Here is a 54,246-nt window from a genome sequence, read left to right on the forward strand (position 1 = left end):
CCGGGGGTGGCGTGGCCCAGGTGACGACCGGGGTCGCCTTGGCGATCACGAGGGTGGCGCCGGCACTGCCGGCGTAATTGGAGTCGGTGACCGTGGCAACTACAGCGTAACTGCCGGCTGTGGTCGGTACTAGGCTACTTCCATCATAGGTGATTGAAACAGGCAGGCCTGCCGGGTTGGTGGCTGCGGTTACCGCTTTGGCTTTGCCGTCGTAGGTGGCGTTCAGGCCGGAGAGGGTGACGGTAGCGCTCGCCTTGAGCACATTAACGGTGACGGACTTGGTTACCGTGGTGTACTTGGCCGTGTCGGCCGGCGTAAACATAGCGGTCAGAGTCTGGGCATTGCCGGCATTGAGCCTGGTTCCGGGAGCCGGCGTATAGCTGAAGATACCGGCCACGTCGGCAGTGGCGTTCAGCTGGGTAGAAGACAGCAAGGTATCGTAGCTGATATCAGCCGGGTTGGCCCACGTAATCACCGGATTCAGCTTGGGCGTGGCCACGACGGTCCAGGTGAAGGTGGTTTGGGCGGTCTTGCCGTTGCTGGTGACCGTGACGGTTACCGTGTTGGTGGCCGCCGCACCGAATGCTACGGTACCGGTTACGGCACCGGTGGTGGTGTTGATGGCAAGGCCGGCGGGAAGGCCAGTGGCTGTGTAACTGACGGCGGTGCCGTCCGGATCGCTGGCGACGATATTCAGGTTGACGACCGCCCCTTCGGCGCTCGACTGGTTGCCCGGGTTGGTGATGGTGGGCGCGCGGTCGACGTCGGTCACGGTCCAGATGAAGCTGACGTTTACCGGGGCAGTGCCGTCGGTGACGGTTACGGTGGCGTTGTAGCTGCCGGCGGCGGCGTAACCCAGCGTGCCGCTGATGACGCCGCTGGCGCTGTTGATGCTCAGCCCGGCCGGAAGACCCGTCGCGCTGTAGCTCAGGGTGTTGCCGTCGGCGTCGGTGGCAGCTATCGGCAGGCTGACGGTGGCACCTTCGGCGCTGGTCTGGGCGCCGGGGTTGGTGACGACCGGAGCATCGTTGACCCCGGCGATGGTGATGCTGACGGTAACGGCGGCAGAAGTTACCGCGCCGTCGCTGACGGTGAAGGTGAAGCTGTCGGCGCCGGTGGCGTTGGCAATGGGGGTGTAGGTCAGGTTCGGCGCCGTGCCGCTCAGCACACCTTTGGCAGGCTGCGTGGCAACCGTGTAGGTCAGCGGGTCGTTATCGGCATCGGTACCGGCAAGGACGATGGCCCTGGCGGTGTCTTCGGTGACGGCGACGCTCTGGGGCGTGGCAACAGGAGCGACATTGCTGAATGAGACGCTGATGCTGACGGTGGCGGCGGTGGAGATTGCCGTGCCGTCGCTGACCGTGAAGGTAAAACTGTCAGAGCCTGTATAGTTGGCGGCAGGGGTATAGATGAGGTTCGGTGCCGCGCCGCTGAGCGTTCCGTTGGCAGGCGGGCTGACGATGGCATAGGTAAGGGCGCTCCCTTCCACGTCGCTACCGGTGAGCACAATGGCCTTGGCAGCGTTGCGGTTGGTGGATACGCTCTGGCCGGCGGCCACCGGTACGTCGTTGACGGCAGCTACGGCGGCGGTGAAGCTCCTGCTGCCGCTCCCCCCCTTGCCGTCGCTGGCCGTTACGGTGAAGCTGATCGGCGTCGTGGTGTTGTAGTCTGCGGCCGGCGTCAGGGTCAGGGTGCTGCCGCTAATGCTGGCCGCTACCGTGGCGGCGCTCCCGCCGGTGACGCTGTAACTGACGGTGTCGCCGTCCGCATCGGTGGCGGAAAGGGGAACGGTCTTGACCGTGTCCTCGGTCAGGGACTGGTTCGCAATGGCGGCCAGGACCGGCGCATCGTTGACGGCGGTGATGGTGATGCTTACGGCGGCGGTGGAGGTTGCCGTGCCGTCACTGACCGTGAAGGTGAAGCTGTCGGCGCCGGTGATGTTGGCGCTGGGGGTGTAGGTCAGGTTCGGCGCCGTGCCGCTCAGCACACCTTTGGTGGGCTGGGTTACAACGGCGTAGGTCAGGGGATCGTTGTCCGAATCCGTCCCGGCCAGGGTTATCGCCCTGGCGGTGTCCTCGTTGGTGGTGACGCTCTGGGGGGTGGCGACCGGCGCCACGTTGCTGAAGGTAACCGTGATGTTGACCGTGGCGATCGTCGAAGTTGCCGTGCCGTCGCTGACGGTGAAGGTGAAGCTGTCGGCGCCGGTGTAATTGGTCGTCGGGGTGTAGGTCAGGTTGGGAGCTATGCCGGCCAGTGTGCCGTGGGCCGGCTGGCTGACGATGGTGTAGGTAAGCGCACTCCCCTCCACATCAGTGCCGGCCAGGGTAATGGTTTTTGCGGTGTTGCGGGTGGTGCTGACGCTCTGGGTGGTTGCAGTCGGGACATCGTTGACGGCGGCAATGGTAACCGTTACGGTGGCGGCGTTGGAATCAAGGCTGCCATCGTTGGCCTTGAAGGTGAAGCTGTCGGCACCGTTCTGGTTGGTTGCCGGCGTGTAGGTATATGCGCCGGTGGCGGCGTTGGTGATGGTTACGGTCCCCTTGGTCCCCTGGGCAACGATGCTGTAAGTGCGGGAGGTGTTGTCGGCATCGGTGGCAGAAAGTGTTCCGGTGGCAACGGTATCTTCGGTGGCGCTCAGGGTGCCGTTCAAGGCTACCGGCGCGTCGTTAACGGCGGTGATGGTGATGCTTACGGTGGCGGCTGTGGAGGTTGCCGTGCCGTCGTTGACGGTGAAGGTGAAGCTGTCGGCGCCGGTGGCGTTGGCGCTGGGGGTGTAGGTCAGGTTCGGCGCCGTGCCGCTCAGCACACCTTTGGTGGGTTGGGTGGCAACGGCGTAGGTCAGGAGATCGTTGTCGGCATCGGAACCGGCAAGGACGATGGCCCTGGCGGTGTCTTCGGTAACGGTGACGCTTTGGCCGTTGGCCACAGGTACGTCGTTGACGGCTGCCACGGTGGCGGTGAAGGTCGTGCTGCTGGTGCCCCCCTTGCCGTCGCTGGCCGTTACGGTAAAGCTGGTCGGAGTTGTCGTGTTGTAGTTGGCAGCGGGGGTCAGGGTCAGAGTGCTGCCGCTGATGCTGGCCGCTACCGTAGCGGCGCTCCCGACGGTGACGCTGTAGCTGATGGTGTCGCCGTCCGCATCGGTGGCGGAAAGGGGAACGGTCTTGACCGTGTCCTCGGTCAGGGACTGGTTCGCAATGGCGGCCAGGACCGGCGCGTCGTTGACCGGCGTTACGGTTACACTGGCGGTGCCGACTACGGAAAGGCCGCCGGCATCGGTCGCACGGTAGGTAAAGCTGTCGTTGCCGTTAAAGTTGGCGAAAGGGGTGTAGACCAGCCTGTTGGCGGCAACCGTCGCCGTACCGTTTGCCGGCTGAGTGACGATGGCAAAGGTGTGGGTGTCGCCGGCGTCGGGATCGGTTACGCTGGGCGTTACCGGTGCGCTGGCAGTGTCTTCAGCCGTGGTGATGCCGGCAGCCGTGACTGACGGCGGTCGGTTGCCCGTGGCCACGGTCAGCGTAAACGTCCTGCTGGCGCTGAGGTTGCTCGTGTTGGTCGCGGTAACCGTAATGGCATAAACGCCGGCCACGGAAGTCGGCCAGTTGATCAGGCCCGATGTAGTGATGGTCATCCCCGCGGGGTTGCCGGCAAGGGTGTAGGCAAGGGGCTGGTTCTGGGGATCACTCGCCGCAACCTGATAGGTGAACACAGCAGGGGCGGTAACGGCGGCGTTGGGAATGGCATTCATCGTAGGGGCCTGCGGGGCCGCATTAACGGTCAGGGTAAAGGATGAATCAGTATAGCGCCCGCTGGTGTTGGTCACCCTGACGGTAACATTGTAGTTCCCTGCAACGCTGGGGGCCCAGGTAATGAGTCCGGCCCCGCTGACGGTCATCCCCGCAGGGGCGACCGGCAGGGTATAGGTCAGTGCCTGCCCCTGGGGGTCCGTCGCTGCAACCTGGTAACTGAGGGCAGCAGGTGCAGTAATGGTGGTTTTCGGGATAGGCGTGACTGTCGGAGGCTTTATTTCCGGGTTGACCGTAAGAGTGAAGGTTCGGCTTGTGCTTACACCGCTGGTGTTGGTCGCGGTCGCGGTAATGGTAGAGGTTCCCGCGACGGATGGCGTCCAACCGATAAGCCCGGTTGCGCTTATGGTCATCCCCCCGGGGTTGCCGGCAAGGGTGTAGGCAAGGGACTGGTTCTGGGGATCGCTGGCCACGACCTGGTAGCTGAACGGCGCGGGGGCAGTGATGGTAGCGTTCGGTATGGCGGTCATGGTCGGCGGCAGGATGACGACTGTCTTTATGTCGACGACAACCGGTGCCGTTACTGAAGCGTTCCAGGTATCGGTAACCTTGACATTGACGACATACAAGCCGGCAGCTGTCGGGGTGCCGCTCAGCAGACCGGTTGTGCTCAGTGCCAACCCGGCGGGAAGCGGATCAGCCGTCGTATAGGTCAGCGGCTGGTCATCGGGATCACTTGCCAGTACCTGGTAAGACAGGGGTTGCGTCACCACGGCGTTTGCCGTCTGCATCACGGGAGCTGTCGGCACCATATTCTGCCAGTTGACATAAATGGAGAAGGTATAATGGATGACCGACGTCCCGTCGCTCACATCCACGGTCACGGGGAATGAGGTGTTTTTCTGGTCGTAGGTTGGTGCCCAGCTTATGAGGCCTGTGGCGCTCATGGTCATGCCGGCAGGTGCCTGGACAAGTGTATAGCTCAAGGGATCGGTCTCGGCATCCGAGGCGGTGATCTGGTAGCGGTACGGCACACCGGTGACCGCAGTTGACGGTGCGATTGAGGTTATCTGAGGCGGATAGTTGCACAGGCCTGTCAGCAGATTGTAGTCGATAACTCCATTTATATCCTTGATGGGATTTCCGCTGGCATCTGTCTTGAAATATCTGGCGGGGAACGTTTCGTCGCTGTAAGCCATTGCACCCGTTGAGAAATCAACGGCTGAGTTTATGGTAAGCGTGGACTGGACACATTTCGTAGCGCCAGCCGCGAGTACGGGAATTGTCCAGTTGACGGAGTTCGTTGCAGGATCATAGGAACCGCCATCCGTCGCACCGGCAAAGGTCAGGTTGTTACCTGCCACACCCGGGTCGAGTGGTTGTGAGATGACTACGTTATTTGCCGCAACGGTGTTTGCCGTATTGTCGGCACATAGCTGGAAAGTTGCGTTTCCGCCATAGCTTGCGCATGACTCCCCTGCTTGGGCGTAGGTGACATGTAGCGGTTTTGTTTCCACCATCTTCTTGGTGATATCGAAGGGAGCGGAGGTGCCACTCGCAGGAATTTTCAGGTCGAACTGAAAGGCATACTGCATATCAGTATTTTCGAAGTTGGGCCCTCCATCGTTAAAGAGTTGCGTCGGACCTGACTTATCCAACGACTCCATAATGGAACCGGGGTTGAAGGAAAGTGTATCAATGGAGTAGGCGCTCGGTTTCAGCGTAGACGTCTGGATAAGTGTCTGTCCCACCGCTGCGCCGCTTGCGGGATCGAAGCCAGTCTGGATCGCCCGTTCTCCCTTGACGATGGCGACGTTGTCAGAGATGCCGCCGCTTGAGATATCCAGATCGGAATAGGAAAACAGATGAAAATCCAGTTCGGCGGAAGTAAGGTTTTTTATTGTTATGGTCTTCTTGACGGTTGAGTTGTAATTATAGGAAGTCTTGCCTGCAACGGAAAAGGTCACCGTTGCCGTGAAACGCGGCGGGGTCTGTTTATCCGTAAAGGTCACCGTTACAGTACTTGGATCACTGTACACACCTGTATCTGCAGTCAGCGTGCTGAAGGAAGCCTCTTTATCGATGGTTCCAATCCGGTACCACAACCAGTCTCTGAACATGGGGTCGATATAATCGTTTCTTCCCGTATTATACTGAATCAACCAGTTTGTTTCTCCCAAGGGGAATCCGGTGGAAGTCGACAAAGAATTATCAATTTTCATCGCATCCGGATACCCCAGACCACCAGGGGCAGTTAGATTCCACACTGCCCCATGGGATGTCCCCATAGAGAACAACATCGTCACCAGCACAACCAGCAAACTGACAAAGCTCCTGATCCTTTTCATACGTTCTCCCGTCTCGTCAATGAACATAACGTTCCGCCAGCACTCAGCATTATTCAGTCCAGAAAAATCTCAACCTTCGCCTCGCGCCTCAACTCCCGGACAATCTCGTCCACCCTCTTCTTCTGAATCTCACCTGCCAGCGCCTTCTCGATAAAACTTTGTATTTCGCCGAGTTCGGGCACCCTGGCCGGCTTCCTGTCGAACGCCTTTATCAGGTGAAAGCCGTGCCGGGTCCTGACCGGTTCGCTGATCTCACCCACCTTGAGTGCGAAAGCGATGTCATCGAATCCCTTGGGCATATAGGTGCGACTGATGTACCCCAGGTCACCGCCGACGTTAGCGCTGGCGCAGGCTGAGCGCTGCTTCGCCATGTCCGGAAAATCTTTTCCGCTCATGATTTCAGCGCGGATCTGTTCTATTTCACTTTTTGCCTTGGCAATCTCTTCGGCGGTCGGTTTTGCCGAAAGTTTGACAAGTATATGCGAAACCTTGATCTTCTCCGGTTCCATGAAACTGCCGGCATTCTGCTCGTAATATTTCTTCAGTTCAGCCTCGGGAACGACCACATCCTTTGCGCCGTGTTTCGCCAGATATTCGTCAACAAGGAGTCGATTTCTTACCTGCTTCCGGTGTTCATCACCCTCAACGCCCTGCTTTGCCGCGCTGACCGGTTTGCCCATCCCGGAGTCGTGAGCCTGTTCGGCTGTGATTTTTTCATCTACTTTCCGCTCGATCTCCTTGCCGAAACTCTTTTCCCCGGCCTGCGCCAGCATCTCCAGGGCAATCAGGCGGTCAAGCTCCTCCTGCTGAAGGCGCTTCCTTGTTTCGTCGGACAGTCCTTCCCTTGCTCCGTATTTCCTGAAGCGCGCTTCTGCCTTCTGTAGTGCCGGTTGCAGTTCGGCAAGGAGGATCGGCCTGCCGTTCACCCTGGCTGCAATCCGGCGGGGGTCCTGGTTTACCAATGTTTCATCCCCGGCAAAAGTCGCACTTGTAACGGGAAAAAGGGACCAGACAAGCATTGAGACGATGATTCCGCGGTAGCTCCGCATCAGTGCTCCTGAAAACTGCATGGCGTGCGTGTCCGGTTAATGTGCGGCAATGGTGATAGCGGCAGATGTCCCGACACGTCCATGGGGATAAAAACCAACGATACATTCCGCTTCCACCTTCAGAGCGGACGATACGGTCTGGGGCTGCGCCGGCCCGAAACTGAATGATGCGATAATTTCGTCATTCCCGTGTCCGGATGAAGCCCCCCCTGTTGTCTGGGACAAGAGATAACACGTATCGCTGTTATCTCCGGATGTACCCATGATGATATTCTTCAGCCCATTGTTGCTGATTCCTATGGTGTATGTTCCCGGTTTCAGGACAACATTCAGCGCACCATTCCCACGGTTATCGCCGGTTCTCGTCACGGTGTACTGTTGCGGCTGCACGATATCGGCCGCCTTGTCCGCATTCACCAGTCCGTAACCGAAGTAGACATCCCGACCCGGATCACCCAGATCCGTTGCGGTTGCGGCAAGACGTTGTCTGACCTCGTCGGCAAGATTTCCGTCGCCGTTTTCATCCTTGATACCGGCCGAAAAGATGAGGGCAGCCACGCCGGAAACGTGGGGAGTGGCTTGGGATGTACCGCTCATCAATCCAAACCCACCACCGGGGACCGTTGACATGACGGCAACTCCCGGGGCTGAAAGCTCGACCTTCGCGCCGTAGTTGGAGAAGGCGGCTTTGGTACCGTCCTGCGCGGTTGCTGAAACCGCAATAACGGGATCAAAACCGGCCGGATTGTCAACAATCGGCTGATTGAAGTTGCCGGCAGCAGCCACGAGGACTATCCCCGCCTTGAACGCCGCGTCACAGGCATCCCTGAACGCCTGGGAATCCATTTGCGCACCGAAACTCATGTTTATCACCTGCATCTTATTGGTTATCGCCCATTCGATTCCGGCAAGAATATCGGACGTACTCCCCATCAGACCGCCGTTAAGAACCTTCAGCGCGTAGAGGGAGGCTTCCGGCGCTACACCGACAACGCCGGTGCCGTTGTCCCTGGCCGCGATGATCCCGGCCAGGTGGGTTCCATGCCCATATCGCGAATCGTCGTACGGGTCGTTGTTGTCATAGACAAAGTTGTATCCACCCTTGTAGTTGTCCTTCAAATCCGGGTGGTCGGGATCGATGCCGGTATCAAGAATGGCCACCTTGATTCCGGCCCCCGTGATCCCTTTCGTTGCTGCCACATCGGCGCCTATACGCTTCACTCCCCACGAATCAAGCAGTTCCTGATCTGTGGCGGATGCGACCGTGACAGGCTCGACAACGGCAATCACCTTGTCGGCCTCGACATAGGCAACCTGTGGGTCGTTTTTCAGGGAACAAATCGATTCATCGGATAGTTCCGCAGATACCGCGTTTATTGAACGATGGTCGCGAAAAATTCTGCCGCCAGTCCGCTGCACCTTTTCATGCTTGTCGCTCTCGGCCAGTCCGACACCATGGCGGAAACCGATAATGGCTTTTTTGTTCCCGGCGAGTGCCGGGCTTGTAAGGATGGAGATCGTGACAAACGAAAAAAAGATTACTCGATGCAGCATGCAAAGACCTCCCGAACAAAGGTGACTGCGCAGGGTTAGCGAATCTATGGGGACGCCGGGGCGTCCCCATAGGCTGATTCATCCGCTGAAAAATGCTTATCTTACCTTTTTGGCGGCCGCGAATATCGTGCTTTCCACCGGTCCGAAGAGGGTCTTGACGGTTACGGTCTTACCGCCGCCAAAGACCTGGCTGGAGGCGACGATCTTCTTGTCACTCCAGGAAACTACCTTGGCCTGGACAGGTCCGGCGAAGACGCCGAGGAGTTTGCTCGCCTCTGCCGAAGGCGCCGTACCGAAACCTATACCGGTAATGGTAAGCGTGCTGCCGGAAAGGGTGGCGGCTTTGATTGCCAGCTGCGGCGCAACGATGAGCCTGGTCAGGTTGCTGACCGTTCCGCTCTTGTCGACGCGGAGTTCATAGATGCCCTGCTGCAGGGTGGGGAGCACCATTTTTATCTCACTGGTCGTCACGGAGAACGGTGTGACGGTTATGGTATTTTGGCCGTTGGTCAGGGTGACCACCGGGTTGTAGGTATTCCCCATCGAATCCTGGTTCATGAAGCCTTCGCCGTTGATGATAAGAGTGGCCGATTGTCCGGCGGTCACAACGGAACTGCTCAGGCTGCCGATGGCAGGAGCGGTTGCAGCAGTAGAAGCATCAGCGGAACCGGTCCAGGACCCGTGGCATCCCACGCAATCCCAGTTGTTGCCGATATGGCCGTAGCCGAGATCTTCGTTGCCGGGAACGATGGTCGAGAGGTTGTTGGGATTGGGGGTGTTGGCCTGGATGTTGTGGAGCGACTTGACACCATGACAGGCCTCGCACCCTCTGATGGGGGCCTGGGCATTGTGGCACCAGGTACAATCGCCGATTCCGCCGGGCTGGAGGAAGCTGCCGATGTTGGTCCCGTGGTGTGTGTCCGCGTTGCTGAAAATCGGCGGGGTCGCGCTTGCATTTGCCTGGTGGCATGCCGCGCACCCCTGCACGAGAATGGTTTTACCAGGGTTAGCGGGATCGGGTACCGGCCGGCCGTTGGGAGCCGGAGTTACGCCGCCGGTGGTGGAATCGGTATTGATTGCATAGGTCGGTATGTAATGGCCATCCTTCGGGTTGTCTATGGCATTTCCGTGGCAATGCACGCAATCCTGGGCCACGGCATTTGACGACGTCGGCCCGTGGTGCGGAGACTGGCCGGTGTGACAGTTGGAACAGGTGCGGAAATCCTGGAAGGTATAGCCGCCGGTGGGAGAAGGAACCAGCACGTGGCAACCCGTGGCCAGGGTCGTTGGGGTAGTCCCTGAAGCATTGTAGCAGCTTACAGCCGGGGTAGTCGTGTAGATCAGGTTGTGATGCAGGGTGACCAGTTGCGGGTCCGTTCCGTGACATCTGTGGCAATCGTCAGTCGTGAACTGACTGAACTTGGTGTCGTAAATGTACAGCGTCTGGTTGACCGGCGGAGGCGGTACTGTTGCCCAGTTCACGACGGCCAGACCGAGAACCAGGGAAGTCGCCAGCGTCATGATTGACATGATTTTTTTCATTTGTTTAACCCCTTTCTGGATAAATGAAACCTTCTCAACGGAAAAAATGGATTTCAGAAAACCTGCATCACCTCCTTAGACGGGTATTCAGATGGAACCGGCTGTTTCCGTGAACCGCACGTGTCGGCGGTCGCGAACAATCGTCTCCCTGTCCTGCGATTTTGCCGCAATGGCACTGTACACACGCACCTCTGGTGCATGATCGACAGTCCGGCGCAATTCACTGGCACGCGGCTCGCGATTATTGTTCTGCTGTCAATGTGAGCGGGGTTCGTTTCTACGGCTGGGTTTCACAGTGGTGCGGACCGGAAGGAGGGAAGATTCGCTGCCCAGACTCCATGTATTAGCGAGTTCCAATACATGATACGGGCACATTCTAGTCAACGAGGAAGCTTTGTCAATAAAAAAATTTTAATTTTTAAATATTAACCAGTTAGGCAGGAGACATGACGTTTCTGTTCAACGACAAAGATATAACAGACTGTAATTGCTTGTTTTAAGTTGAAACTGATGCAGAACAACAGGGGGGAATGGGGGGGTGATTGCAACGTCGAATTACGTGTTATGGCGGAGACATGGAACGGTCAGGTTGTTGTGAAACGAATACCCTGGGGCCAGCGGATCGGGGGACTGAATTCAACGCTTAAAGGAGAAATAAAAAGTTGCCCCCTTTCCAACCTCCGCTTCGGCCCATATGCTGCCGCCATGGCGCTCGATGATGCGCTGCACGGTTGCCAACCCGATGCCCGTGCCGGGGAAATCCTTCGCAGCATGCAGACGTTTGAACGGCGTGAAAAGCCCGTCGGCATTTTTCATATCAAACCCGGCGCCGTTGTCGCGCACGAAGTAAACGGTCTCGCCGTCTCGCACGGAGACGCCGAATTCTATCCTTGCAGCGGGGGTGCTGCGGGTATACTTCCAGGCGTTACCCAACAGGTTTTCCAGGGCAACTTTCATCAGTCGCGGATCACAGAAGACCATCACGCCGTCTGCAATACGAAAGTCAACCTTCCGCTCGGGAGCAGTCATGGCCAGTTCGGCGGCAATAGTCATTGCCAGACCGCTCAGGTCGACCTCAGCCAGGTGCATCTCGCTTCTGGTGACACCCGACAGCGTGAGGATCGCCTCGATCAGTTCCTCCATATGCTCGCTGCCGTCGCAGATGGTATGGAGGAACATTCTGCCATTTTCATCGAGTACATCGCCGTACATCTCGGCGAGGGCCTGCCCTGCTGCGTAAATACGGGTCAGAGGGGAACGGAGGTCATGGGAAAGGGTGTAACTGAACGATTCCAGTTCCTTATTCGATGCAAGCAAATCCAGAGCCTGCTGCTGCAGGAAATCGGCCTGGGCCTTGAGTTTCTGTTCCGCTTTCACGTGCGGAGTAATGTCCCTGACCACTTCAATCCCGGCTATGATGCTCCCCTCCGAGTCCCGCAACGGCGACGCCGTGACTTCAATGGGAATACCCGAAGGGAGCACCTTGAACAGTTTATGGATCAACCCGTCGTTGTAGCTCCGGGAAACGGGGCATCCCTCGCAGATGTTGTCCCGGCAGGAGTATGCCTCGTAGCAATGTTTTCCGATGAAACTGCCACCGACAATGTCCTGGTGGACCTTATTCTGGTAGAGCACCGTGAAATCGAGTCCCTGGATACTGACGCCATCCCCCATGGCGGCGATAATGGCATCCGACTTGTTCTTTTCCTCCACCGCACGGTTTTTCGCCGCATGAAGTTCCGTATTCGCCGTCTGCAGTGCGGCAGCCCGTTCCGCCAGATCCTGACTGAGCGCTTCGTTCTCCTGCTCGATGCGTTTACGCTCGGATATATCCCGTCCTACGACGATAACGTCCCCACCCGCAATCATGGTAAGGGAAATCTCCATGGGGAAGATACTTCCGTCCTTCCGCCTGCCGACCAACTCGCCGCGCCATCTCCCCTCCCCCAGGAGAACGGGCCTGTCGTCGTGTTCATAACGTTCCGTTTCCGCGGGAGGCATGAGAATCCGCCACGACACCCCCAGAAGTTCAGCGGGAGAATCATAGCCGTACAATCCGGCAAAAGACTGGTTTACGTAGACAAATCCCCTCCTGTCCTGGTAAATGGCCATCCCGTCAATGGAAGCTTCCATGGCGGTCTGCTGCTGACGAAGTTTCTCCTCTGCTTCCCGCCGCTCGGTTATATCCCGGACCGACTCTATGCCGGCAACGATGGCACCGTTGGCATCCCGCAGGGGAGAGGAAATAATCTCGACATAACGCATTCCCCTTTCCGTGACGGCACTTGCCTCGCGGCGATGGCGCAAGCCGTCCCGGAAAGATATGGCCAGATGACACCCTTCACACACGGCATCTTTATGCTGGTAAGCAGCGTAGCAGAACTCGCCGACATGCTCTCCCATCAACTCCCTGTGCGCCTGGTTCTGGTAGAGGACCTTGAAGTCAGTATCCTGAACGCTGATCGCGTCACTCATGGAGGCCAGAATCGCCTCGGAACGGGCTTTTTCTGTTTGATACTGCTCCTGGGTCAGATAAAGAGACTTCTTCATCTCCCCCTGCAGTCGGGTCACCCTCCACACGTACCACGCGAGCAGCATCAGCAGGCAGACGACTACAAGACGTGCCAGTACGTGGTGGACCGTAGTCGATGCCGTTGCTTGCGCCAACGCCTCCTCTTTGAAAAAAATGGAATCAAGGAACTCATCGGTCAGCAAGAACATGACCACGAGAATGATTCCCAGCAGTATGTACTTTCTGCTATTCAGGTTGTGGTCCGCCGGTCTGTCCATGAATCCCCTGCTTGCGAAGACGGTTGTGACCGTACTTCGTACTGCTTGAATCGGGCCGAAAACCATTTCAAATACATCACAATCACGTTAATACTCCATAACACAACCCGATTCCCAAATCAATAACTATCGAATAATTCACGCATAATACAAAATCACTCTACTCCCAGACACCGGCTAATTCTGCTGTGCAATGGGGACAGGCTCCCTTTCGCAGCCCGTTGTCGGCGATGGTATAGCCGACACGCCGAATCACCAGTTCGCCGCAGCCGGGACAGAAGGTGTTCTCTCCCCCCTCTCCCGGCACGTTCCCTTCGTACACATAACGCAGACCGGCATCCAGACCGATCTGGCGAGCCCGGCGCAGGGTAGCCACCGGCGTGCGGGGACGGTCGGTTAGCTTGAACGTGGGGTAGAACTGACTCACGTGCCAGGGAGTGTCCACGCCGACCTCATCCGCGATGAAACGGGCTATCCCCCGCAGCTCCTCGTCCGCGTCATTCCAGCCCGGGATGATGAGGGTGGTCAGCTCGATCCAGACCCCCGACCGTTTGTACTCCAGGACGGAGGCGAGCACTTCGGCCAGCATGGCGTGCACCACCTCGCGGTAGAACCGGTCCGAAAAGCCTTTGAGGTCGATATTGGCCGCGTCCAGGTAGGGACGGATATGGGCAAGGGCCTCGGCGGTAATGTACCCGTTGGTGACGAACACGTTTTTCAGCCCCGCCCGGTGGGCAAGAACCGCCGTATCGTAGGCATACTCGAAAAAGATGGTCGGCTCCGTGTAGGTGTAGGAAATGGAACGGCAGCCGGCAGCCAGGGCCTTCTCCACGATGAGCGCCGGAGGGAGTTCACTGCCGGTTATCCGGAGGGTCTTCCCCTCCGTCGGTTGGGAAATGGCGTAGTTCTGGCAGTGGAGGCAGCGGAAATTGCACCCCACCGTAGCGAGGGAAAATGACCGGCTCCCCGGCAGGAAATGGAACAGGGGCTTCTTCTCGATGGGGTCAACATGTTCGGCCACCGCCTTGCCGTAGACCAGGGTATAGAGCGTTCCCGAACGGTTTTCCCGCACACCGCAAATGCCGCACCCCCCATCGGCAATCAGGCAACGGAACCTGCACAGGCCGCAGCGGACCTTGCCGTCCGTAACTTTTTCGTAAAACATCGCTTCCCGCATGGCGAACCTCCTTCCGCAACGAGAATAGTATATCAAGAGCCCAGCGATTTACCCTGAATACAAACCTGAGTTTATTTGCTTCACATAAGAAAATTTTTCGCCGCGGCAACGTTTTTACCATAGCCTGAAACAATCCTCACTCCGAGGCTTCACAATCCATGTTTTACTCAAATTTATCAGAGCAATTTCAAGCAGTTGCATGCACGTAAACTTGGTTTCCCTGGAAATATGCCTACTTATCCAAAATAACGATTTGCCCCACAACCTCCCGCAACAGATAAACTGTTGTTATATTGAGCTTTTCTGCAAAATTCCCCTTGCACGTAACGCTTCGGTTCATTATAGTTACCGGTAAGAATAGTATTTTCATGAAAGGAACACCGATGAATTGCCCCATCTGCAACAACAGTACCGGTATCGAGATCGACATGCATTCGGACGGCTACGCCAGGGACATCCTGGAGTGCACCAGCTGTAATGCACTCTGGATAGTGGCAGCCGATGACATCATCCTGCTCAACAAACTCGTCGCGTAGGCTAGTTTTTGCTCGACATCATACCCCTTCCCATGCCGGATAACCCATGGGAACAGCAGCGTGGCACAAACGCAAAAGGCCGCTCCCCCAAGGGAACGGCCTTTTGCGTGGCGCAATCGTGAAATTGCCGTCAGAACATGAACCTGCGCATGCTGATGTTGAGCAGTATCCCGACCCCGACCATGGAGGTGACCATGGAGGTGCCTCCGTAGGAAAAGAACGGAAGCGGGACGCCGACGACGGGGAACAGGCCGATCACCATCCCCATATTGATGACGACATGCCAGAAGAGCATGGCGGTCACCCCCACCGCCAGCAGGCTGCCGAATCGGTCGTTGCAGCGGCTGGCGATCTGCAAACCCCACAGTATGAGAAAAAGGTAGAGCAGGAGCACCACCATGCAGCCGAGGAATCCCCACTCTTCTGCAAAGACGGAGAAGGCGAAGTCCGTGTGCTGTTCGGGGAGAAAGCGGAGCTGGGTCTGGGTTCCCTGCAGATATCCCTTGCCGGCCACCCCTCCCGAACCGACAGCTATCTTGCTCTGAATGATGTGATAGCCGCTTTTCAACGGGTCACGCTCCGGGTTGAGAAAATTGAGCACCCGGTTTTTCTGGTAGTCCCGGAGGAGGAAGTGCCATGCGAGGTAGATGGAGGGAATAGCCGCCAGCACTACCGACAAGACCGTTGTCCAGCGCAGTCCGACGTAGATGAGCATAGAACAGGCGATGAGCACCACGAGTATGGCAGTCCCCAGGTCGGGCTGTTTCATGATGAGGAGCGCCGGCCCGCCGAGCAGGAGCGCCGGGTAGAAAAGCTCGCGGAGAGTGAGCCCCTGGAACACAGGGTAGCGGCTGAAATAACGGGCAAAAACCATCACGATAACGATCTTCATCGGCTCCGACGGCTGGAGGCTGAAGAGGCCGAGGTTGAGCCAGCGGGTGGCCCCCATGGACGTCTTGCCGGCAAAGAGAACAACGACGAGGAGAAACAGCACGACACCGTAGAACCAGAAAGCAACGTCCTCCAGCATGTGATAATCGATGCTGCATACCATGACGACGAGAAACAGACCCGCCAGGATCCAGTAGAGCTGTTTGATGAAGTACGGAGTGGTCACCACCGTGTAGGACGCCGACGCACTGTAGATATTGAAGACCCCGAGCGCTGCTATCAGCAGGGTAAGCCCGAACAGCGTCCAGTCAAAATTGGTAAACAATCGTCGATCGATCATGGCTGCCCCTTCTCCGGTACCGGTACGCTTTGGCTGTTTTCCGGTGCCACCGCACCACTCTCCGCTCCCCCCTCATCTTCTTCGTCGCCACCGCCCTTGACCGGAGCCTTGATGACCCCCTTCCCTTCGAAGTAGGCCCGCAGGATCCGGCCGGCGATGGGGGCCGCCGCGGAACCGCCATGTTCGCCATGCTCTACCACGACGGCCACGGCAACTTCCGGTTTGTCATAGGGGGCAAAAGCGACAAAGAGGGCATGGTCCCGATACTGGTACGGCACGCCCCCTTTACTGTCGCGCATTTTGACGACCTGTGACGTACCGGTCTTCCCCGCCACCTTCACTTCGTAGAGACGGGCCATACCGCCGGTGCCCCGCGGTTCGTTGACCACCGCCAGGAGCCCCTGTTTCACCGGGCGGTATATTTCCGGGCGGAGCGCCACTTTCTTCAGCACTTCGGGAGAGAACTCCCGTAGCACCTGGCCATCCGGGTCCACAACCCGCTTCACCAGATGCGGGCGGTAAACGGTCCCTTCGGTCGCCACGCCTGCAATCATGGCCGCGAGCTGAAGCGGCGTCGCAAGGGTATACCCCTGGCCGATGGAGACCGGCAGGGTTTCCCCCCGGAACCATTTCTTATTGTATTTCTGCTCTTTCCAGGCGGTTGTGGGAATGAGTCCCCCCTTCTCATTCTCCAGCCCCACACCGACGGGAGACCCCAGGCCGAACTCCCGGGCATAGGCGGCAATCCGGTCGACCCCGAGCCGTTCTCCCAACTGGTAGAAGTAGACATCGCACGACTCTTTGAGAGCCCGTTTCAGGTCGACCACCCCGTGCCCCTTCTTGTCCCAGCACTTGAAGGTATCTTTGCCGACGGTATGAGCCCCCTTGCAGACCACCGTCGTGTTCTCGTCGATGAGCCCCTCCTGCAATCCGGCCAGGGCGGTGATGATCTTGAATGTCGATCCGGGGGGATATTGCCCTTTCAGGGCCTTGTTTTCGAGGGGATGACGCTTGTCGTCCAGGTACGATTTCCACTGTTGGGGAGACATGCGGCCGGTGAACAGGGAGGGGTCGAAACCGGGATTGCTGACGAAAGCGAGTATCTCGCCGCTGTTGACGTCAATGGCCACCGCGGCGCCTGCCTTGTCGCCGAAAGACTGCTCGGCTCGCTTCTGCAGGTCACGGTCAATGGTGAGGACTATGCTGTTGCCAATCGTCGGACTCGTCTCGCTGATAGTGCGCAGATACCTTCCGCGGGCGTCGACCTCGATCTGCCTGCCACCGTCAGAACCGTGGAGATAGCGTTCCCAGCTCCGTTCGATGCCGCTCTTGCCGACGTAATCTCCCGGGTTGTAGGACCTGAACTCCTCCTTGTCCAGTTCAGCTTCGGATATCTCCCCCAGGTAACCGAAGAGATGAGCGGCCAACTGGCCGTTGCCGTACTCCCGGATCGGCTTCATCTCCACATCGAGACCAGGGAGCCGCAAACGGTTCTCTTCCAGAAATTCCAGCTGCTCGCGGCTGATACCCGAGGCGATGACGATGGGATAAAACTTGGCGCGCCCCTTCCCCTTTTCCCACTTGGCCCGCAGTTCCTCCGGGTCGAGAGCGAGATACCGTGCGAGGCTTGTCAGGAGCGCCTCCTTGTCCCTCACATCCTGGGGGACCACCGCCACGCTGAAGGAAGGGGTATTGTTGACGAGCACATTGCCGTTGCGATCGAGGATTGCGCCGCGTGACGCCGCCACGGGGACGAAACGGAGCCTGTTGTTCTCGGAAAGTTTGCGCAGGTTGTCCGATTCTATGATCTGCAGATACCAGAGGCGGGAAAGGAGCACGAGAAACACGGCAGCAACGGCGATAGACATGCCTAACACGCGGCGGCGGGGCTCCTTTACCTCACGTATGTAGCGTTGCCCTTTCATTGCTGAACCACCGCTCCCCTGCGGGCTGCCAGAGTGAGCACGACCGAGGTGACAAGGGCGTTGACGAGCGCCTGGGGAAGCAGGGGAGGAAGTATGGCGGAATAGATACCGGGAGCGGCGGAAAAGAGGATGAGCAGCAGGAGCTGAAGTATTCCGTTGCCGATGGTCGCCAGGAACACCACGAGTATCATCAGGTAACGGCTGTCGGTATAGAGCCGGTGGGCAATGCTCTGCAACAGGATGTACATGACAAGATAGGTGAAACCGTTGAGCCCGAGGTAGAGGCCACTGAAGGTGTCCTGCAGGAGCCCGAGCAGGAAGGCGGCAACCCCTCCCAGGGGAGGCTGCTTGCGTAATCCGACCCAGGCGACGATGGTTACCAGGATGTTGGGCTGGAACGGGTCACGCAGGTAGGCAGGCAGAAGCGTCACCTGCAGAAGGAGGGCGACGGCAATGACAACGGCTATTTTCACGAATCTCAGCATGGGCAGACCATCAGTCACTGCGCTGCTTAAGCAGTACGATGACCTCTTCGAGTCGGGTTATGTTGACCGCAGGACGGACTTCAATGGTCTGAAAGATACCGTATTCGCCCTTCTTTACCATGGCAACCTCTCCAACCGCCAGTCCCTTGGGAAAAACACCGCCGACCCCCGAAGTGATGATCGTGTCGCCGACCTTCACATCCTCTTCCCGCAGGGTAAACTCAAGGGAACAGCGGCCACTCCCCTTCCCCTTGACCACGCCGCGGGCGCGCGACCTCTGGATCATTCCGGCCATGGAACTTGCATTATCCGTAAGCAGAAGGACCCGGGAACTGTTGCCCGCCACCTTGACCACCTGGCCCACCACCCCCTCCGCCGCAACCACCGGCATCCCCTCCTGCAGACCGTCGGCTTCACCACGGTTGATGGTAAGGGTCTGGAACCAGGGGGCACCGTCTTCTCCGATAACAGACGCCGTCAGGGCCGGGACCGGCAGGGAGTTCTTCAGGTCCAGGAGCTTCTTCATCCGCTCATTGGCCAGAAGCGCTTCACGGCTCTCCAGGAGGCGGCCGTTGAGGATCTTGACGCTCTCCCGCAGTTCCTTGTTCTCCCGCCGCACATCCACCAAGGCCACATAGTCGTTCCAGACACCGACAACCGCCCGGTTCACGGCGGCAATCCCGCCGTGCAGCGGTGCTGTGGCATTGAGCACGAACCGCTCGAAGAGATTGGCATGCTCACGGTTCTTCAGGTTGAGGGAGTAGAAAAGGAACGCCAGCAGCACGATCCCCCCCGTCACCAGGTGGATGCGATATTTTTTGAGAAGTTCCCACATATCAGGCCAGAAATTCGCAAGGGGAGACAGCCTGTCTCCCCTCCGTCACACTCGTTTTCATGGTTAATCCACGGTCAGTCGAGACAAAAGGGTGAGCCAGCCTCTTCCTCATGGCGGATCTCGTCCACCGGCGACTTCTTGCTTTCACCGGCATAGAGCCGGTTCGGAGCATTGAAAACAATGCCGTTGTCTCCGCCGATGTTCCGGTAGGCGTGAACCACCCCCGGAGGGACAATCACCATGAGTGGGCTGTCCACACCCGCATAGAGCACCTGCCTGACTCCACACGTGGGGGATTCCGGGCGGTGATCCCACAGGTAGACCTTGAAGTTCGACGGTCCCATGAAGCAGAAATAGTCGGTCTGGTCCAGATGCTCGTGGGGGCCGCGGGCAACTCCCGGCTGGGTCATGGAGAGATAGGCCATGACCGGCATCACCTGGGGATCGATCTCGTCACTCCGGAACAGTTCGGCAAGCCACCCCCGCTCATCGAGGAACTTGGAGAGCGGGCGCACCACCACGTCGTGAATTTTTCCCTTGGTAAACTCCCGGGGCCGGCTCATGGCTTCCCCCCCTTTCCGCACAGTTCGGTTTCGTTGTATACTCGCACCAGGTACTCGCGGTAACCGGAGTTGGGGGTGTTGTCGATGGCCCGCGCCATCCCCTGGCAGTCGATGAACCCCATGCGAAGGGCGACCTCCTCCAGGCAGGCGATCTTCAACCCCTGGCGCGCCTCAAGGGTGCCGATGAAATGGCTCGCCTCCAGCAGGCTCTGGTGGGTGCCGGTATCGAGCCAGGCAATTCCCCGGCCGAGTTTTTCCACCTGCAGTTCGCCACGGCGCAGGTATTCCAGGTTGACGTCCGTGATCTCCAACTCCCCCCGGGGGGACGGGGCCAGATTCCGGGCGATCTCCACCACCTTGCCGTCGTACAGGTAGAGACCCGGCACGGCGTAATTGGTTTTGGGCCGGGCCGGCTTTTCCTCGATGCCGATGGCCTTCCCTTGGCTGTCGAACTCCACCACCCCGTACCGCTCCGGGTCCTGCACGTAGTAGCCGAATATCTTCGCCCCCGAGGTAAACCGGGAGACGATCCGGTCCAGCTCCATCTTGCCGTAGAATATGTTGTCGCCAAGGATGAGACAGACCGGATCGGTTCCGATGAACTCTTCCCCGACCAGGAATGCCTGGGCGATCCCCTTCGGTTCCGGCTGGACCTTGTAGGTAAGACGGATCCCCCAGCGGGAGCCGTCACCCAGGAGCGCCTCGAAACGGGGGGTATCGTGGGGGGTGGAGATGATGAGGATATCGTCGATCCCCGCCATCATGAGGGTTGCAAGGGGGTAGTAGATCATCGGCTTGTCGTAGACCGGCTGCAACTGCTTGCTCGCAACCAGCGTGAGGGGGTAGAGCCTGCTCCCCGCCCCACCGGCAAGGATGATCCCTTTTTTCAGCGCCATAGTCTTCCGCCTTCGTTACGTGAATTTCAGCGGCGAATCGCCGCTAACCAGCCCGTGGTATCACAGCACGGGAAATGCCGTCAATGCTTCTGCGCCATCAAACACGCGCCGCGACGATCGCTTCCGCCGCCGCCAGGAGGTCATCGCAAACCGGCACCTCTTCCGGAACCTTTTCCGACGCCCTTTCTCCATAACCGGTCCTGACCAGGACGGGGCGGCAGCCGGCAGCCAGTCCAGCTTCCACGTCGGCAAGCTTGTCGCCGACGATGTAGGAGCGCCCGAGATCGAGCCCGAAATCGCGGGCTGCCTGGACGAGCATCCCCGGCAGGGGTTTGCGGCAGTCGCACACCGTGCGGTACGGTCCAATCCCCTCCACGGGATGATGGGGGCAGAAGTAGTAGGCGTCCACGCCGGTGTCGTAGCGGGCCAGCTCCCCGTCCAGATGCCGGTGCAGCGCCTCAACCGCCTGCTCATCATAATAGCCGCGGGCCACCCCCGACTGGTTGGTGACCACGATCACCCGGAAACCGGCCGTACGGAGAAGCCGGATCGCCTCCGGCACCCCGGGAATGAACTCGAACTCCTCGGGGCGGTGCAGGTACTCCTTCTCCACGTTGATGGTCCCGTCCCGGTCGAGGAAGACCGCCCGCTCACTCCTCACTCAGGACTCTCCATATGTCTGGAGTATTTTTTCGATGATATTCGTCGTCGACTTCCCGTCCACGAACTCTACCAGTTCCACCCTGCCGCCGTAGGACTCGACCACATCCTTCCCCACGACCCCTTCGGGGGTGTAATCCCCCCCCTTGACCAGCACGAGCGGTTTGAGGGTTTCGATGAGGCGCAGGGGGGTGTCCTCATCGAAGATCACCACGTAATCGATACAGTCGAGGGCGGCCAGGATGTGGGCACGCTCCCCTTCGCCGATCAGGGGGCGGCGCTCCCCCTTGAGGCGGCGGACCGACGCATCGCTGTTCAGCCCCAGGATCAGCAGGTCGCCGAGGGCTCGCGCCTTCTGCAGGTACTTCACATGTCCGGCATGGAGGAGATCGAAACAGCCGTTGGTGAAGACGACCCGCCTCCCCTTTCGCTTCTCCTCGTCGATGATGCCGGCCAGCACGTCCAGGTTCTTGATCTTGGTGTCGCTGTCCCGGTGGCCGTGGCTGACTTCGTTGATGATCTCAGCGGGGGAGACGGTGGATGTTCCCACCTTGCCAACGGCTATCCCTGCGGCAACGTTGGCCAGACGGGATGCCTCGCCGAAACCGAGACGGCAGGCCAGTGCCAGACCCAGCACCGCCAGGACCGTATCACCGGCGCCGGTGACGTCAAAGACCTCCCGGGCAACGGTCGGTATATGGTCGATGCCGCCATCCTTGAGGAAGAGGGACATCCCCTGCTCGCTCCGGGTGACGAGCAGGCCGTCCAGCGCCAGGTCGCGCAGCAGGGCGGTTCCGGCCCCGATCAGGCTCTCATCGTCATGGATGGGGGTGCGGGAGGCGATCTCGGCCTCCTTCCGGTTGGGGGTGAGGATGGTAGCCCCCCGGTACTTGGCGTAATCGTTCCCCTTGGGGTCCACCACCACCGGCACCCCCGCCCGTCGGCCGCATTCGATGAGATTCGCCAGCACGCGGTGGGTCAGGACCCCCTTGAGGTAGTCGGAGACAAGCACGACATCGTAGTTTTTCACATTGGCCTGGAGATGGGCGAGGACGCACGATTCAAACTCGGCGCCGAGGGGTTCCCGGGATTCCCGGTCGATCCGGACGATCTGCTGGTTGGCGGCGAGCACCCGGGTCTTTTTGCTCGTGGTCCGCTCCAGGTCCTCGAACAGGCCGCTCACATCGACCCCTTTGCCGCTGAAGGCATGGCGCAGGATGGTGCCGTTGTCGTCGCCGCCGATGACGCTGCAGACCCCCACCCGGCAGCCGAGGGCAACCAGGTTGTTGATGACGTTCCCCGCCCCGCCGAGCCGCATGTCCTCACGGGTGATATCCACCACCTGGACCGGCGCCTCCGGAGATATGCGCTCGGCCCTCCCCCAGAGGTACTCGTCGAGCATCAGGTCGCCGACGACCAGGGCCCTGATCTCCCGCGCCCGGGCAAAAAGCGATTCTATTTCCTTGCGTTCCATTGACCCTTTACCTTTACCTCAGCCTGTCCAGTATCCCCGCCGCCAGGAGCGGCAGCATGATCTCGTGGTGCCCCGTAATGGTATACCCCCTGCTCTGTCCGGAGGTCGGGCGCTTGACCACGTTCTGCAGCGGCCGGTAGTGCTGCTGCATGTCGAAGTTGGCGGTGGTGAAATGATCCACGTGATGTCCCAGGTTCTGGGCGATGGAAAGCGCCTTGAGAAAGACCTCGGGCAACAGGACCGCGCTCCCCACGTTGAGATAGACCCCGCCGTCCCCCAGTTCCGCCACCACCGATGCCAGGATGCGGAAATCGGTATAGCTCGCCTGGCCGATGACCGCCCCGTCGGCGGTCGGATGCTGGTGGATGATGTCGGTCCCGAGCGCCACATGCACCGTTACCGGGATCTCCCGCTCGACGCAGGTGGCAAGGAGGCTGTACTCGCGACAGGGATTCTGGCGGGCAATGATGAAACGCCCCACCGACTCCCCAAAGCCGAGGCCGGCCGCCACCCCTTCCCTGACGGCACGGTTGATGTCGCGGCCGGTTTCCTCCGCCATGCCGAAGGTGCCGCAGTGGAGAACGGCTCCCACATCCTCGCTGGTGGCCCCGATGAGGGAGAGTTCGTAGTCATGGACGGCGCCGGCACCGTTCAGGGCAACGGCGGTAATCACGTCTGCTTCGATGAGGCTTTTGAGAACCGGCTGCAGACCGCATTTAAGAACATGGGCACCCATGGCCATGACCACCGGCTTCCCCTTGGTCCGTGCCGCAACCACGACGTCGATGACCCGCAGCAGATCCCGGGAGCCGAGCTGGTCGGGAAGCGCCGCCAGGAGGTCAGCCACCCCCATGCCGGCGGAAACCGGCCGGGCGAAATGCTCGGCGACGGTGACCTTGTTCTGCCGTTCACCCAGGGGATAGGTCTTCACCCCGCTCAAATCGATCGGTCGGTATTTCATGGCATCTATCTCGATAAAAGTAGAATCTTCCTGCTTTCAGGAATTCGTGGCTAAATCACCGAACATTCTGCGCTCAACCAGGTCGCAGAGGATATGGATCATGGTGATGTGCCCTTCCTGGATGCGGGGGGTATCCTGGCTCGGCACGGTGAGATCCAGGTCGACCATCGGCCCGATGGTTCCCCCGTCGCGGCCGAGAAAGCCGACCGTCCGGCACCCCATCTCCCGGGCCAGGCTCAGGGCCGCCAGCACATTGGGTGAATTGCCGCTCGTGGAGATGCCGACAACCACGTCCCCCGGTGCCGCCAACGCCTCGACCTGGCGCCGGAACACCTGTTCGAAGCCGTAGTCGTTGCCGATGGCGGTCAGGATGGAGGTATCGGTAGTCAGGGCAATGGCCGGCAGGCCGCGCCGCTCCAGCTTGAAGCGACCGACTATCTCGGCCGCCAGGTGTTGGGCATCGCCGGCAGAGCCACCGTTCCCCATGACGAGCAGCTTATTCCCTTCCGAGAGGGCGGTCGCCACCAGTTCTACGGCGGCCTCCAGACGTTCTGCAAGCCGGGATTCGACGAGCTCCATCACCTCCCGGTGGGACTGGAGCTGTGCCTTGATTTCACCTGTCATGGGAAACACCTCTTCTTCGGCAATTTATCACGATTCGGCGCAAATAGCAGCCCCTTTGTCAGCGCCATACCGCCCGACAGCTTCACCGTTCACCCGGCGTGCCAGTTCGGCGAAGCTCGTGGTAGTTATGGAGCCGGGGAAAGGAAGCCCGTCGATGCCGGTTACGGTCGTCAGGCCGGCATGTGCGGCGGCGAGCGCTTCCACAGTCTTCACGGCGCTCCTTTCCGGCATGATCCGGGGAAGACAGTGCACCTGAATGTTGCCGTGGCGATGGACAAATTCCCCCTGCTGCATGGCACGGTAGAGCTGATGGCGAACCAGCAGATGGAACCGGCACCCCTGACGCGCCCCGGCGAGGATGACGGGGAACTTCTGCTCCACCACGTTGAGGTCGGCCCCCTGGGGAAAGTGGATGCAGTACACGGGCTCTTCCCCCCACCGCTCCCGGTACAGCGCCTCGCTCCGGCGCAGCGTCTCGGCACGCCGTACTTCCGAACCGAACTGAACCTCTTCACTGCAGAAGACATTGCTGGCGGGAACGGTCCAGGTCAGGAAACCGGCCGCAAGCGCCCGCCGTGAATAATCCTTGAGGCACCAGACGTCGCCGTCCATCTCCTCCGACAGGCCGCCGATCCGCCCGAAGAGCTCCTTCTTCACGAGCATGGCGGCCAGGTTGCCATGACTCAGCTCGTGCGGTTTCGCAACCCCCTGGCGGTCTGCACCGCCTCGCCCCCCCTTGTCCAGGATAAGACCCGGCACAACGATGCCGGCATCGGGGTTGCTCGCGGCAAAAGCGGTGAGCGGTTCCAGCCAGCCGGCAGTGACACGGGACGTATTCCTGACGATTATCGAAATGTCCGCCTCGGCCCGGGCAAGCCCCCGGTTGACGGCCCGGACATACCCCTGGTTGACGTCGTTGCGGAGCAGGAGCGCCCGGTCATCGAGTATCTCCGCAAACTCCTGGAGGAGCCGTTCCGTCTCCCGGTCACTGCCATTATCCACGAGGACGAGGCGGGCTATGGACGCATGCTCCATGAGGGTGACGAGGCAGTTGCGGGTTTCTACCGGACGGTTCCACACCGGCACTATGATATCGATGGAATGCGGGTTCACTGCACGCTCTGGTTTCCGGTCACGGTCCATGGTGGGGGGATGGAAAGATGAAATGTCTTGCTGAGCAGGCGGGTTACCGTGAAATCGAGAGACGATGCGGGGCAGGAAATACCTGCCCCTGCACCTATCTCATCCTGTTGTTATGAACTGACCGCCACGCTACGGAGCAGATTGAGTTCGTCGAGCACCTTGCCGGAGCCGAGCACGACACAGGAAAGGGGATCCTCGGCGGTCACCACCGGCAGGCCGGTTTCTTCACGCAGAAGCACGTCGAGATTACGGAGCAGTGCCCCTCCTCCGGCCAGCACGATCCCCTTGTCGACGATGTCGGCTGCCAGCTCGGGGGGGGTGCGCTCCAGACAGATACGAACCGCATCGACAATGGCATTGACCGGCTCGGAGAGTGCGTCCCGGATTTCGTCCGAGTTGATCTCCTGGGTCTTGGGGATACCGGATACGAGGTCGCGTCCCTTGACCTCCATGGTCTTCACCTCGTCCCCCGCAAAGGCCTCGCCGATCTCAATCTTGATGATCTCCGCCATCCGGTCGCCAATGAGGAGATTGTACTTGCGCTTGATGTACTGGACGATCGCCTCGTCCATCTTGTCGCCGCCGACCCGCACCGACTTGGTATAGACGATGCCGGCAAGGGAGATGACCGCCACCTCGGTGGTCCCGCCACCGATGTCGACGATCATGTTGCCGGAGGCCTCGGTGATGGGAAGGCCCGCGCCGATCGCCGCCGCCATCGGCTCCTCGATCAGGTAGACCTCGCGGGCGCCCGCCGATTCAGCCGATTCCTTGACCGCCCGCTTTTCGACCTGGGTGATCCCCGAGGGGACGCAGATGACAATGCGTGGTCGCACCAGGGTCTTGCGGTTGTGGACCTTGTGAATGAAATAGCGGAGCATCTCTTCGGTGATGTCGAAATCGGCGATGACCCCGTCCTTCATGGGGCGGATGGCGGTAATGCTTCCGGGGGTACGCCCCAGCATTTTCTTCGCTTCCATGCCGACAGCCAGCACCCGCTGCTGCCCCGAATGGGTCTTCTGCACCGCCACGACCGACGGCTCCCGGACCACGATCCCCTTACCTTTCAGGTATACCAAGGTATTGGCGGTCCCGAGATCTATGGCAAGGTCGTTGGAAAACATCCCGAACACATAATCGAAGATTTTCAGCATGAAACGTCACTCCTCTCGCGGCCTTGGGCCGCATGATATTGCAAAGTGGTGAATAGTAACAAAATCACCCACCGGTTGCAAGTGATAATGCAATCAGGCAGTTATTCACTGCCTCCCCCGGTATTATCGAGGCCAAAGCCGGTGAGTTGCCTGCCTGGGCGCGATCAGGAGGGGAATCAGATGAAACCGAGCCGGGTGACATTTGCTCGCAACAAGGGTTGCTTTTGCACAACGTTTATATTAGTATGCAAGACCATTATCCGAACGCCTTCACGCCACTTCCCCCCATAAAAGGAGTCTCCCCTCAATGCTCGGCATCATGCGAAAGTACAAGCAGTCCATAGTCATCAAGATCGTCTTCGGCATCATTGTCCTCTCCTTCGTCGGCACCATCTTCCTCGTCTGGGGCCGTGGGGACAGCACCCCCGGCGGCAAGCTCGGCTATGCGGCCAAGGTCGACGGCACGCGGATATCGCTGGAGGATTTCCAGAAATCCTACTACCGCATCAAGAATGTCTACGAACAGGTTTACGGTCGTTCCCTCACGCCGGAAATGGAAAAGCAGATGGGGGTCAAGAAGATGGCCCTCGACAACCTGGTAGATGCCCTCCTGGTCCGGAAAGAGGCCGGCCGGATGGGAATCAAGGTTTCCAAGGAGGAGGTGGCCAGCGCTATCGCCGCCATGCCGGAATTCCAGAAGAACGGCACCTTCGACTTCCAGCAGTACCAGCAGCTGCTCAAGGCAAGCCGCATCACCCCCAACGACTTCGAGGCCTCCCAGAAAGAAGATTTGCTGGTCAAGAAGGCCCGCCAGAAAATACGGGACAACGCCCAGGTGAGTGACGATGAAGCACTTAAGGCGTTCAAGAAGCAACGTGACAAGGTGGATCTCCAGTTCGTCTCCTACGCCCCGGCCGACGTGCGGAACGAGATCAAACTGAGCGAGCAGGAGCTTACCGCCTATCTTCAGAGCCACCAGCAGGAGTTCAAGGCCCCGGAACAGATCAGCATCTCCTATGCGCTGCTGGACCCGGCGAAGGTAACGTCAAAAGTCGCCGTCACCGACGAAGAGATTCAGACCTACTATCAGAAAAATATCGATCGTTACCAGGGGAAAGGCGGCATCCTCCCGTTTGCTGAGGTGAAAGAACGGGTGAAAACCGACGCCCTCAAGGCCAAGGGAGCGAAACAGGCCTATGAGATGGCGGCGGATGCCGCCAACAAGCATCTGAAGGGGGCCGACCTCGCGGCTGCGGCAGCTTCCCTCGGTGTCAAGGTTGCGGAAACCCCGCTCTTCACCGCAGCCGCGCCGGCCGCGGTTCTCGCCAGCGAGACGGAATTGCTCAAGCGCGCCTTTACCCTCAAGGAGGGGGAGCTGGGCGGACCGGTAGAAACCGCCAAGGGTGTTTACATCTTCAAGATCAAGGAACGCAAGCCGGCAGCGGTGCCCCCCCTTGCCCAGATACGGGAACGGGTGGAAAGCCGCGCCGTCACCGACAAGGCCAAGGAACTGGCAAAGAAAAAGGCTGAGGAAGCCCTTGCCGCCCTGGCGAAGGATGGCTCTGCACTGAAAGTGGGAGAGACCGGCAGCTTCGGGTACGCCGCCACGGGCGACGTGCCGAAGATCGGCAAGTCACCGGAGATCATGGAAGCGGCCTTCGCCCTCGACAAGGGCCAGCCGGCCGCCAAGACACCGTTCCAGGTGGGCGACCGCTGGTACGCGGTGAAGCTCAAAAACCGCCAGGAGGCGGACACTGCCGAATTCCAGAAATCGAAGGAGCAGCTCAAGCAGACCCTCCTTCCCAAAAAGCAGCAGGAAGCCCTGGACAACTGGCTGAAGGAGTTGAAGACAAAGGCCAAGATCGAGATCAACCAGCCCCTTATTGCGGACTGATGCCGTTATCCATCTGCCCCCTGGCTCCCGTGGCAGATTTACCCCAAGGAGGATACATACATGTCGAAGCTCGTTTTGACTACCGATTTCCCCGACCTTAAGCTGGCCGCGCGCGGCAAGGTGCGCGACATATACGATCTGGGGGAAACCCTCCTCATCGTCACCACCGACCGTATCTCCGCCTTCGACGTCATCATGAACGAGGGGATTCCGGATAAAGGCTACGTCCTAACCCAGATATCCACCTTCTGGTTCCGCCAGATGGAGGATATCATCCCGAACCACATCATCTCCACCGACGTCAAGGATTTCCCCGCCGTCTGCCAGAAGTACGCGGCGGACCTGGAAGGGCGCTCCATGCTGGTGAAGAAGGCCAAGCCGCTGGCAGCCGAATGTATCGTCCGCGGCTACATCTCCGGTTCCGGCTGGAAGGATTACAAGGCAACCGGCGCGATCTGCGGCATCAAGCTCCCGGCCGGTCTCGTGGAGTCGGACAAGCTCCCCGAGCCGATCTTCACCCCTTCCACCAAGGCCGAGCTCGGCACCCACGACGAGAACATCTCCTTCGAGCAGATGGCGGAGATGTGCGGCCGGGACATCGCCGAAAAGGTGCGGGACGTGACGCTCAAGATCTACTCCAAGGCGCGGGACATCGCCGATGCCAAGGGGATCATCATCGCCGACACCAAGTTCGAGTACGGCATCTACAACGGCGAGCTGATCATCATCGACGAGTGCATGACCCCCGATTCCAGCCGCTTCTGGCCCAAGGACAGCTACAAGCCGGGCGGTCCCCAGCCCTCCTTCGACAAGCAGTTCCTCCGCGACTACCTGGAGACCCTGGACTGGAACAAGACCGCCCCTGCCCCCCCCCTCCCCGAGGAGATCGTGCGGAAGACCGGCGAGAAGTACATGGAAGCGCTGGTAAAACTCACCGGCAAAGGGAAATAAGCGGCACCGCACCTCAGTCCCGGACAAACACGAAGCCCCGGTCGGAAACGATCGGGGCTTTTTTGCGCCTTCGGAAGAAGCACGCAATCCCTTTTGACATTGGCTTATAGCGGTATTATAGTGCACCGTTAATTGGAAGATTCTTTTTGTTCACATGCCGGCACGAATTTCGGAGTGGAATCCTCGACAAGCAAAAGGCTTCTGGTTGTCGTATGCGGAAAGAAGCCTGAGGGAGAAACTGAAGGCTCTTGGGGGGCGTTGGGAGCCAGAGGCTAAACATTGGCGAGTGGCATACGGTCTCATCCGTGGATGATCCCGATTCAGTTGACAACCCAATAACGACCTTTTATCCCTCATTTAAGATGCTTTTGGAGGCGCATACATAACTAACAAAGCGCGGCAGCAGTCTTCACTTCGTTCTGCTGCTGCGCTCGAAAAAACCACGACAAATCATGCTTGGTCACAGAAGCCCATCCCCAGCCTGGCTCAACAAGACCTCCCGCCTTGTCCATTCTGAAGCCGATCCTTTAACAACATGCTTGCTTATTAAAGTTAATCGGAATATATTTTAATAGCGTTGAGAGTTATTAAAGGATTGTGTCCATGAAAACTTCAGATTTGAGCCCCGACCGGCAAAAGCTGCTTGTTCCCCTGAAAGAGTATCCGGGTGCTTCCGCGCTAGTACCCCCTCCTGCCCCGCGCACACTCGGACTGAAGGAAGTTTTCGGCGTTGTCGTCAAGGCGCACGAGGCGCTTGGAGCAGTGCAGGCCGCCACTTCCCGTCTTCCCAACCCGAACCTTGCCACAAGGACGCTCGACCGTAGGGAAGCCGTCCGTAGCAGCCAGATTGAGGGAACGTCCTCGGACGTCGATCAGGTTCTCGAGTATGAGGCGACCGGAAGCGACGACGGACTCCCACGGGACGTTGTGGTAACACTCAACTACGTCAAGGCATTGCAATACGGCCTAGAGCAGGTGGCCATCAGAGGGTCCGCCGCCTTGGACCGCACACTGATTAAGATGCTCCACCGTCACCTTATGGAGGGGACCGACTACAAGGACACGCCCGGCGAGTTCCGGCAACGGCAGAACTGGATCGGCGGCCATAGAAACATCTACGATGCGAAATTTGTCCCGCCGCCCCATGAATATCTTGGAGATTGCATTACAGACCTGGAGGAGTTGCTGCGCTATGCTCCGTCAGAGGAAGATCAAACGGAGATATCTATCGTCATCCGCATGGCTATAGTCCACGCACAGTTCGAGACGATCCACCCTTTCATCGACGGCAATGGCCGCGTAGGTAGGCTCCTTTTACCACTCATGCTGTTCGCCGAAGGCTATCCGCCGGTTTACCTGGCCGGGTTCCTCAAAGAGAACCAGCAGGAATATTACGACACTCTGGGCGCGGTGCAGTTGCGTGGAGAATGGGTGCCCTGGGTCCGGTTCCTCGCCGAGGGTGTGCAGATGGCCGCACGGGAGACAATACAAACAGCGGAACGTTTGACCGCCCTTCTCGATCAGTGGAAGATGCTCATTCGCACCAGCAACGTCCGGAGCGACGCCCTGCCCCACCGACTCCCTGAATACCTCATCGCTCACCCGGTTGTCACGGTCCGCTCAATCCAGGAGGCGTTCAATACCTCATTCCCGACGGCAAATGCCGCTTTGAACATCATGCGAGATAACGGGGTAGTCGCATCACATACTGAACGCAAACGGGACCGAATTTTCATCGCTACGGACGTGATCAATGTTCTTAATCGGCCCCCTGTTCCAGACCAGTAAACAATTCGCGGCTCCACCGCCAGTTTAATGCAGAGATGCAGGAATACAGAAGGGGCCAACCATCGGGCGATGCGGTTGCAACCGCACACCCTCACAACCGTTGGACGAAAGAAAATGACACCATTTTAAAGAGGAACTATGTCTGGTTTCATGAATTTTCGGGTATGTTCGATAAAACGAGCATTCAGATATACTGTAGCCACCTTGATTATTGCTTTCACGATGACCGCCTGCGGCGGCGGGGATGGAGAGGCGAATCCGCCCGTCTCGCAGGGACAGTATGAATGGGTTGCGCTGGAGCAACTGCAGCTGCCAACGCCCCTCCCTGAAAATGGGATATACGCGCTCCAGGCCGGCAAGTTCTCCAATGCGGAGGGAGCGGAGGCGTTGCGCAGCCGAGTCCTCACGTTAGGGCTACCCTCGTCAGTCATTCCGGTAGTTGACAAGGACGGGCTGTACTGGTTCATCGTCTCCATTGGCAGCTTCGAATCACCGGACGCCGCTCGGGCCAGCAGCCCTTCAATCAGCAGTCAACTTGGCATGAGCGAGCAACTGCCGCTCATTCTGCTGCCGCCGCAGAAGTAAAACGTGATGGTCCAACCAGGCAAGAAGCTGTTACCACTTCGCTCCACAGCAAACACTCAAGCGGTTAGGCCGTGACCGAATCTATTCACACCCATAAGACACTGACAAAAAAAAGCCCCGGCTTAACTGCCGGGGCTTTTTCATTCACCGTTCATCCCGTAGCCTCATATCAGAAGGCATACCCCGCACTCAGCCCCACCATGTGTGTTTCGGAGCCGTAGACGCCATTGGCGGCCCCTGCGGGTGCACCGAGGGAGTTGACCTTGGCCCGGTCATGCATCACCTGGTAGGCATAACTGAGGGCGAATTTGAACTTACGGTAAGAGACCTCCGTCCCTAGGCTGTAGACATCGGTAACCGAATCGGGAATGGACGGGTCGAAGGTGGCGTCAGGGACCGGTGTATCCCCATGGAGATAGCCGGCCATCAGGGCAACGGCAGGATTCAGCTGGTACCTCGCCCCCACGTTGAAGGAAAATACATCCTTCCAGTTTCTCGGCGTCACATCGGACCTTCCGTTCGCCAAGTCAATTTTCAGCTGGTCGAAGGAGGACCACCCTTCCCAGCGCATCCCCGCTTCCAGGGTTAGGGGGGCAAGCCCCTTGTAGGCAATCCCCGCCTGCACCTGCTGGGGAAGGGTCAGGGCGGCTTTCCCCGAGCTGTTCTGCAGGAGCGCGACGACCGATGAAGGGGAACCGGCGGGGAGGGTGAAACTGGCGTCCCCCTCGACCTTCACCTTGACTTCGCTCCGGTAGGAGGCGCCGAAGGAGACCCCTTCGGGAAGTTCGAGGAGAAGGCCGACGTTGTAGCCGACGCCATTACCGTCCCCTTCGAACTTCTGGCCGGCATCGGGAAGCCCCACCGCAACCAGGCTTCTCTTTTTCTCCAGAGTTGCATCGAGCAGGATGACATCGACCCCCGCGGCGAGCGTAAGCATGGGGAGCACCTTGCAGGAAACCACCGGATTGATATTGAAGGTGTGCAGCTCCGAGTTGGTGCTCAGGTATCTCCCGTCCCAGGTCTCTCCCCACTTCGTCCCCAGGCCGAAGGGGCTGAAAACCCCGAGGCCGGCACTGAAGGTATCGTTAACCGCGTGGGTGACATAGAAGGTGCTGGGATAGAAGAGCTGCTTGTCGGTCTCGGATGAGGCTCCCGTCTGGGCGCTCGTGTAGGTGCGGGAGGGAGACATGAGGACGGTACCCACGACAACCTGGGTGCCGGGAAGGCCGTTGATCAGGGCCGGATTGTAGAAAACCGCCGACGCGTCACTGGTGTGGGCGACGACGGCATTCCCCTGCCCCAGGGCCGAAGCCCCCTGGGTGAACAGGGCAAAACCCGACCCGAGGACAACCGGCGTCGGACACATAATCATGACGAGCAGCAGGGCAGTCAAGGACCTCTTCCAGCACGGCACCACAGAATGCAGCATAGGCATCTCCCCCCAGGTAGCGGCTTGTCGCCAGTTTGTCCCCGGACCGCTGACAGTACGTCGGTCGAGGTCATTAATCGTTGCCATATTGCGTGGCAGATGGTATATAGTGTCGGCCTGCGGGCGGCAGGTGCAGCGAATCAGATCTCGTACACAAGGAACGGTGGATGTCGGAAAAAGAATACCTGATGGAGAGCGCCGACGAAGTCATTCGTCTCGACCTGAAGACCGATAACGAAGTTACCGGGAGACAGGCCCTCTGGGCCGGCATTCAACCGGGCATGCGGGTCGCCGATATCGGTTGCGGCTCGGGAAAAACCACGTCCAAATTGTTCGAGCTTGTTCAGCCGGGAGGGTCCGCCCTGGGAGTCGACATCGCGCCCCAGCGGATCTCCTTTGCCCAGGCCAATTACGGCCGGGCCGGCCTGGAGTACGCCTGTGGCGATGCACAGGGTTCTCTCGATCACCTCGGAACGTTCGACTTCGTCTGGGTCCGCTTTCTCCTGGAGTACTACCGCACCGGCAGCTGCGAGATGGTAGCCAACATCTCCCGGCTCGTCAAGCCCGGCGGCATCCTCTGCCTGACCGACCTGGACCACAACTGCCTGAGCCACTATGGGCTCTCTCCCCGCATGGAACGCACCATCCGGGAAATAATGAGCGGCCTGGAGGATAAGGCCAATTTCGACCCCTACGCGGGGCGGAAGCTCTACTCCTACCTCTATGACCTGGGCTTCGAGGATATCGATGTCAAGGTCGCCGGCCATCACGTGATCTACGGCGACCTCAGGGACAGCGATGCGTTCAACTGGCTGAAAAAGGTGGAAGTCGCTCCGCAGAAGATCGGCTACCAGTTCAGTGGCTACGAAAACGGCTACGACGAGTTCCTGGCGGAGTTCCGGGAATTCTTCCACGATCCGCGCAGATTCACTTACTCCCCCATCATCTCCTGCCGGGGGAGAAAGCCCGCCTGATCAGCTCCACGATACCGCGTGGGGGGAATTGTCGCCATATGATTTGTTGTAATAGCTGATCAGCGCCTCAACCAGGCGACGGTCGAAATGCCTCCCCCCCTCTTCCCGCAGCAACCGGAAAGCCTCCTCGATGGTCATGGGGTCGCGGTAGTGGCGCTTGGCGGTAATCGCCTCGAAGAAGTCCGCTACGGCGATTATCCTGGCCCCCAGGGGGATTTCCTTCCCCCTGAGCCCCTGCGGGTAGCCGCTCCCGTCGATCTTTTCATGGTGGGAACCGGCTATTTCCGGCACCTTGCTGAACACTCCCTCGAAACTGATCTGTTCCAGGATCTCCCTGGTTTTGTACGAGTGGGTCTTGACGATCTCGTACTCGTCATCGGTCAGCATGCCGTTCTTCTTGAGGATGGCGTCGGGAACGCCGATCTTGCCGTAATCATGGAGCAGCGCCGCCACCCGGATCAGCTCCCGGTGCTCGCCGGAAAGCCCCAGTTCCGAGCAGATGCCGAGCGCATACTCGGTCACTTTTTCGGAATGACCTGCCGTAAGGGGATCGCGGGCGTCGATGCTGGCCGCCATGACCTTCAGGATCGACCGGAACTGTCGACCCCGGGCATCGATCAGGTCGGCGTTGCGGATGCTGATGCCGATCACCGGTGCAATACCCATCAGGAGGCTCATGTCGCTCTGCAGGAGAGGCCGTTTTGACTTGAGGTGGTCAACGGCAAGGACACCGAGCCCTTCATCTTCACAGACGATGGGACAGCAGATGAACGACTGGGCGCCGAGCTTGTTGACGAAGGCGAGACTGCGGGGGGAAAGGTCCCCCTCGATTTCGTTCACATCGTTGATGAGGAGCGGCCGCTGCTCCCGCAACGCCACCACGAACGCCCCTTTCGACTCAGGCCGGTTCAGGTGGAAGGCGGTTTTCTTCAGAAGACCGAGCTGCTCGTCGCTGTAGCCGAACCCGGCCCGGAACACCAGCCGGTCCTTCTCCCGGTTCGTCAGCAGGATCAGACCCCGGTCATAATCGAGCCGCTTTTCCAGAATCTGCACCACATTCGTCAGAATGTCGTCGACGTTGGTCTGCCTGCTGATGGCCTGTCCGATCTCGTTGGCCATGAGCGCATTGTTGTAGTTCATGTTGATCTGGTCGAGCAGCTGGTCGCTCGAGTTCCAGAGATTGTCCAGGCTCGTCTTCATCTCCTTCTTTTCCAGATGCTCCGCAACAAGCGTCAGCAGGAGCACGACAACGATGGCCACCGGCAAAACGGTGCCGACGGCAAACCATTTATTGACAAACAGGGAGGCGAAAACCGCAACGACCGCCAGCAAGGCCGTGGCGTTTCTCACCCTGCGCCATACCGACGAGAGATTTTTTTGCCAGGATATGGTGTAGCGGCAGACCTTCCCCCCCGCAAATATACATTCCGGGTGGTCTATGCGGGGAAGTTCATAATTGAAGATCATGGACACGGCTTCGAAGAAACCGGTCCGGTTGGCACACTGGAACGGCTCTTCCGTTACCCCCTCGTTGGGAGTGACCGTCACCTCTATCCTGTTGTCGGCTATTTTGCGGGATTCATAGCGAGATGACCGGGTGAACTTGGTCGATGCACTGCCTACCATATCGTAGGCCTTGGCGGGACCGACCAATCCCAGGACGTACTGTCGCATGACGCCGATGGCTTCGGGAGATGCAGCGAATCTGCCGGCTTCCCGTGCAATATCCGTATTGCCGGTCAGTTTTTTGAGCCGCTCGTGGAAGAGGTTTATCTGTTCCTGGGTGAACCAGTGCCCCTGGTCCGCCACCTCGTAAGGTTTCATGCCGGCAAACCCCAGCAGGTCCCCGATATTGATGTAGCTGTACCGCCGCTTTATCAGCTTGATGTAGGTATCCACAATCCGGCTGTTGTACAAGGGTTTAGGCATATAAGAGTCCGTTGACTGATGCAGTTCCGGCTAAATACCGAACTTGTTCGTCTGCAGGAGATGTTCCATGAACTTCAGGTAGTCGTCGGTATAGAGCAAATTCAATACCCACATGTTGTATATCTTGTCGTAGGAGATGTTGTTGGCATCCGCATAGGTCACCGGGTAGACAAGCACCGGAACGTCATCCTTGTTGAATTTGAGGGTAAGGCACGACAGCATCAGCTGAAGCATCTCACGGGGGAAATCCGCCTCATCCACCACAAAAATTTTTATGCAGTTGGTCAGGTCGGACAGGTTGAGCCCCACATCCGAAATGACAACCATGATAATGGCCTTGAGGATTCCGTCCCTGGTGACGGAAAAGAGATGGCGCTCCCTTTTGAACCCCAGCTGACGATACTCCTCGTCGAGATCACCGCAGTCGAGCATGGCGGGTTCGAGGTCCATGGCGTGGAGCATGAGACCCCCGGAACGGTGGGCGTAAAAGGCCTCCAGCTCAAGCAGGTCCTCCGGCTGGGTTCTGCCCAGCGCCCACGGTCCGGAAATATCCCATTCCGTGTCGTAGGTCCGCTGGTAATGGAAATAGGCGAAGCTGTCGATGGAGCATTTCCGGGGATCATCGATCGCCGCCGCACACCCGCCGAAGAACTTACGCGGAAACTTGTTGTCGGGACGGAAATAACCGGCAATGTAGTTCATGTGGGCAGAGTAGAGGTTGCTCGCGTCATTGATATAGCGCGACAACTGACTCAGCACCACCAGCCCCGCCCGGTTGAAACTCGATCGGCTGGCGGCGTGATGGTGGTTGATCCAGGTATTCTCATAAAAACGGAGGGTGGAGAAATGCCCGTAAATCTTGCCGTTTTCCTGGTAGATAAAGTGCCGGGCGATATTCGGATGCTGGGTGTAGAGTTTTTCGTAGGTAGCCTTCAACTGTTCCTTGTTGGCCTGGATGAAGGCGTATTTCTGGGGGTAGATGAATCCCGTCTCAAAGAAGAAGTTCCAGAGCGCATCCATGTCCACGGTGTTGCAGATGTAGGATGACTTGTCCTTTGCCTGGTGCAGAAGCGCCAGCATGCGAACGTGGTCGTGCATGTCCATGTCGAGGATGGCAAAACCGGTCTTTATCCGGGGGGTATCCCCTTTGCCGTTGCACCTCGTTCGATACACGACCTGGGCCTTGCATGAAAAACTGAAGCTGCCGGCGAAGTTGAGCGAAAGGTCGGGGATGATCATTCCCGGCAGCAGGACGGAATTCTCCTCATCCTCCTCCACGGAAAAGCCCGAGCCGGACAGGTCGATGATTTTCAGGTCGAATTTCTTACCGATGAAAGGATGCCGTAACACGACGTTGGGGGAAGGGACCAGTACCTGCCGGGCACTCCGGAACTCCTTGGCCTTGAATCTGCTGATCTGCTGGTTGAGCGGTTCAAGCACATAGGTCCTGCTTTGCTGGTCGAGAGTCTGCTTGAGAATCCTGCATTCTCCGGAGTACAATGTCTCCCCCGCAACCGAAAGGATGAGATTTACCGGAGAGTGGGCATTGATCCACTGGTAGGTCTGGGGGGGGGAAACTGCCACTTCTACCCGGAGAGAGAGAGCGCTGAAATCCACGAGCGTCCCCCGGAACAGGGCGCTGCTCTGGATAAACTGTGCTTCAATCCCTTCGCACTGATGCCGGCAGGCCTTGCGGGAACTGATTTCCTGGCAGGTTTCCGGCAACAGGAAACGGATTCCCGTTTCAGTGATTGCAGCCACTTCCGGCTTTACGACAAAGAGTTTTCGTTCATCGGAAATAAGGAGATGTTGAAACTCGTAGGCTTGCAACTGACGATGGGCGACTTCCACGTCGGCCCACGTGCAGTCGAGAGTGCTGCCGGTGCAGGGTTGGGGTTTTGCGGCGAGGGATACGGTGCGGTCGTACCGCGTGTGCTTGAAGACTAACTGGAGAGTGCCATCCTGGAAATTTATGAAATTGAGTTTGTTGATCAGGAGCTTTTTGCCGACACTCTTTCCTTCGCCCTGGTCATGGTCCGTAAACGCAGGATGAATAAGGCGGGGAAATTGCTGCGCAAGAGTCATGCTCACCTCACTCCATTGACCAGCACGATACGTCGAAGCTTACCTACGGTATTCATTCACGTAGTGGCAGGTGCCGATCACTGCTCCTGATTACCCTGCACAAAGCCAAATAACCAGCCCTCGTATCTGTTACCCATTGAAATTGCTTGCAAGCTACCACAATTAACAAAGCTTTACAAGTTATAACTATGGGATAAATAGTAAAAAAATTATTTTACCTTCATTTGCCTGGACCAATATTATTTCACCGCCAATGCATTGCGCGACGCGAAAAAACAGAAGCATCCTTTCTCCTCACCGTTCGGCGAGACGCCGGAAGTATTCATGGCGGCACCAGTTTTCCACCTCGACCATTAACCGGAAAGCCTCGGCAAAGTCCTGGCGACCGGTGGTGAATACCCCGTGACCGTAGACGAGGGCACGGCCGGACTCACCGATAACCGGCGGCACCCGCTTTGCCAGCCCCCCTGCCCCGATCTCCCCCGCCACCACCGGCGTGCCACCGAGGATGCGCACGTGGGGGCAGTCACGCCAGCAGTCCGTGATCTCGCACCCTTCCCGTTCGCACTGCATGCTCATTACCACGGAAAACTTCGGGTGTCCGTGGAGGATGACCCGGGCGTCGCTGGTTTCGTAAATGCGGCGGTGCGCCGCCAGTTCGCTGGACGCGGTAATGCCGGTCGTTGAGGTGGCAGCAAAAGGAACCGGGTCGATACAGCCGTCAAGTTCGTCGAGACTGGCCGCGGTCTGGGAGATGTAGATCATGTCATCGCCGCGGCAGGAGATGTTGCCGAAGAAGGAGTCCACCAAGCCGCGTTCCACGGTATAGCGCCCCACCGTTGTCACCTCGGAAAGGATGAGCGCGGGCTCGGTCAGCGGCCCAGGGCGAAACACCAGGCCATCGGCGGTAAGCGGCCTGAGCCAGTCGCTCCGGAACCCTTCCAGGGCCTCCCGCTCGCCGGGAAGCAGAAAACCGCCGGTGAGCAGGTCCTGGAGATATTTGACGAACACGGCATGAAACACGGAAGAATAGTTTATATAGGCCTGCTCCACCGTAACCGCACCGACGGCGACGATCCCCACTCCTTCCACGATCACCCCTTTACGGTTCCCCAGCAACCGGGCCAGGAGTTCCGGGCCGCCGGCCGCGAATTCGTCACTGCGGACAAAGGGGATATCGTGGAGAAAGGTACGGGTTTCGGTATCGCGGGGAATGATGAGCGATTGGTCGGAAGTGCGCCGCACGATGAAGTCGGCAAAAGGGAGAGACGGACGTGCGGCCACCAGGCCGAGGGCGTCGAGCCGACCGAGCACGTCTCCCGCCAGTTGTGCCAGGTAAGGTTCTCCAGCGGTTAGCAGGTGGTCGTCCTGAGCAGCAAAGGCTATCCAGCCATGCAAAGCCGACCGGTCAGCAACCAGCTTGCGGGTATATTTGGCAATCTGATCGTACATACTTACCTATACATAACCATATTATCTTGCCAAGGCATCCCGCCTGGCACATTACCGCAACCGTCACTGATACATACGCATTTCCGGTATGTTGGAATAAACATGTTGAACCTGTTGATTAACGCCGGACATCCCGCCACAACGTCGACGCCATCAGGGCAATTTCTCCAGGAAGCGCGGGTCGGCAAAGGTCCCCGCCGGCGTGAGGCCGCGTATCCGGTAATATTTCTGCAATTCCTCGTCGAAACGGGCACGGTCGATGGCCGGCACCTCAATGCCGTCGCCGCCGGAGCCGGGTTCGACATAGAACCGTTCGGGGAGCAGGTCGTCGGCCACGGAAAAACCGTTGGCACAGTTGTAGAAACGTTCCGTGAGATATATCCGTTCGCCGGTCTCCCCCAGGGACTGGGGGGAATACTCGATGCCGGTGGCGGCGGAGAGAAGTTCGGCATACTCCTCCAGTGTCGCACCGAGGAAGGAGAACGTGCAGGCCATCAGCGAATCCACCGCGGCGTTGGTGTCCTCTGCAATCTTGATGATGCGTCCCTTGCCGGAGAAGGAGAAACGGTCGGTGGCCACCGGCTTGCGGAGGATCTCGTGGGACAGGGGGTAGGCACGCAGATGACACCCCCCCCGGTTGCTGGTGCAGTAGGCCAGCGCCATGCCGTAGGCGCCACGGGGGTCGTAGGCGGGAAGCTCCAGGGACTTGACGCTCATGGAAAGGCCGGGGTTCCCCAGTTGTTCAGCGACCCGGCGTGAGCCGAGGGCGAGCAGTGCCCCATCCCCCCGCCGGTGGCCGATGTCGGCCAGGAGCCCCGGCAGTTCATCCGCCGCCGGGAACCGGCCCCGCCCCTCTCCCCAGGCGGAGAGAGTCGCACCGGCGGAGACGGGATCGAGACCGAGCTCGTTGCAAACGGTGTTGGCACGCACAATAGCGGCAAGGTTCGAAATGCCATTCAGCGCGCCGAAATGGGAGAGCGCCTCGTACTCCGGCAGGTACTCGCCCCGGGGTGTCAGCTTCAGACACTGGATCGGGCAACCGGAGCATCCCCCTTTTTGAGCCCCGTATTCCCGGCGGATGGCCGGCCCCGAATAGTTGCGGGATTCGGGGAAGTACGTCCGGCGGAAGTTCTCCGTGGGAACCATGCGGCGCTGGTTAACCAGGTCCACCAGGGCCGGCGTCCCGTACTCGGCAATCCCCAGCTCGCCGAAGATGATCGGCGAAGCACGGAACAGGCGCAGCACATCCTGGCATGCGAGTTGGAACCGTTGCCGGTCGGCAATGGTGGTCACGGACCGGGCGCCGTCCACCACGACCGCCTTGAGACGCTTGTGCCCCATGACCGCGCCGAGCCCCCCCCGCCCCCCCCCGTTTCCCTCCCCGACCATGATGTTGGCGAAGAGGACGCCGTTCTCCCCCGCCGGACCGATGGCGGCGACGCTGCCGGCGTCGGCCAGGGTGGCGATGGTTTCTGGAACCGTTTTCCCCCACAGCGCGTCAGCCGGCACCAGCTCGGCCGTGTCACCATTGATACGGAGAACCACCGGGCGGGGACTGGCTCCGGATAGGAACAGGGCATCGAAACCGGCGCTCTTCATCTGCCGGGGGAAGCGGCCGCCGGAGGAACAGTCGCAGATCGTCCCCGTGAGGGGTGAGCGGGAAACCACCGCCAGCCGGTCGGTGGTGGGTGCAGTGGTGCCACAGAGGGGACCGGCGGCGAAGATGAGGGGCATCTCCGGTGCAAAGGGGTCGAGGGTGTGGAAGCCGCGCATGAGCCTCACCCCGAGACCGCGCCCCCCCAGATAGGCATGGAGGAATTCGGCGGGCAGGGTTTCGCGCCAGAGGCGGCCGCTCGTCAGATCGACCTTCAGGATTGTGCCGGTCCAGCCGTTCATAGTCCATCAACCTCGAAGGGCCGCCGAAAGGCAGCCCCGAGTAAAAAACCAGCACCCATTACGGCTAGAGATACTCTTTCCGTCCCTGCCGCTCCAGTTCCTCGACAATTTTCTTCACATCCTGCGCCCTTTCCTTGGGGCAGACCAGCAGTGCGTCGGGACAGTCCACCACCACCAGGTCGCGCACGCCGATCAGGGCCGCCACCTTGTCGCTGCCGTAAACCAGGCAGCCGGTTGCATCGATCGTCACCAGCTGTCGGGTGTTGATAGCCAGATTCCCGTCATCATCCCCGGGAATCACCTCCGGCAGGGCGTTCCAGCTCCCCACATCGCTCCAGCCGAAATTGGTCGGAATGACCATCACGTTATCCGCCTTCTCCATTACGCCGAAATCGATGGACTCAGGGGCAACTTCCTGGTAAAGCCTTGCAATCTGGGGCTTGAGGTCTTCCGGAGCCCAGACGTCGGCAGTGAACGTCAACTCGGCGAGGCGAGCGGCAAGTGTCGGCATGTGGGCAAGTATCTGGTCGAGGATGACATCGGCCCTCCAGACGAACATGCCGCTGTTCCAGTAGAAATTCCCCGCCGCCAGGAATGTCAGGGCCTTGTCCAGCGATGGTTTTTCAACGAAGCGGCGCACCGGATACGGGCCGTTCCCCCGCAGTTCCGCATCGGCTTCGATGTAGCCATAGCCGGTCTCCGGGCGAGTGGGGGTGATGCCGAGCGTTACCAGATACCCGTTCAGGGCCGCTTCCCTGGCCGTACGCAACGAATCGCGAAACCCCTCTTCATCGGCTATGTAGTGATCGGCCGGCAAAACAACCATCAGGCCTGCCGGATCGTGACCGGCGATGATGGTCGCCGCCAGGCCTATGGCCGGTGCGGTGTTGCGCCCTACCGGTTCGGCCACGATGTCGATGCGGGCAGCCTGCTGGTACTCTTCCAGTTGCCGGGCCGTCTCCCGGGACTGGAGGGCATTGGTCACGACCAGGAGCCGCTTCGGCTTCAGCGGCAGTACCCGCTCCACGGTCCGCTGCAGCATGGATTTCCCGCCAAGCACCGACATGAGCTGCTTGGGGGAATGCTGCCGCGACAGCGGCCAGAAACGGGTACCGGACCCGCCGGCAAGGATCACGATATACATGGGGCAAACCTCCTCATTGGTGCTCGGTACGGAGATAATGGGGGGTGCACAGAAGAAGCGGAAACGAAACGTCCGCGACAGTCGTCACGGTTCCGGCTCCGCAGTTGCCCTCTGGTAATCGTCCTGGTAGCGGACGATATCGTCCTCGCCAAGGTACTCGCCACTCTGCACCTCTATGATGACGAGCGTGATGAGTCCCGGGTTTTCCAGCCGGTGGGATTTCCCCACGGGGATAAACGTCGATTCATTGACGTTGACGATGAACTCCCGGTCATCGCAGGTTACCCTGGCGGTGCCGGAAACCACTATCCAGTGCTCGCTGCGGTGGTGGTGCATCTGCAGCGACAGCCGCTGGCCGGGAAGGACTTCGATCCGCTTGATCTTGTAGCTCTTGTTCTCCTCCAGGACCGTGTAGGTTCCCCAGGGGCGTTCGCCACGCTCCAACTCCATCATCGGACTCCTTTTTGTGCGTACATGCAGCACAGACGTTACTGCTTCCCACCCCGCTCGTGCAGGTACTGCCGGAGCGCCGACCGCCACGACGGGGGCTTGAATCCGGTATCCCGCGTCAATTTGCCGCAGTCGAGGACCGAGTAGAGCGGCCGCGGAGCCGGCCGGCCGAGCTCAGCCGTAGACATGGCATTCACCTTAATCGTCAACCCTGCATCTGCGAAGATCGCACGGGCAAATTCGTTCCAGGAACAGGAACCGGCATTGGCCGCATGATACGTACCGCGACACCCCTTCTCCAGAAGGGAGCGGATGGCAAGACTGAGGTCCATGGTCCAGGTTGGAGAACCGACCTGGTCGTCCACCACCGCCAGTTCATCCTTATCTTCGGCCAGGCGCAGCATGGTCTCGACGAAATTCCTGCCGTGCAGTCCGTAGAGCCACTGGGTGCGCACCACCAGGTGGGATGGATTGGTGCGGGCATTCTCTTCGCCCGCCAGCTTCGACTTGCCGTACACGCTGAGGGGGCCGGTCGGGTCGCCCTCGACCCAGGGGGCGTTCTTGCTGCCGTCGAACACGTAGTCCGTGCTTACCTGCACCAGGCAGGCACCGATCTGCCGGCTCACCTCGGCAAGGTTCCCCACCCCTGTGCCATTGACCGCCATTGCCAGGTCCCGCTTCGCCTCGCAGCCATCAACGTCCGTATAGGCGGCGGCGTTCACCACCGCTGTCGGCTTGAGGGTCAGGAGGACCTTGCGCACCGATTCGCCGGAGGTAATATCGATTTCGTCGATGTCCACCCCCCGCACATCCCCCGGCAACACCCGCAGGAGGTCCTGCCCCAGCATCCCCTTCGCCCCGACAACAAGAATCATCCCTTCATTCCTCCATGCAAACCCATCGCGGGCAAGATCCCGCATTGACCGGTTTGTTATCTGTTCCCGTACTGGTTATCGTAGTAATCCCGGTAGGCACCCGACGTAACCTCCGCCACCCATTTCTGGTTGGCAAGGTACCAGTCGATGGTCTCGGCAATTCCGCGCTCGAACGTGTAGGAAGGGCTCCATCCCAGTTCCTGCTTGATCTTCGAGGCGTCGATGGCGTAGCGCCGGTCGTGCCCGGGGCGGTCCTTGACAAACGTGATCAGCCTGCGACTCTCTCCCGGGGACCGCCCGAGCCGCTCGTCGAGCAGGTCACAGACAAGGTTGACGATGTCGATGTTCTTCCACTCGTTGTTCCCCCCGATATTGTACACGCCACCCAGACGCCCCTCCTTGAGCACCGTCTCGATGGCCGCCGAATGGTCCCTGACGTGGAGCCAGTCCCGCACGTTGAGACCGTCGCCGTAGACCGGCAGTGGCTGCTTCGCAATGATGTTGTGAATCATCAGGGGAATCAGCTTTTCCGGAAAGTGGTAGGGGCCGTAGTTATTGGAGCAGCGGGTATTGAGGGTTGGAAATCCGTAGGTCTCGTGGTAGGCCCGTACCAGCAGGTCCGCGCCCGCCTTGCTGGCCGAATAGGGGGAATTTGCGGCAAGCGGGGTCTCCTCCGTAAAGTAGCCGGTTGAGCCGAGGCTGCCGTACACTTCGTCGGTGGAGACCTGAAGGAAGCGGAACTGGGAGACACTTTCCGACGACCAATGCTTGCGGCTCTCCTCCAGGAGCACCTGGGTGCCGAGGACGTTGGTCCGGACGAAGACCTCCGGCCCCGAGATGGAACGGTCCACATGGGATTCGGCGGCAAAATGAAGCACCGCCTCGATCTTTTCTTCGGCCAGGAGTTGTGCCACCAGCCGTGCATCACAGACGTCACCCTTCACAAAATGGTACCGGGGGTCGTTTTCCACACCTATCAGGTTCTCCAGATTTCCCGCATAGGTGAGGAGGTCCAGGTTTATCACCCGGCAACCGGGGTTCGCCGGCAGGAAATAATTGATGAAGTTCGAGCCGATGAAACCGGCGCCACCGGTAACCAGAACGGCGCGGGGGTTGAAACTCTCCGTCATATGTCACTCCTCGTGCTCCACGGGGGAGAAATGCTCTGCGTGGTGCCGTTGCTCAAAACGGCTTGATCTTCCCAAACGATCCAAGACCCGACAAGGTGAAGCTGACCAGGAACTCCCGGTTGCCCGGCCGGTCCCGGTAGCTGAAATCCAGGCTCCAGCACTGCTGGCGGTACACCAGGACATAGAGGGATTCCAGGAACGCCCCCTTGTCAAAGGAGTATCGTGGAGTGTAATTGAAAACAAACGGTTTGACAAGGGTGAGCCCCAATCGCCCCTCAAGGTACCCCAGCCTCTCGCGGGCACGGAAGTAGCTGGCACCGACAGAGTTCCCCCCACCATCCGTTAGGTCAAAGCCGGAACTGACGGTGGAAATCTTGCCAAGGTTGGGATTGTAACGACTGTCCAGGGAGAGGGAGAGACGCTTGTCGGGGTTGGCACGCATCTCAAGCCGCAGGTCGGTCACCCGGTCCCGGTCGTCGCCCACCAGGTTCAACAGGTCGCGGCGGTTTCCCGAGAGCTGGTACCCCTGGCTGAGCCGGAGAAAGAGAAGCTCACGGTAGTCCGCGCCACCGGCCGTCCCGTAACGGCCGGTGAGGTAGCTGGTCAGGGACCATCCCAGAAGCTGCTGTCCCAGCGGCCGGTCGTCGTAATCGAACAACGGCAGGTTTTCCTGGTTCCTCTCCTGGGTGAAAGTGTAAGCCAGTGCCGGCACCAGGGTGTGCCGGAGTCGCTTGAGGTCGCCGGCATTGATGTCGTACACCCGCTCCAGAGGTGACGCGAGGGAGGCATTTGCCCAGCCGAGACCCACCCCGGACGTACCGTTGGCACTGCCCGCTTCGCTGGCGCTGTAGACGCGAAGCTGGTACCCCCCCTGGGCTGCAAGTTCCAATCCTGCGGGGAGCATCCGATAATAGGAGAGAGAGGGATTGAGGACAAACCGGCCGCCCCGGCTCCCATCGTTGCGATGGAAGTTGGTGAACTGGCTGTCCAGCGCTGCGTGGAGCGGCAGCTCCCCCATACGTTGCGGGATCACGCTGAAACTGACCACGGGCAACCGCTGGAGAGTGGCCCGGTTGTTGGGCGCGTTCAGGTTATCCGCATACCGTCCCTCGACGTTGGCCAGATAGGCCTGCCGGTGCCAACTGACCGAAGCGGACGAATCGAGAAACTGGCGGTTGTACACCCCCGTCGTCTCGCCGTAATCGCTCAGAAAAGCACGGTCCGAGGTAAGGTCCAGGTCCGACCTGAAGGTCAATGCAGAGGTGATCGCCTGCGACTGCACGAGCTTGATCTCGCCCCGCTCACGCCGCTCCTGGGTGTCATAGATGCCGTAACTGGCCAGATTGCCATGGCTCCCGCCATTGCCCAGATAGCGGTAATCGAGCCCGAGCCCGACCCCCCGCTTTGACTGCACATCCAGGAGCACGGTCATATCCTGGCTGGGGGACATGGCCCAGTAGTAGGGAATGCCGAAGGTGAATCCCTTCTTGTCCGAACTGCCGATGTGGGGGAAAAGAAAGCCCGACTGGCGCTCGCGCAGCACGGGAAAGACAAGGTAGGGGGTATAAAACAGGGGAATCCCCTTGACATAGAACAGTACGTTACGTGCCGTCCCATACTCGTCCAGGGTCACGTCCATCTTGCTGGCGGTGAACTTCCAGCCAGGGGAGGGGCCGTCGCAGGTGGTGAATGTCCCCTGCTCCAGGCGGTAATCACCCAGACCGGTTTTTGCCAGCCGCCGGCTCTGCATGTGAAAATTCTTCTGCTTGTAGAACAGCTCGGCATTCTCCGCCTCCCCCTGCTGGCTTTCAATGTTAAGGGAAAGCCTTTCGCTCGTCAGGGTGTCGCCGTCTTTGAGGAGCCGCACCCTCCCCGTGGCGTCCGCATCCCCCGTGGCCTGCCGGAGCGATGCCTTGTCGGCAAAAAGAGTTGCCCCGTCCCAGTGAAGCTCCACGTTGCCCGTTGCCTCGTAGGTGTCGCTCGGCACGTCATAGCTCAGGGTATCCGCCTGTATCTTCACGCCCGGCGCAGTCGGGACATTGGCCCCACGGGCGGCAGTGCCGATGGGCAGGGTCAACAGGGAAAACCCGAGCAGAATTATGGCAGGACGAAGGTTCATGGTCACCATCAGGTAAGGACATCACTCATCAAGATTCAACAGCCATTTCAGCCGCGTATCGCCTCGAACTCTCTCCCCGTCAGGAAGGCCCGGGCCGCACCCACCGTGAAGAGGGAGCCGCAGACAAGGATCAGGTCGTCCGGACCGGCGGCCTCACGCGCCCGGATCACGCCGTCAGCCACGGTCCCGGCAACGGTACAACGTCCCCCCCCCTGCTCCCTGCAGCAGGCCGCCAGATCGGCAGCCGGCAGGGAACGCTCCAGGGGGGGGGTGACGGTAAAGACTTCGTCGGCAAGAGGGAGCAGGGGAGCGAGGATGGCCGTCGCGTCCTTGTCCCCCATAACACCCACGACCAGGATGAGCCGCCGACGCGGTACATCGGCAAGGGACCTGGCCAGGGCGAGGCTTCCTGCCGGATTGTGGGCTCCATCGAGAAGGATGCGGGGCGCCGTACCGAAGAACTCCATGCGTCCCGGCCAGCGTGCCGCAGCAATGCCACGTTCCATGGCGTCCCGGCCGACCGTCAATCCCTGTCTCCCGAGCAGTTCCGCAGCAGCCAGGGCACAGGCCGCGTTCATCGCCTGATGCTTTCCCGCGATACCGGGGACAAGGCGGGGGATATCCACACCCAGCCCCCGATAGACAAGGGCATCACCGTCCCAGGTCGCGTCGAACTCCCTGCCGCAGAGAACGAGGGGGCTTCCTCCCTCCCCGCACCTTTCGATGATCACGTCCAGCGCCTCCGGCTCCTGGAAGGACGAAACAACCGCTCGGCCGGGCCGGATGACCCCCGCTTTTTCTCCGGCGATGGCAGCCAGTGAGTCCCCCAGCCAGGTGCAGTGATCGAGGGCAACGGGGGTTATGACCGCAAGTTCGCCCGATGCGGCATTGGTGGCATCGAAACGTCCACCCATCCCCACCTCCATCACCGCGAGGTCGACCCGGTGTTCGGCAAAATGGAGAAACGCCATGGCGGTGACCAGCTCGAAGAAGGTCGAACCTGGCGGTGCCACGGCTATGACGCGACGAGCCAGGGAAACGACCTCGGCTTCGTCGATCTCCGCGCCGTCGATGCGGAAGCGTTCGGTGAAGCTGATCAGATGCGGCGACGTAAAAAGGCCGGTCGTCAGCCCGCCAGCCCGGAGGACGGCATCGAGAAAGGCAGCTGTGGACCCCTTGCCGTTGGTCCCGGCCACATGCACCACCGCCAGCTTCTCCTCGGGATTGCCGAGTGCGGCAAGCAGCGCGGTGATACGTTCGAGCCCCGGCTTCATGCCGAAGCGTCCAAGGGCATAGAGGTGTGACAGTATCTCCCGGTAGGTCATGACAGCCGGTGATTATAGGGAATCCACCGGTAAAAGTCCATAGATTTAGCCTTGAAGCGGCAGGCCGGGCTTTCCGGGGTGAGAAACAGAGGCAGCGCGCACAAAAAAGCCCGCCGTAAAATCGGCGGGCTTTGATAACGGGGGTTCCGTATCGGGGTCAGGCGGCTGGACGGTAGAGCATCTTGAGAATGCTGGAAAGTGCCTGGCGCATCTCGCGCCGGTCGATGATGACATCCACCATACCGTGGTCAAGGAGGTACTCGGCCCGCTGGAATCCTTCGGGCAGTTTCTGGCGAATGGTCTGCTCTATTACCCGGGGTCCGGCAAAACCGATGAGAGCCTTGGGTTCCGCCATGTTGATGTCACCCAGCATGGCAAAGCTGGCGGTCACCCCACCGGTGGTCGGGTCAGTGAGGATGGAAATGAACGGCAACCCCTTTTCCTTCAACTTGGCAAGTGCCGCAGAGGTTTTGGCCATCTGCATGAGGGAGAGGATGCTCTCCTGCATCCGGGCACCCCCGGAAGCGGACACGACGATGACGGGGGTGTGTTGCTCCAGGCCGCGTTCGATCGCACGGGTTATCTTCTCCCCGACAACGCTCCCCATGCTCCCCCCCATGAAGGAGAAATCGAATACCGCCATCTGCACCGGCGTCCCGTCGATGGCCCCCGTGCCGCAGATAACGGCATCCTTGGCCCCCCCCTTTGCGAGGGCCGCATCAATCCGGTCCTGGTAGCTCTTGGAATCCTTGAATTCCAGGAAATCCACCGACACCATCCCCGCATCATGCTCGACGAAACTCCCTTCATCGAGAAGCACTTCGAGCCTCTTGCGGGCGGAAATACGGGAATGATGGCCACACTTGGGGCAGACATTGAGGTTTTTTTCCAGATCCTTGATGTAAATCGTCTCGCCGCACGTGGGGCACTTGCTCCAGAGCCCCTCGGGGACTTTCACCTTTTTCTCTTCCCCCTGTCCCAGGGGAGCTTTTTCTCGCTTGAACCATGCCATAGAATGCCTCGCGGGTTCTGTACCCTCTTTTTAGTAACAGTGAACGGGAGTGATACCAGAAAACTCCCCCGATGTCAAACCATTTGCCCGCCGACGTCCACTGCCGACCACCGTATCATCCTCGACCGACACCGGCCTTGAGGGAAGCGACAAAATCCGTGACTCTGTCCTCCAGGTCCTTGCCGCGGTGGGTTTCGAACAGCTTGACGATGGCACTTCCGACCACGACGCCATCGGCAACTCTGGCAACCCTTCCCGCCTGCTCCGGATCGGCAATCCCGAAACCGACCGCCAGCGGCAGCCGGACCTTTGCCCTGATTCCCGCCACGGCATCAAATACGGAACTGGCCACCGACTGCCGCGCACCGGTCACGCCGGTCACCGAAACGTAATAGATGAATCCGCTGCCGAGCCGGGCAACCTTGTCGAGCCGGGCCTTGTCAGAGGTGGGGGTGAGGAGGAATATGACATTCACGCCATGCCGGTCGGCCATGGTCTTGAATGCGCCCGCCTCTTCGGGGGGGAGGTCCACCAGCAGCACCCCGTCAACACCCGCCTCCGCGGCATCGGCAAGAAACTTCTCCGGCCCGTAGACAAAGATCGGGTTGTAGTACCCCATGAGCAGAAGCGGCACCTGAGAGTGCCGTCGCACCGATTTTACCGTGGCTAAAATCTTCGCCACGGTGGTGCCTGCGGCAAGCGCCCGTTCCGAGGCGAGCTGGATGGTGGGGCCATCGGCCATGGGGTCGGAAAACGGGACCCCCAGTTCGATGATATCCGCTCCCGCCCGCTCCATCAGGGGAATCAGCTTTTCGGTCGTTGCCAGGTCGGGATCGCCGGCCGTAATGAAGGTGATGAGGGCCTTTTCTCCCTGCCCGGCCAGCGCCGCAAACTTCTCCGCTATCCTGCTCACGCCGACTCCCTGACCTTGAAGGATGCCATTTCCTGCCGCAGTATCTCGGTCTGGCGGAACAGGTTTTCCACCGCCTCGTTCATGATTCTGGTCGCCTCCACGTTGATGTTGGTGGACTGCTGTATGTCTTCCACCGCAACCACGACCTGTTCGCTCCCCCGGCGCTGCTCGTCGCAGGCAATCTTGATCTGGCGGATCATGTCGGTGATGTCCTCGGTGGATTTGGCGATGAAATTGCCGACCTTGCTCTGCTCGCGTGTCGAGGAGCGGACCTGGGCGGTTAGATCCTTCATCCGTTCGACGGCGCCCATGATCATCCCGCTCCCCATACCCTGTTCCTTGGTCGCCTTGGCGATCTGCCCCACCATCTCGGAGACCTGTTCCATGGCATCGCGGATGATGTGGCTCCCTTTCGCCTGCTCTACCGTGGCGCGGGCTATTTCTGCCATCTGGGCGCTGGACCTGATTACCCCTTCGAGTATCTTGTTCAGCGCTTCTCCCGACCTCAGGGAGAGATCTTCACCTTCGGCAATGCTCGTCTCCGCCTGGTTTATCGCCTCCACCGCCCGCCGCGTCTCGTCCTGCACCGCCTTGATCAGAGCGGCAATCTCGCGGGTGGAACTGCTGGTACGCTCGGAAAGCTCCTTGATTTCGTCGGCGACCACCGCAAACCCCTTGCCGTGCTCGCCGGCCTGGGCCGCGATGATGGCGGCATTCAGGGCAAGCAGGTTGGTCTGCTCCGCCACCTCGTCGATGACCGACAGGATGGCGCCTATGTCCTCAGTCCGACCCGACAGGGTAGTGATCACATCGAAGGTAATTCTTGAAGAGGTGCGGATGGCGTCGATACCCGCAATGGTCGCCTCCACCGTCTTCTTCCCGTTCTCGGCATCCTGCCGGACTTCATCGGAAATGGCGGCGGTCTCCATGGCATTCCGTTCCACCTGCTTGATGGAACTGTCCATCTGCATGACCGACGATGCCGTGGTTGTGGACGCCTCCATGAGGCTCACCACGCCATTCCCCACCTCTTTGATCGAGATGGAAATCTCGCCGATGGAGGCGCTGACCTCTTCCACCGACTGGGTAAGGTTTTCCATGTTGAGAGCCACTTCCTCGATGCTGGCCGCCATCTCCAGGATGGAGGAAGAGCTTTCCGCCGCCGACTGGGAAAGGGCGTCAACCCCTTCGGCAACCCCCTTGACAGAGGTGTTGATCTGGGTCATCGCCGAGGAGGTGTGACTGACCCCTTCAACCTGGAGCTGGGCGGCATTCACCACCTGCTTCGAGGCATGGGACAGGTTGTCGGAAATACCGGCCAGGTCTGCAGCCGATGCATCGACCTTGCCGACCATTTCGGAAAGCTTCTGCACCATGACATTGTAATCGTCAGCCAGCTTGCCGAGTTCATCGCTGGAATCGATCGCAAGCCGCGAGGTAAGATCTCCCTGCGAGCCACGCCGCAGGGCGCCCGCCACCTTGTCGAGGCGACCGATGATGTGCCGCGACGTCGACATGCCGAAGCCTGCCGCTACGACAATGGCAAGGACAATCACCACCGCAATGGTTATGCCCGCCGAACGCTGGATCGCTTTGACCTCTCCGTTGGCCGTGGTCATCCGGCTCCCGACCGCAACGAGGAGTTCGTCCACGGCAAGTTTCGCGTCATCGCTCACGACACTGAGCTTATCGTCTATCAGCTGTCGCAGCCGGTCGACGCCATTCACCCCCTTGAACGACTCCGCCTTGACCGACAGAAGCTCCTCGGCCACCTTGTCGAAGGCGTCCCACCCCTTGAGCGCAGCCTGGGCGCGCTTTTCGATATCGCTGCCAGGGGAAGCGGAAGAAATCCCCATCTTCGCGTTTCCCTTGAGGATGATGCCACACTGGCTTCTGAACTGGTCCCGCAGCATCCGGTAATCTTCCGCATGGTCCTCGTACGCAGCTGCATCAGTCTCCATCGCCGCCTGCAGAAGGCTTACCTGGCATGCCTTCTGGGTTGCCCCCATGAGAAGCACCAGTTTCTGCTGACCAGCCAGATTCTTGAGGAGGTCCTGGATCCGGTCCCCCACCCGATTCATGCTGAACGCGCCGAACGCACCGGTTATGGCAACGATCAGGGCAAGAATCATGAAGGAGCCGGTCAGCCGCTGGCCAAGTTTAAGACCTTTCATCGTTCACCCTCTTACCTTGGGGAAACAGCTCCCTTTCGAAACAAATAATCGTTAATCTATACCAGACGAAACAGCCGCTGCGCAAGAAAAATCAAGCCATTTCAGCCTGGTGGCTGGCAATGGCTTGACTGACTGCCTGGAATGAAACGTCCTGAAAAGCGGAGACCGTTACCGGGAAAAGTAGCCGAATTCCTCGTTGTAGAAGTTGAGTACCTTCTCCACCTTCGCCGACGGCTTCCCCTTGGTTATCAGAATGATAGGTGCCGTTACGATAGGGATGTCCACCCTCCCGACCGTTGCCATCGCCATCCCGCGCGGATCGATGCCGATGGAGCCCGGATTGGCTTTCACCATTTCCCTGATGTTCTGGTAATCGGTGGTTTTGATGGCCTTGGCCGTCACCTTTTCTCCGTCCAGCATCTCCTTGATGAAGAGGGCATTCTGGCCGGGCGTTTCGTTCCCCCATACCACGATGATCGGGAGGTCTGCGCCTCCGATCTCTTTCCAGTTGGTCACCTTGCCGGTAAATATCTTTTTCAGTTGCGCCTTGGACAGTTTCTTGATCCGGTTGGACTTGTGCACGAAGGCCACCACTTCATTTTTACCGATTTCCTGTTGCTGGAGAGCGGCAGGATCGACGACAACCCCCTCCTTTGCTGCTTCCGCCATGATAGTTGCCAGAGGAACCGTGGTCGTCAGTGCGTCAATCTCCCCCTTCTCAAGGGCAATGAGCCCCTTCGTCGGCAGGCTCTGAATGAGGGTAAGTTTGTCGCCGCTGCTTTTCTCGAACTGATCCTTCATGGGGGCAAAGATCGTCGCAAGAGACGCACCGCCACCCCCGATCCGGATTTCCTGGGCATCGGCAACGCCAGCCGCCAGCATGCAGACGATACCGGCCACTGCAAGTTTCAGTGAATTCATGTGCATAAATATATATCCTTTTCTCTTGAAATTGGTGCTATTTGTTCGCCTCGTCAAGGAGCCAGTTCATCAGTTCAACCGTGGCCTTGACCTCCTGCTTGTTCATGTTTGAATCGGGCTTGCGCAGCATCTTGACGCCGTACGCCTTGGTGGCGTTCCGGTCGAAGGGCTGCCCGGAAATGGGTGCAATGCCGGTCTGGAGGGCGACAATGGTCCGTTCCAGGTTGTGGCACTTGATGCACTTGACCTTCAGGATATCGTAATTGGCCTTCATGGCTGGCGGAAAAGCTGACGGGTCGAGGCGCATGTTGTCCCCCTTGCCGATCACCTTGAGGCCGGCATGGGCGGAAGTCACCGCCATACCGTAGAGTAAGAGAACCAAGAGTGTTTTTCTCATAAACAAAATCCTCCGCACGTTTTCGAAGCAATTTTCAAGGCTCTAGACCATCAAGTTTTTGTTTTTCGAAATTAGTGTACGTAGTTCTTTGACCAGTTGTCCAGTTGATTTAT

At 59.3% G+C, this 54,246-nt stretch carries 40 protein-coding genes (1 of these 40 cut by a window edge); 6 read left to right on the plus strand and 34 right to left on the minus strand.

Annotated features, from left to right (window positions below):
- From KI810_RS13015 to amrS, 6 genes are all read right to left on the minus strand, one after another.
- Nucleotides 1–5,782, minus strand: partial view of an Ig-like domain-containing protein gene (locus KI810_RS13015; RefSeq protein ID WP_214175990.1) — the 5' portion only. The gene continues 1,040 nt to the left of window position 1, outside the view; 5,782 of the gene's 6,822 nt are visible here — the first part of the coding sequence; the start codon lies at nucleotides 5,780–5,782; its stop codon lies off the left edge, out of view.
- Between the two features lie 362 nt (nucleotides 5,783–6,144).
- On the minus strand, nucleotides 6,145–7,140 hold the full coding sequence (locus tag KI810_RS13020; RefSeq protein ID WP_214175991.1) for a peptidylprolyl isomerase: 996 nt from the start codon (nucleotides 7,138–7,140) through the stop codon (nucleotides 6,145–6,147).
- A gap of 36 nt (nucleotides 7,141–7,176) precedes the next feature.
- Nucleotides 7,177–8,694 (minus strand): S8 family peptidase, encoded by a 1,518-nt coding sequence (locus KI810_RS13025; protein ID WP_214175992.1) that lies wholly within the window; start codon nucleotides 8,692–8,694, stop codon nucleotides 7,177–7,179.
- A 96-nt stretch (nucleotides 8,695–8,790) separates the two neighbouring features.
- Nucleotides 8,791–10,236, minus strand: coding sequence for an IPT/TIG domain-containing protein (locus KI810_RS13030; RefSeq protein WP_214175993.1), 1,446 nt, complete (start codon nucleotides 10,234–10,236; stop codon nucleotides 8,791–8,793).
- Nucleotides 10,237–10,872: 636 nt separating this feature from the next.
- Nucleotides 10,873–13,026, minus strand: a complete 2,154-nt coding sequence (locus KI810_RS13035; protein ID WP_214175994.1) for a PAS domain-containing sensor histidine kinase — start codon at nucleotides 13,024–13,026, stop codon at nucleotides 10,873–10,875.
- Between the two features lie 160 nt (nucleotides 13,027–13,186).
- On the minus strand, nucleotides 13,187–14,203 hold the full coding sequence (gene amrS, locus KI810_RS13040) for an AmmeMemoRadiSam system radical SAM enzyme (RefSeq protein ID WP_214175995.1): 1,017 nt from the start codon (nucleotides 14,201–14,203) through the stop codon (nucleotides 13,187–13,189).
- Between the two features lie 383 nt (nucleotides 14,204–14,586).
- Here amrS and KI810_RS13045 point away from each other — a divergent pair, with 383 nt between their 5' ends.
- A complete protein-coding gene (locus KI810_RS13045; RefSeq protein WP_214175996.1) occupies nucleotides 14,587–14,739 on the plus strand; it encodes a hypothetical protein in 153 nt (50 codons plus the stop codon).
- A 130-nt stretch (nucleotides 14,740–14,869) separates the two neighbouring features.
- Here the strand turns inward: KI810_RS13045 and rodA are convergent, their stop codons facing one another.
- From rodA to KI810_RS13105, 12 genes are all read right to left on the minus strand, one after another.
- Nucleotides 14,870–15,970, minus strand: a complete 1,101-nt coding sequence (rodA, locus tag KI810_RS13050; protein ID WP_214175997.1) for a rod shape-determining protein RodA — start codon at nucleotides 15,968–15,970, stop codon at nucleotides 14,870–14,872.
- Nucleotides 15,967–17,895 carry a penicillin-binding protein 2 gene (gene mrdA / locus KI810_RS13055; RefSeq protein WP_214175998.1) on the minus strand — a complete coding sequence of 643 codons (1,929 nt, stop codon included), beginning with the start codon at nucleotides 17,893–17,895 and terminating at the stop codon, nucleotides 15,967–15,969. The genes rodA and mrdA overlap by 4 nt, the downstream gene beginning before the upstream one ends.
- The gene (gene mreD / locus KI810_RS13060) at nucleotides 17,892–18,380 is read right to left on the minus strand and encodes a rod shape-determining protein MreD (protein WP_214175999.1); all 489 of its coding nucleotides are present in this window, start codon (nucleotides 18,378–18,380) and stop codon (nucleotides 17,892–17,894) included. Before mreD ends, mrdA begins: the two co-directional genes overlap by 4 nt.
- 10 nt (nucleotides 18,381–18,390) lie before the next feature.
- Entirely contained in the window at nucleotides 18,391–19,215 is an 825-nt protein-coding gene (gene mreC, locus KI810_RS13065; protein WP_214176000.1) for a rod shape-determining protein MreC, read from the minus strand.
- Nucleotides 19,216–19,289: 74 nt separating this feature from the next.
- Complete coding sequence (locus tag KI810_RS13070) at nucleotides 19,290–19,778, minus strand: dTDP-4-dehydrorhamnose 3,5-epimerase family protein (RefSeq protein WP_214176001.1); 489 nt, start codon at nucleotides 19,776–19,778, stop codon at nucleotides 19,290–19,292.
- Nucleotides 19,775–20,674, minus strand: coding sequence for a glucose-1-phosphate thymidylyltransferase RfbA (rfbA, locus tag KI810_RS13075; protein ID WP_214176002.1), 900 nt, complete (start codon nucleotides 20,672–20,674; stop codon nucleotides 19,775–19,777). Before rfbA ends, KI810_RS13070 begins: the two co-directional genes overlap by 4 nt.
- Before the next feature lie 97 nt (nucleotides 20,675–20,771).
- On the minus strand, nucleotides 20,772–21,335 hold the full coding sequence (gene gmhB / locus KI810_RS13080; RefSeq protein ID WP_214176003.1) for a D-glycero-beta-D-manno-heptose 1,7-bisphosphate 7-phosphatase: 564 nt from the start codon (nucleotides 21,333–21,335) through the stop codon (nucleotides 20,772–20,774).
- A complete protein-coding gene (gene hldE, locus KI810_RS13085) occupies nucleotides 21,336–22,808 on the minus strand; it encodes a bifunctional D-glycero-beta-D-manno-heptose-7-phosphate kinase/D-glycero-beta-D-manno-heptose 1-phosphate adenylyltransferase HldE (protein ID WP_214176004.1) in 1,473 nt (490 codons plus the stop codon). It abuts the gene before it with no gap.
- A 13-nt stretch (nucleotides 22,809–22,821) separates the two neighbouring features.
- Nucleotides 22,822–23,769, minus strand: a complete 948-nt coding sequence (locus KI810_RS13090) for a GSU2086 family protein (RefSeq protein ID WP_214176005.1) — start codon at nucleotides 23,767–23,769, stop codon at nucleotides 22,822–22,824.
- A gap of 36 nt (nucleotides 23,770–23,805) precedes the next feature.
- A complete protein-coding gene (gmhA, locus tag KI810_RS13095) occupies nucleotides 23,806–24,393 on the minus strand; it encodes a D-sedoheptulose 7-phosphate isomerase (RefSeq protein WP_214176006.1) in 588 nt (195 codons plus the stop codon).
- A 27-nt stretch (nucleotides 24,394–24,420) separates the two neighbouring features.
- Nucleotides 24,421–25,506: a glycosyltransferase family 2 protein gene (locus KI810_RS13100; RefSeq protein WP_214176007.1), complete on the minus strand. Its 1,086-nt coding sequence runs from the start codon at nucleotides 25,504–25,506 to the stop codon at nucleotides 24,421–24,423.
- Between the two features lie 140 nt (nucleotides 25,507–25,646).
- A complete protein-coding gene (locus KI810_RS13105) occupies nucleotides 25,647–26,690 on the minus strand; it encodes a rod shape-determining protein (protein WP_214176008.1) in 1,044 nt (347 codons plus the stop codon).
- Nucleotides 26,691–26,997: 307 nt separating this feature from the next.
- Here KI810_RS13105 and KI810_RS13110 point away from each other — a divergent pair, with 307 nt between their 5' ends.
- The 4 genes from KI810_RS13110 to KI810_RS13125 all read left to right on the plus strand — a co-directional run bounded on the left by KI810_RS13110 (nucleotide 26,998) and on the right by KI810_RS13125 (nucleotide 31,908).
- Complete coding sequence (locus KI810_RS13110) at nucleotides 26,998–28,584, plus strand: SurA N-terminal domain-containing protein (RefSeq protein ID WP_214176009.1); 1,587 nt, start codon at nucleotides 26,998–27,000, stop codon at nucleotides 28,582–28,584.
- Nucleotides 28,585–28,644: 60 nt separating this feature from the next.
- Complete coding sequence (locus tag KI810_RS13115) at nucleotides 28,645–29,535, plus strand: phosphoribosylaminoimidazolesuccinocarboxamide synthase (protein ID WP_214176010.1); 891 nt, start codon at nucleotides 28,645–28,647, stop codon at nucleotides 29,533–29,535.
- A gap of 603 nt (nucleotides 29,536–30,138) precedes the next feature.
- Nucleotides 30,139–31,323 carry a Fic family protein gene (locus KI810_RS13120; RefSeq protein ID WP_214176011.1) on the plus strand — a complete coding sequence of 395 codons (1,185 nt, stop codon included), beginning with the start codon at nucleotides 30,139–30,141 and terminating at the stop codon, nucleotides 31,321–31,323.
- Nucleotides 31,324–31,461: 138 nt separating this feature from the next.
- Nucleotides 31,462–31,908, plus strand: coding sequence for an SPOR domain-containing protein (locus KI810_RS13125; RefSeq protein ID WP_214176012.1), 447 nt, complete (start codon nucleotides 31,462–31,464; stop codon nucleotides 31,906–31,908).
- Between the two features lie 169 nt (nucleotides 31,909–32,077).
- Here the strand turns inward: KI810_RS13125 and KI810_RS13130 are convergent, their stop codons facing one another.
- Nucleotides 32,078–33,301 (minus strand): OmpP1/FadL family transporter, encoded by a 1,224-nt coding sequence (locus tag KI810_RS13130; RefSeq protein ID WP_214176013.1) that lies wholly within the window; start codon nucleotides 33,299–33,301, stop codon nucleotides 32,078–32,080.
- 203 nt (nucleotides 33,302–33,504) lie between these two features.
- On the opposite strand from KI810_RS13130, the gene KI810_RS13135 reads away from it, so the two are divergent.
- Nucleotides 33,505–34,311, plus strand: a complete 807-nt coding sequence (locus tag KI810_RS13135) for a class I SAM-dependent methyltransferase (RefSeq protein ID WP_214176014.1) — start codon at nucleotides 33,505–33,507, stop codon at nucleotides 34,309–34,311.
- Here the strand turns inward: KI810_RS13135 and KI810_RS13140 are convergent, their stop codons facing one another.
- The 15 genes from KI810_RS13140 to KI810_RS13210 form a co-directional block, all read right to left on the minus strand.
- Nucleotides 34,312–36,240, minus strand: a complete 1,929-nt coding sequence (locus KI810_RS13140; RefSeq protein ID WP_214176015.1) for an HD domain-containing phosphohydrolase — start codon at nucleotides 36,238–36,240, stop codon at nucleotides 34,312–34,314.
- 30 nt (nucleotides 36,241–36,270) lie between these two features.
- Nucleotides 36,271–38,325, minus strand: coding sequence for a PilZ domain-containing protein (locus KI810_RS13145; RefSeq protein ID WP_214176016.1), 2,055 nt, complete (start codon nucleotides 38,323–38,325; stop codon nucleotides 36,271–36,273).
- A 294-nt stretch (nucleotides 38,326–38,619) separates the two neighbouring features.
- The gene (locus tag KI810_RS13150; protein ID WP_214176017.1) at nucleotides 38,620–39,777 is read right to left on the minus strand and encodes a class II aldolase/adducin family protein; all 1,158 of its coding nucleotides are present in this window, start codon (nucleotides 39,775–39,777) and stop codon (nucleotides 38,620–38,622) included.
- 153 nt (nucleotides 39,778–39,930) lie between these two features.
- The gene (locus KI810_RS13155) at nucleotides 39,931–41,673 is read right to left on the minus strand and encodes an aldehyde ferredoxin oxidoreductase family protein (RefSeq protein ID WP_214176018.1); all 1,743 of its coding nucleotides are present in this window, start codon (nucleotides 41,671–41,673) and stop codon (nucleotides 39,931–39,933) included.
- 64 nt (nucleotides 41,674–41,737) lie between these two features.
- Entirely contained in the window at nucleotides 41,738–42,817 is a 1,080-nt protein-coding gene (locus KI810_RS13160; RefSeq protein WP_214176019.1) for a mannose-1-phosphate guanylyltransferase, read from the minus strand.
- An 84-nt stretch (nucleotides 42,818–42,901) separates the two neighbouring features.
- Nucleotides 42,902–43,267, minus strand: a complete 366-nt coding sequence (locus tag KI810_RS13165) for a phosphomannose isomerase type II C-terminal cupin domain (protein WP_214176037.1) — start codon at nucleotides 43,265–43,267, stop codon at nucleotides 42,902–42,904.
- Nucleotides 43,268–43,305: 38 nt separating this feature from the next.
- Nucleotides 43,306–44,142, minus strand: coding sequence for a dTDP-4-dehydrorhamnose reductase (gene rfbD / locus KI810_RS13170; protein WP_214176020.1), 837 nt, complete (start codon nucleotides 44,140–44,142; stop codon nucleotides 43,306–43,308).
- A 56-nt stretch (nucleotides 44,143–44,198) separates the two neighbouring features.
- On the minus strand, nucleotides 44,199–45,272 hold the full coding sequence (gene rfbB, locus KI810_RS13175; protein WP_214176021.1) for a dTDP-glucose 4,6-dehydratase: 1,074 nt from the start codon (nucleotides 45,270–45,272) through the stop codon (nucleotides 44,199–44,201).
- A gap of 52 nt (nucleotides 45,273–45,324) precedes the next feature.
- Nucleotides 45,325–47,391: an LPS-assembly protein LptD gene (locus KI810_RS13180; protein ID WP_214176022.1), complete on the minus strand. Its 2,067-nt coding sequence runs from the start codon at nucleotides 47,389–47,391 to the stop codon at nucleotides 45,325–45,327.
- A gap of 47 nt (nucleotides 47,392–47,438) precedes the next feature.
- Entirely contained in the window at nucleotides 47,439–48,716 is a 1,278-nt protein-coding gene (locus tag KI810_RS13185; RefSeq protein WP_214176023.1) for a bifunctional folylpolyglutamate synthase/dihydrofolate synthase, read from the minus strand.
- A gap of 157 nt (nucleotides 48,717–48,873) precedes the next feature.
- Nucleotides 48,874–49,728 carry an acetyl-CoA carboxylase, carboxyltransferase subunit beta gene (accD, locus tag KI810_RS13190; RefSeq protein ID WP_214176024.1) on the minus strand — a complete coding sequence of 285 codons (855 nt, stop codon included), beginning with the start codon at nucleotides 49,726–49,728 and terminating at the stop codon, nucleotides 48,874–48,876.
- A 115-nt stretch (nucleotides 49,729–49,843) separates the two neighbouring features.
- Nucleotides 49,844–50,641: a tryptophan synthase subunit alpha gene (trpA, locus tag KI810_RS13195; protein WP_214176025.1), complete on the minus strand. Its 798-nt coding sequence runs from the start codon at nucleotides 50,639–50,641 to the stop codon at nucleotides 49,844–49,846.
- Nucleotides 50,638–52,815: a methyl-accepting chemotaxis protein gene (locus tag KI810_RS13200; RefSeq protein ID WP_214176026.1), complete on the minus strand. Its 2,178-nt coding sequence runs from the start codon at nucleotides 52,813–52,815 to the stop codon at nucleotides 50,638–50,640. The genes trpA and KI810_RS13200 overlap by 4 nt, the downstream gene beginning before the upstream one ends.
- A 168-nt stretch (nucleotides 52,816–52,983) precedes the next feature.
- Nucleotides 52,984–53,736 carry a substrate-binding domain-containing protein gene (locus KI810_RS13205; protein ID WP_214176027.1) on the minus strand — a complete coding sequence of 251 codons (753 nt, stop codon included), beginning with the start codon at nucleotides 53,734–53,736 and terminating at the stop codon, nucleotides 52,984–52,986.
- Nucleotides 53,737–53,773: 37 nt separating this feature from the next.
- Nucleotides 53,774–54,133 (minus strand): cytochrome C, encoded by a 360-nt coding sequence (locus KI810_RS13210; RefSeq protein WP_214176028.1) that lies wholly within the window; start codon nucleotides 54,131–54,133, stop codon nucleotides 53,774–53,776.
- Nucleotides 54,134–54,246 lie beyond the last annotated feature (113 nt).

The sequence above is a fragment of the Geomobilimonas luticola genome (genome assembly GCF_018476905.1).
GTDB lineage: Bacteria > Desulfobacterota > Desulfuromonadia > Geobacterales > Geobacteraceae > Geomobilimonas > Geomobilimonas luticola.

Bases quoted from the DNA above. Each gene is read 5' to 3' on its own strand.
- KI810_RS13020 (WP_214175991.1), bottom strand. From the start codon at position 7,140: ATGCGGAGCTACCGCGGAATCATCGTCTCAATGCTTGTCTGGTCCCTT.
- KI810_RS13025 (WP_214175992.1), bottom strand. From the start codon at position 8,694: ATGCTGCATCGAGTAATCTTTTTTTCGTTTGTCACGATCTCCATCCTT.
- KI810_RS13030 (WP_214175993.1), bottom strand. From the start codon at position 10,236: ATGAAAAAAATCATGTCAATCATGACGCTGGCGACTTCCCTGGTTCTC.
- KI810_RS13035 (WP_214175994.1), bottom strand. From the start codon at position 13,026: ATGGACAGACCGGCGGACCACAACCTGAATAGCAGAAAGTACATACTG.
- amrS (WP_214175995.1), bottom strand. From the start codon at position 14,203: ATGCGGGAAGCGATGTTTTACGAAAAAGTTACGGACGGCAAGGTCCGC.
- KI810_RS13045 (WP_214175996.1), top strand. From the start codon at position 14,587: ATGAATTGCCCCATCTGCAACAACAGTACCGGTATCGAGATCGACATG.
- rodA (WP_214175997.1), bottom strand. From the start codon at position 15,970: ATGATCGATCGACGATTGTTTACCAATTTTGACTGGACGCTGTTCGGG.
- mrdA (WP_214175998.1), bottom strand. From the start codon at position 17,895: ATGAAAGGGCAACGCTACATACGTGAGGTAAAGGAGCCCCGCCGCCGC.
- mreD (WP_214175999.1), bottom strand. From the start codon at position 18,380: ATGCTGAGATTCGTGAAAATAGCCGTTGTCATTGCCGTCGCCCTCCTT.
- mreC (WP_214176000.1), bottom strand. From the start codon at position 19,215: ATGTGGGAACTTCTCAAAAAATATCGCATCCACCTGGTGACGGGGGGG.
- KI810_RS13070 (WP_214176001.1), bottom strand. From the start codon at position 19,778: ATGAGCCGGCCCCGGGAGTTTACCAAGGGAAAAATTCACGACGTGGTG.
- rfbA (WP_214176002.1), bottom strand. From the start codon at position 20,674: ATGGCGCTGAAAAAAGGGATCATCCTTGCCGGTGGGGCGGGGAGCAGG.
- hldE (WP_214176004.1), bottom strand. From the start codon at position 22,808: ATGGAACGCAAGGAAATAGAATCGCTTTTTGCCCGGGCGCGGGAGATC.
- KI810_RS13090 (WP_214176005.1), bottom strand. From the start codon at position 23,769: ATGAAATACCGACCGATCGATTTGAGCGGGGTGAAGACCTATCCCCTG.
- gmhA (WP_214176006.1), bottom strand. From the start codon at position 24,393: ATGACAGGTGAAATCAAGGCACAGCTCCAGTCCCACCGGGAGGTGATG.
- KI810_RS13105 (WP_214176008.1), bottom strand. From the start codon at position 26,690: ATGCTGAAAATCTTCGATTATGTGTTCGGGATGTTTTCCAACGACCTT.
- KI810_RS13110 (WP_214176009.1), top strand. From the start codon at position 26,998: ATGCTCGGCATCATGCGAAAGTACAAGCAGTCCATAGTCATCAAGATC.
- KI810_RS13115 (WP_214176010.1), top strand. From the start codon at position 28,645: ATGTCGAAGCTCGTTTTGACTACCGATTTCCCCGACCTTAAGCTGGCC.
- KI810_RS13120 (WP_214176011.1), top strand. From the start codon at position 30,139: ATGAAAACTTCAGATTTGAGCCCCGACCGGCAAAAGCTGCTTGTTCCC.
- KI810_RS13125 (WP_214176012.1), top strand. From the start codon at position 31,462: ATGTCTGGTTTCATGAATTTTCGGGTATGTTCGATAAAACGAGCATTC.
- KI810_RS13135 (WP_214176014.1), top strand. From the start codon at position 33,505: ATGTCGGAAAAAGAATACCTGATGGAGAGCGCCGACGAAGTCATTCGT.
- KI810_RS13140 (WP_214176015.1), bottom strand. From the start codon at position 36,240: ATGCCTAAACCCTTGTACAACAGCCGGATTGTGGATACCTACATCAAG.
- KI810_RS13145 (WP_214176016.1), bottom strand. From the start codon at position 38,325: ATGACTCTTGCGCAGCAATTTCCCCGCCTTATTCATCCTGCGTTTACG.
- KI810_RS13150 (WP_214176017.1), bottom strand. From the start codon at position 39,777: ATGTACGATCAGATTGCCAAATATACCCGCAAGCTGGTTGCTGACCGG.
- KI810_RS13155 (WP_214176018.1), bottom strand. From the start codon at position 41,673: ATGAACGGCTGGACCGGCACAATCCTGAAGGTCGATCTGACGAGCGGC.
- KI810_RS13160 (WP_214176019.1), bottom strand. From the start codon at position 42,817: ATGTATATCGTGATCCTTGCCGGCGGGTCCGGTACCCGTTTCTGGCCG.
- KI810_RS13165 (WP_214176037.1), bottom strand. From the start codon at position 43,267: ATGGAGTTGGAGCGTGGCGAACGCCCCTGGGGAACCTACACGGTCCTG.
- rfbD (WP_214176020.1), bottom strand. From the start codon at position 44,142: ATGATTCTTGTTGTCGGGGCGAAGGGGATGCTGGGGCAGGACCTCCTG.
- rfbB (WP_214176021.1), bottom strand. From the start codon at position 45,272: ATGACGGAGAGTTTCAACCCCCGCGCCGTTCTGGTTACCGGTGGCGCC.
- KI810_RS13180 (WP_214176022.1), bottom strand. From the start codon at position 47,391: ATGAACCTTCGTCCTGCCATAATTCTGCTCGGGTTTTCCCTGTTGACC.
- KI810_RS13185 (WP_214176023.1), bottom strand. From the start codon at position 48,716: ATGACCTACCGGGAGATACTGTCACACCTCTATGCCCTTGGACGCTTC.
- accD (WP_214176024.1), bottom strand. From the start codon at position 49,728: ATGGCATGGTTCAAGCGAGAAAAAGCTCCCCTGGGACAGGGGGAAGAG.
- KI810_RS13200 (WP_214176026.1), bottom strand. From the start codon at position 52,815: ATGAAAGGTCTTAAACTTGGCCAGCGGCTGACCGGCTCCTTCATGATT.
- KI810_RS13205 (WP_214176027.1), bottom strand. From the start codon at position 53,736: ATGAATTCACTGAAACTTGCAGTGGCCGGTATCGTCTGCATGCTGGCG.
- KI810_RS13210 (WP_214176028.1), bottom strand. From the start codon at position 54,133: ATGAGAAAAACACTCTTGGTTCTCTTACTCTACGGTATGGCGGTGACT.